Below are 56124 nucleotides of genomic sequence, written 5' to 3' on the forward strand. Positions count from 1 at the left end.
CCCGAGATCGGTAATGCGGTTGGCGCCGGAGGCGATGGCGTCGGCGCGGATGCTGCCATTGGCAGAAAAGGCCTTGAGATCATCGACGGTCAACGCGATGGCCGGTTTGGTGATCGAGAGATCGTCGCGGCGGATGCCGTTGCCGCTCGCATCGACCTTCAGGCCGATCTTGCCATTGGCGCTGGAGAGATCGATCGAGCCTTTGAGATCGCCGTCAGCCTTCTGTCCGGCCAGGGCGGCAAGCAGGCTGAGGTCAGGCAGATTGAAGGTCAACGCGCCTGAGGGTTCGAAACTTGGCGAAAGATCCAGATTGCCCTGCAGCTTGTTGGCGCCAACTTCGACGGCGAGCTTCGGAACGCTGGTGCGGCCGTTCTGCGAGGTCGCATCGGCTGTAATGCTGATCGGTTTGCCGTCGATGGCGCCGTTTGCCCGTACACTCGCCTGCGGCGCATTCGGATCGGCGGTTCCGGTGAGCGCTATATCGAGCGTGTCCAGCAGGCGGCCTGCCAACTTGACGTTGACGGCCTTTACCGTCGCGTCAATGCCGAGCGCGGCCAGCGGACCCTTGGCCTTGAGGCCGATGTCCGCCTGTCCTTCGGCATTCGGAACGAGCTTGGAGAGATCGAGCAGTTTGCCGGTGATCTCCGATGTCAGAGTCTGGCCATCGAGCGCGGCACTGCCGTTGATTTCGCCGACATTGGATTTCAGGGCCAGGTTGGAGAGATTCATCTTCGTCGGCACCGTGCCGGCGACCTGGCCTTCGAGTGAAATCGTCCCCTCGAACTTATCGGACACTCCGTCCGGCAGTACGGCGGGCAGGGCAAAGATCTTGAAGTTGCCGGTGAGCGACTTCGACGACAGTGTATATTTGCCATTGACGGTGCCGCCGATGCTGGCGCTTTCCAGCGTCGTATTGTTGAAGCCGATCGTGTCGGGAGAAAGCTGCAGGGGCGCCGTCAGCGCGACCGGCGCGCGGATCAAGCGGTTGAGATCGGGGCTGATGAACGCGGTCTGGCCGACCACGAGGCGAAGCTGCAGCGGGCCGGAGCCGCTGGTCAGGTTGAAAGCGTCACTCTTGGCGCTGAGGTTCACCTGGCCGATATGGCCTTGTGGCGTGCTGGCGCTGTCGAGCGAAGCCTTGGCGTCGATCTTCACCGCCTGCGCCTGGCCCGTCAACGCGACATCGATACGCGAGATCATCGCCCGTGCCTCACCGCCTTCCATCGGCCAGCGGAAATCCACAGGCCCTGATGTGCCGAGCAGGTTGGCGTTGAGGCTGTTGTTGCCGGCGGGATCGAGCGTGCCGGAGGCGGCGATGACGACACTGCCGGTGGCGAGATTGCCGGTCTGGATGTCGATCTTGCCCTTGCCGTCGAAGGTGGTGGCAAGGTCGATCGTCGTCTGGCCGGTGAAGAGGGGTCGGAAGGTCGGCGGCAACAGCGAATCGACGTCGCCGCCGCCTTTGACGTCGATATGATGCAGCCCGTCGGCAGAGATGGCGTGACGGCCATCGATCGATACCGTCGGTTTGCCGTCGAGCGCGGCCTGCAGTTTGCCGGCCCAGTTCGACAAGGGGCCTTCGCCGGAGAGGTTGATATTGATCGCCGGGCCACCCGGCAGATGCAGCATTCCGGCGAGCATGCCATCGCGCGGTTCGGCGATTTCGGCCTTCAGGTTCAGGCGGTTTTCGGCCGGAGCAAAGGCAATATTGGTGGAGAGCTTGGCATCGGGGACATCCTGGCGATTGGCATCCAGGATGAGGTCGACACTGCTGCTGTTCGCCTTGACGCTGCCACTGGCGGCAAGCGCGAAATCCTGGCCGGCAACGGCCTGCCCGATGCGAAGATTCGGCAAGGCGATGGCGCCGATATCGACAGCGATGGGCAGAGAAAAGCCCTTGCTTTCAGTCGTCGCCTGCGGCTCCGCCGACGCTTTTGCCGTGGAAACCGGCAAGCGCTGAAAATCGACGGCGTCGGCGGCAACGCGCTCAGCATGGAACGTGCCGGTCAGCAGCGAGATCGGCGACCAATCGACGGCGAGATTCTGGACCTTCGCGAACGTGCCCTTGGTATCGGCAACCGCAATCGAACCGACACGGAGGTTACCGGTCAAGAGGCCAGACGGCGCGGCAATCGTAATGGTCTGGTCAGGCGTCGAGACGAGCTTTGCTACCTGATCGACGGCATAGCTGCTCGCGGCCGGCACAAAGCCGACGACGAGCACGGCGGCGATCGCGAGCACGAGGACTGCCACGACCGCATAGGCGATGAGGCGCACCAATCTCCCGACAATTCGAATCAACATGCTCATGAGAGCGACAGTAACCTCAATTTTTCTAACCGCGTGCTGAACCGTCTGCGACTGTACGGCTTGTCAGAAGGCCTGACCGATGCCGGCATAGATGCCGTATGCCGTACCGTTCTCATATTTCCTGAGAGGGACGGCGACGTCGAGCCTGATGGGACCGAAGGGTGTAGCGTAGCGCACACCGACGCCCGCGCCAATGCGAACATCGGAAAAGTCAGGAAAAGTGCTGCCGGTGACGCTGCCCATGTCGACGAAGGGCACGATGCCGATCTTGTCGGTGATCTTGACGCGGGCTTCAATGGAGGCAGTGGCATAGGAGCGGCCGCCGAGCGCATCGCCATTGGAGTTATAGGGTGTGATTTCCTGGTAGGCGTAGCCGCGCACCGAGCCGCCACCGCCGGCATAGAAGCGCCGGGTCGCCGGAATATCCGAGATACCGTTGGAACCGATCAGCGAGCCGAGGGAAAGCTTTCCGGCGAAGACGACATTATCGTTGGCGCCGACGCCCTGATAGCCGGAAATCGAGCCCTCGAAGGAGCTGAACACCGTTCCGCCCATTGTTTCATAGCTCGGCTTGGCGCTGATCGAGGCGCGGTAGCCCTCGGTCGGATCCAGCTTGTTGTCGCGCGTGTCCCTGACATATTCCAGCGGGATCGCCAGCGTCAGAAATTTCTGATCGCCATAGGCGTCGGTGGTGTCTTGCTCATAGCTCACTTCGCCGCCGCCGGAGACGGTATCCTGATCTGACAGCTCGTAGGCAAGGTCGGCGCTCGCAGTGACGGTATTGGCATCGTAGGCGTCCGGATGCAGGCTTTGCATCTTCAGGCCGGCGGTGAAGGTTGCCGAGGGATAGAAGGTCGCGGGCCGGACATAGGTAATGCCGGCGCTATAGTCGAGTTGGCCGACATCCGTCGTTTCGCCGATACGGGAAACCGATCCTTCGATGCGCAGCGAATCCGCCCGGCCGGTCAGGTTGCGATGGCCCCAATAGCCCTGGACGCCGAAACCGTCGATGGTGGAATATTGCGCGCCGACGCCGAAATAGCGCTGTTTGCCCTCGGACACTTCGATGGTCATGGGAATGCTGCCGTCCGGGGCGAGTTTGTCGGCCTCGCGGATGGTGACACTGGAAAAGACGCCGAGCTTGCGCAGGCGGTCGGATGCTTTCTTCAGTTCGTCCGGCGAATAGGGCTTGCCCTCATTGATGCGGGCATAGCGCTTGATGAAATCCGGATCGACCGATTTCTGGCCGCTGACGCCGACATTGCCGATGGGCGCCATGGGACCACTTTCGACGCTCAGCGAGACATCGACCCTTTGGGTGTCGTGATCGGCGACAACATCGCGCTTGATCAGGTTGGCGAGCGGATGGCCCTGGTTCTTGAAGTCGGCAACGATCTTGTCGCCGGCCTTCAGGATCGTCAGTGAGCCGGCATCGCCGCCGGGCACAAGCCCATAGCTGGCGGGATCGAGGCTGCGGGCGTCGCCGAGCAGGCTGATCTTGCCGAGCGTGAAGATCGGGCCGGGATCGACGCTGATGGTGACGGCGACCGGTTTCGAACGGCCGAAGGTGGGATTGGGCGGCAGCGCATCGAGATTGGTGCCATTGATGGTGATGGTGACCACGCCGCCATAGCGCGCTTTTTCATAGAGAGTGGCGATCAACCGGTCGCGATCATCGCGCGCCTTGATGACGACGCCGAGATCGCCGGAGACTGGTTTCTTCTTGTCCGAAACCAGCATGGAGCTCTCGGTCAGAGCCTCCTTGAGATCCTTGTCGAGATTATCAGTCTTGAAATCGACGGTGTAATGGACGGGATCGGAAACCTCATCCGTCGTATCGTCCTCGCCCCAAAGCGTCATGCCGAACAGCTTGAAGGCAAAGGCGTTTCCGGCATAGAGCGGGCCGAGCACAATCGCTGCCGCAACCGCCATTACGGTGCCTGCTCGCCGATACGCAATACCCTTCCTCGGACCAGTTCTTTTATGCATACGCCGCTTTACGGTTATATAAGAACTTTCTCAGTTTGGCGTTTCCCCCAGGTTAACGCGCGGGCACCATAGAGGCAAAAGCGTCCCGCGTGTACCTTTTTAGACTCAAAAACATGCAAAAGACCGACGCGGAAATGAAAAATCCCGGATTTTCGTCCGGGACTTAGGGCTGTTTCAATGCTCTTTAGGGAGCAAATGGCGGTCGTCGCTCCCATGGTCATTGCTTCGATCCAGCGTTGAAATTGGCGTCATTTCCCTTGGTACGACGTCCGCTTTGCACCTCTTACAGATGAAAAGGCGGTGAGCCGGAATCAAAAAGTCCCGGACCTCAGGCCCGGGACTTCGGTATCTCAATTCGTATTGGATCAGTAACCGCCGCCATCATAGTAGCTGCGACGATAGCCGCCGCGCGGGCAATCGTCGATGTAGCGACGGCCATAGCGGTCACGGTAGTAGCACTGGCCGGGCTGTTCGGCGACGCTGCCGATTACCGCACCCGAAACACCGCCAATCGCGGCGCCGACGGCTGCACCGCGGACATTGCCGGTAACGGCGCCGCCGATGATGGCGCCGGACGCAGCGCCGATGCCGGCGCCTTGTTCAGTCGGGGTGCAGCTTGCGATAGACAAGCCGACCAGTGCGAGCATAAGAGCTTTCTTCATTTAATTCTCTCCAACGTTAGTTAAGCCGGTACCCCCGGCCAACGCCGTCCCCAATTTTTCCAGCTCCACCGCGATGGGCTGTCCTTGCAGTCCTGCAGCTACGAAGAAATATCGTGCAAAATATGTTTGTCTACTGGGCACTTGCGGTTTTTTTGGTGCTAAACTTGCTGTTTCTGCATTCAGTAAACAAAAGGAAGCGGGCGGGAGAAAAATCCGCAGTCTTTCTAAAGTAGAGGTTGATCGCACTACAAAAAAGTCAAATGATGGCTGTTGCCTCTGGAGGAGAGGCGAGGAGGAAAATATGTCAAAAGTGACGTTGACGGTGAACGGCCGGACGGTCAGTGGCGAATGCGAGGATCGCACGCTGCTCGTCCATTTCATCAGGGAAAAGCTTGGCCTGACGGGAACCCATGTCGGCTGCGATACGACCCAATGCGGCGCCTGCGTGATTCATATGGATGGCAAATCGGTCAAGAGCTGTTCGGTCCTGGCCGTGCAGGCGTCGGGCTCGGATATTACAACCATTGAGGGTCTAGTCGCCAATGGCGAATTGCATCCTGTTCAGGCTGCCTTCAAGGAGCATCACGGCCTGCAATGCGGCTTCTGCACGCCCGGCATGGTGATGACGGCCGTCGACATGATTAACCGCCATGGCGGCATGCTGGACGAAGAAACGGTACGTGCCGAGCTCGAAGGCAATATCTGTCGCTGCACCGGCTACCACAATATCGTCAAGGCAGTCCTTTCTGCCAATGCTGCGATGCACGCCGCCAAGCAGGCGGCCGAATAAGATTTCACCGAGATTGTCTGGCGAACGCCAACGACCGTTATCTTGGCGGATTGCCGACCCCGGAACCCCAATGGGAGGATATCATGGGCGTTGAAGGCATTGGTGCGCGCGTCGCGCGCAAGGAAGACAAGAGATTTCTGACGGGCAAGGGGCGCTATACCGACGATATGATGGCGCCGGGCATGAAATATGCCTATTTCGTCCGCAGCCCGCATGCGCATGCGAAGTTCACCGGCATCGACGCCTCGGCCGCTTTGGCCATGCCGGGCGTGATCGGCGTACTGGACGGTAAGCAATTGCTGGCCGATGGCATCGGCAATCTCATCTGCGGCTGGATGATCCACTCCAAGGACGGCACGCCGATGAAGATGGGCGCCTGGCGGCCGCTGGCGGTCGATACCGTGCGCTATGTCGGCGATGCCGTGGCGATCGTCGTGGCCGATTCGCTGGGCGAGGCCCGCGATGCGGCCGAAGCCGTCGTGGTGGACTATGAAGAGCTTCCCGCCGTTATCGAGGCGGTCGAAGCGCTGAAGCCTGGCGCGCCGCAGCTTCATCCGGAAGCGGCCGGCAATTTGATCTTCGACTGGGAACTCGGCGACGCCGCCGCAACCGACAAGGCGATCGTCGAAGCGGCCCATGTCACGGAGCTCGAAATCCACAACAACCGCCTGTCGCCGAATGCCATGGAGCCGCGCGCGACCCTCGGCATCTATGATGCCGGCGACGATCACTATACGTGCTACACCACCAGCCAGAACCCGCATGTGGCGCGGCTGGTCATGAGCGCTTTCTACAATGTCGCGCCGGAAAACAAGCTGCGCGTCATCGCGCCGGATGTCGGCGGTGGCTTTGGCTCGAAGATCTATATCTATCCCGAGGAGATCGTCTGTCTCTGGGCGTCGAAGAAGACCGGTGTGCCGGTCAAATGGACGGCCGACCGCACCGAGGCATTCCTGACCGATGCTCACGGCCGCGACCATGTCTCCAAGGTGAAGATGGCCTTCGATGCCCAAAACCGCATCACGGCGTTGAAAGTCGATACCATCGCCAATCTTGGCGCCTATATGTCGCTCTTCTCCTCGTGCGTGCCGACTTACCTCTATGCGACGCTGCTATCGGGCCAATATGCGATCCCGGCGATCCACGCCAATGTTCGCACCGTCTATACCAATACGGTGCCGGTCGATGCTTATCGCGGTGCAGGGCGTCCGGAGGCGACCTATCTTCTGGAGCGCACCGTCGAAACGGCGGCGCGCGAACTCGGCGTTTCACCGGCGGAACTCAGGCGAACCAATTTCGTCCGCTCCTTCCCCCATCAGACGCCGGTCATCATGAATTATGACGCCGGCAACTACGAGGCATCGCTGGATGCCGCCATGGAGCAGGCTGATTGGAACGGTTTTCCCGCTCGCAGGACCGCGGCGGAGGCGCGCGGCATGAAGCGCGGCATCGGCATGAGCTGCTATATCGAGGCCTGCGGGCTCGCGCCTTCTCAGGCGGTCGGTTCGCTCGGCGCCGGTGTCGGCTTGTGGGAATCGGCGGAAGTGCGGGTGAATGCCGTCGGCACCGTCGAGGTGCTTACCGGTTCGCACAGCCATGGCCAGGGTCATGAGACGACATTCGCACAGCTCGTCGCCGAACGGTTCGGCGTGCCGATCGACAGCGTGTCGATCGTTCACGGCGACACCGACAAAGTGCAGATGGGCATGGGCACCTATGGCTCACGCTCCGGTGCGGTCGGCATGTCCGCCGTGGTGAAGGCGCTCGACAAGGTGGAAGCCAAGGCGAAGAAGATCGCCGCGCATCTGATGGAGGCCGACGAGAGCGATATCGTCATTGAGAACGGCGAGGTCAAAGTCGCCGGCACCGACAAGTCGCTGCCCTGGTTCCAGGTGGCGCTGGCGGCCTACACTGCGCATAATCTCCCCGCCGGCATGGAGCCGGGCCTGAAGGAAACCGCCTTCTACGATCCGGCCAACTTCACCTTCCCGGCCGGCTGCTACATCTGCGAAGTCGAGGTCGATCCGGAAACCGGCAAGACCGACATTATCCAGTTCGTCGCTGCTGACGATTTCGGCAATATCATCAATCCGATGATTGTCGAAGGTCAGGTGCATGGCGGTATCGCGCAGGGTGTCGGTCAGGCACTACTCGAGGCCGTGCATTACGATGCCAACGGCCAGTTGCTGACGGCGAGCTTCATGGACTACGCCATGCCGCGCGCCGACGATCTGCCGTCCTTCAATCTGTCGCATCAAAACACGCCCTGCCCGAACAATCCGCTAGGGGTCAAGGGCTGCGGCGAGGCGGGCGCCATCGGCTCTCCGCCGGCGCTGATCAACGCCATCACCGATGCGATCGGCAATAATGCCCTGGCCATGCCCGCCACGCCGCTGAAGGTGTGGGAAGCGGCACGGGTCGTGGCCTGAGACAAGGGGAGGAGAAAACCATGTATGCAACCAACTATCACCGCGCCTCCTCGGTCGACGAAGCCGTCAAGCTTCTGTCCGGTATGCCGGAGGGCAAATATGTCTCCGGCGGCATGACGCTGATCGCCACCATGAAGCAGCGTCTGGCTTCGCCGAGCGATCTCGTCGATCTCAGGCATATCCCGGCGCTGAAGGGCATCCGCGTCGATGGTCGCAGGGTCACGATCGGCGCTGCGACGACACATGCGGAGGTCGCCTCCTCGGCGGCGATTCGCGCCGTCTGCCCGGCGCTCTGTGATCTTGCCGGCATGATCGGCGATCCGCATGTCCGCCATATGGGCACGATCGGCGGCTCGGTCGCCAATAACGACCCGGCGGCAGACTATCCTTCGGCCATGCTGGGCCTGGGGGCTACCATCGTGACCGACCGGCGTCAGATCGCAGCCGATGATTTCTTCACCGGTCTGTTCGAAACGGCACTGGAAGAGGGTGAGCTGATTACCACCATCACCTTCGAGGCGCCGGAAAAGGCCGGCTATGCCAAGTTCCCCAATCCGGCTTCGCGCTACGCCATGACCGGCGTTTTCGTTGCCAAGGGAGCGGACGGCGTGCGGGTCGCAGTCACCGGCGCTGGTTCTGATGGCGTGTTCCGTCACGGCGGGATGGAGCAAGCGCTCGCGGCGAACTGGTCACCGGATGCGGTCGCCAACGCGGCCGTTGATTCGTCGACGCTGCTGTCTGATCTGCATGCCACGGCCGAATATCGTGCCAATTTGATCAAGGTCATGGCCAAGCGCGCGACCGCGGCAGCATAAAATTCGCGCGGAAAATGCCGGAAGGGCGGCTCGGCCGCCCTTCCGGTTTCAGCTATTCCGGAGATGGGGCAAGATTGTCAATTCTCGGTGATTGACAATTGTTGTCTGGAATTGTTCAAAATTAAGGGCCATTTGCCGCAGCGAGTGCTAAAGCGATGCGGAGGGGTTGACGTGCAGATCGGCAATCATGAAAACGGTCGCATGGTACTGGAGCAGATGATGGATTTCGAAGCATTTTTCAAAGGCGAATTGGGCGCGTTGCATCAGGAAGGCCGCTACCGCGTGTTCGCCGATCTGGAGCGTCAGCGCGGCAGCTTTCCGCGTGCGACCTGGTATACGCCGGAAGGCTCCAAGGACGTCACGGTCTGGTGCTCGAACGACTATCTCGGCATGGGCCAGCACCCCAAGGTGATCGAAGCGATGAAAGAGGCGATCGATCACTGTGGCGCGGGTGCGGGAGGCACCCGGAATATTTCTGGCACCAACCACCACCATGTTCTTTTGGAGCAGGAACTTGCCGATCTGCACGGCAAGGAATCCGCGCTGATCTTCACCTCCGGCTATATCTCCAACTGGGCGACGCTCGGCACGCTCGGCGCCAAGATCCCCGGGCTGATCATCTTCTCGGATGCGCTGAACCACGCCTCGATGATCGAGGGCATCCGTTATGCCAAGTGCGACAAGGTCATCTGGAAGCACAACGACCTTAATGATCTCGAAGCCAAGCTGAAGGCCGCCGATCCGAAGGCGCCGAAGCTGATCGCCTTCGAGAGCGTCTATTCGATGGATGGCGATATCGCGCCGATCAAGGAGATCTGCGATCTCGCCGACCAATATGGGGCGATGACCTATCTCGACGAAGTGCATGCCGTCGGCATGTATGGCCCGCGCGGCGGCGGCATTGCCGAGCGCGAAGGGCTGATGGACCGGCTGACGGTGATCGAGGGCACGCTCGGCAAGGCCTTCGGCGTCATGGGCGGCTATATTGCTGCGTCGACCGCACTTTGCGATTTCATCCGCTCCTTTGCCTCCGGCTTCATCTTCACGACATCGCTGCCGCCGGCCTTGGCGGCGGGTGCCGTCGCCTCGATCCGGCATCTGAAGGTCAGCCAGTTCGAACGTGCCCGCCATCAGGACCGGGTGCGCCGGCTGCGTACCCAGCTCGACGCTGCCGGCATTCCGCATATGCCGAACCCGAGCCATGTCGTGCCGGTTTTGGTCGGCGATGCTGCCAAGTGCAAATGGATCTCGGACCTGCTGCTCGATATGGGCGTCTACGTCCAGCCGATCAATTATCCGACCGTGCCGAAGAAGACCGAACGCCTGCGCATCACACCGACACCGCTGCATTCGGATGCCGATATCGAGCATCTCGTCGGCGCGCTGCATGCGCTCTGGTCGCGCTGTGCGCTCGCTCGCGCGGTGGCGTAAGTAAAAGCTTACATTTTTGTTCTTTGGTCAGGGCGCGGAAATGTTGTTTCCGCGCCCTGACTTTTTGAATTCTGGGTGATGATCAGGATGCTTGCCAGGCCTGTAGCTGAGCGAGCGAAGCCGTCGCCCCGCCGCAAACCACGATGAGGACTCGCTCATAGCCTGCCAATCGATCGGCATGGCTATAGGCGACCGCCAATGCTGCGCCACACGCCGGCTCCACGAGCACGCGATGATCGTCGAGGACGCGCATACACGCGTTAACGGCAGCGCGATCGTCCACGACGACGCTCTCGACGGGTAGGGTCTGAGCGATCTCAAAGGCGCGCTGGCTGACTTTTCGGGCGCCAAGCGAGGTTGCGATGCTGGTGATGGCAGGCAGTTCGGTGAGTTTGCCGGCCTTCACGGAGGCTGCGAGGGACGCCGCGCCTTCGGTTTCGGCCGCTATGATCGGGACGCCTTTAAGGCCATTGCGGTCAAGCCCTTCCGCAACGCCAGCCAGAAGCCCGCCGCCGCCGACCGAAAGAACGACCGCGTCGAACGCGACGCCAGCGTTGACGACCTCGTCGATGATCGTCGCATGCCCAGTCCACAGAAGCGGATCGTCAAACGGGTGAATGAATGCGGTTTCCGCATCGACTGCCTCAAGCGCGCGCTCGTTGGCCTCCTGCCAGGACGCGCCATGGACGAAGACCTCGGCGCCCTCCTGGCGGATCAGCGATTTTGCCCGTTCGGTCGTCGTCTGCGGAACGAAGACCGACACCGGGATCGAGAGGCGGCGTCCGGCATAGGCCACCGCAATGCCGGCATTGCCTCCGGAAGAGGATACGAAGCGGCGCTTTCCGTTTCTGGCGTGATGCTCACAGGCCGCCCCTATGCCGCGGATCTTGAAGGAGCCAGGGGGCTGGAGCGCATCCATCTTCAACCAGACGGATCGGCCCGACGCCAGGCTTAGGGAAGGGGATTCGAGCAGCGGAGTTTCGAGATGCAGTGCCATGGAATGCCTTCTCCGGAACGCGACGTTGGTGATCTCCATCAAATATGTTGAAAGAGCCTCGCCAACAAACGAATTCGCAGCTCCGGGCAGTCATCCGTTTCCGGCTTACGCGGCTTCTCGCGAGCGGGTTAGGCTGCCTTTTCCCTTTGCGCGACAAGCGCGCTGGCGCGGCTGCGGGCTTCATCGTCGGCGGCAAAGACCGCATCCATCGTTTCGGCGCTGCCGACCCCGATCATCTGGTCCATGACCGCTTCGGCGATGTCGGCCATTTCGAGGAAGCCGATGCGCTCGTCCACGAAGGCCTGGAAGGCAATCTCCTCGGCAGCATTCATGACGGCGCCCTGCAGCCCGCCGCGTTCCAGCGCGGTGCGGGCAAGACGCAGTGCGGGGAAACGAACCTCGTCCGGCGCTTCGAAATCCAGCCGGGCCAGTTTTGCAAAATCCAGCCGGTCGACATCAAGCTTCGGTCGGGACGGATAGCTCAGCGCATAGCCGATGGCCGTGCGCATGTCCGGACAGCCGAGCTGCGCCAGCACGGAGCCGTCCGTATAGCCGACCATCGAATGGACGATGGATTGCGGGTGGACGATAACTTCGATCTGATCCGGGCCGACATTGAACAAATGCTTGGCCTCGATCATCTCCAGCGCCTTGTTGAACATCGAAGCGCTGCCGATGGAGATCTTCAGGCCCATCGACCAGTTCGGATGCGCGCGCGCGGTCGCTGCCGTGACATTGGCCATCTGCTCGCGCGACCATGTGCGGAAGGGGCCGCCCGAGGCTGTGAGGATGATCCGCTCGACCGCATGCTGTTGGTCGTCCTCGAGCGCCTGGAAAATCGCGCTGTGTTCGCTGTCCACCGGTATCAGCCGTCCGCCGCCTTCGCTGACGGCACGCACGAAGAGTTCGCCGGCGGAAACCAGGCATTCCTTGTTGGCGAGCGCGATGTCGGCGCCCCGGCGCGCGGCCTCCAGCGTCGGCGCAAGCCCCGCCGTGCCGACGATCGCCGCCATCACCCAATCGGAAGGGATGGAGGCAGCCTCGAGGAGAGCGTTCCTGCCGGCGGCTACGGCAATGTCGGTTCCGGCGAGCGCCGCCTTGAGGTCCTGATAGCGCTCCTCATTGGCCGTGACGGCGAGAGCGGCGCCGCAGGCTTTCGCCTGGCTCGCCAGGAGATCGATATTGTCATGCCCGGAGATTGCGGCGATATCGAACGCTTCGCGTCCGCCCAATTGGGCGATGACGTCGAGCGTGTTTTGTCCGATCGAGCCGGTCGAACCCAATATCGTCAGGCGGCGCGGCGCCTTGCTCCCGGTGGTCATTCCAGTATCCGCATCTTGCTGTGATTGCCCATGGCTCTACAGGGGATCGCGGGAGGCGGCAAGTCCGCAGCTCTGTCGGCGCATTCTTCCCCGGTCCCTTCGCGCTGGAATCTCTGGCATTAACGGCAATTTTCGGGCTACTAATGAACCAATACGCAGATACCGCGTTTTCCATCCTGCAGAGGCGCAGGAGAAGGGCAATGGTTTTCAAAGCGGCTACGTTTCACGGCCTAAAGCCCGAAATAGAAAGCGAAAATGCCAAACGCTCGGCGCTGGAATCCACAGTCGCCAACGCCCTTGCTGTCGCCGGCGGCCTCGACGCCTCCGACGTCACCGTGACCGCCGTCGGCCAGGAAATCCGATTGGACGGAACGGCGGCAACTCCGCAGGAGGTTGAACGGGCGACTGCAGTGGCGGAGGCCGTGCCGGGGGTCAGGCTGGTGCGGAATCGGATTTTGGTGGGGTGAGTTTACAAAGGTAGCGTAGATTTAAGGCCCTTCGCATTTTAACTCAGCGTAGAGCGCAAAATCGCGCCGGTCTGTCGAATCGTGCGGCCTATGCAGGACGTCGCCACAAAGCGCAGTGTCTCAAATGCGGGGATGAAGCGATGGATATCGCGAGGCATGGGCCTTCCTCGTTTCTTGTTTGCCGCCGCCTATTTGTTCTTATTATGTTCCTGTGCGCGATCGAGTCAATATCGATGCGCCCTGAGTTTTGGCGCCGCACGGTTTTACAGCCCTATTGGTATCAAAGGGCTTTTTCGTTCACGAACGGGCGAGTTTTACATCTAAGTGCAGGCGCCATAGAGAATAAGTCGAGCTTCCCAAGCTGGCGCTCGAAAGGAGCCCTTGCAACTTGAGCAATAATCTATGCGTATGCTGCACGATATGAACCTGACTCGCGCCTAGCTTTTCGAGGTCTTTATCTTAAGAAGTCAGGTATTTTGAAACTCGATTATCTATTGTCACCTGGCAAATTTGCGCGTGAAAGAAAGTGCCTCTCCGATGTGGTTTCAGATTCTCGGTGCTGTGATCGTTGTTGTAGCGATAGGGATTTATATTGTTTTTCTATTCAGAGGGAAAAAGGTAGGAAAAGCGGAAGCATCTCTATTAGGTATGATGATCCTCGTCGGATTTGGGATGATGTTGTTGGACAGGATAACTGAGTTCAAGGTGTTAGGTATCGGAACGATTAAAGCAGCAACCGCTCAGGCATCAGTCGATGCTGGCACAATCCAAGCTTTGAAAACTCGAGTCGAAAATCAATCTGCGACAGTAGATGCCGTGGCAGCACAGGCCAAAAATGCGGCCGGCCTTTCGAATAAGGCCGCCTCCCAAATAAACGCCGCCGATCAGAAGCTCGCTGATCTCAATGCCACTCTTTCAGCGGCGAAGGTCACCTTGGAACGTCTTCAAAAGGATGCGGACTTCGGGAATGTGATTCAGCAAGCGCAGAACGATGATCGCGGCGCCTTTGACAAGCTTTCTTTAATCGCTAACGACCAGAGCAGCCCTATGCGAAACGGGCTGACGCCGCTCAGAACGTTATCACGGATGCTCACAGCCAAGGGATTTACGAAACTAACCTCCAACTCCCTTGGCCAACTGACGTCGAGCCTGACATCCTATCCATCGGTACTTTGAAATCAATTTTTTTTGGCTCAACGGCGGTTCCTCTCAAACCTGCACTGATCGAATTTATCAATAACCGTAGTGATATACCAAAACTTGAGAAGCTGGATTTCTTTATCGAGGTCATGAAAACCGATGCAAGCTTGAAGGCAGTCGAGTACGCGGGTCGGTACTTCACGATGGACACAAATCTGAAAATAAAACCGTTGGCAATCGACTACTTGCTAAACTGGTGGTCAGAACACCGCAAGGACTACGAAAATCCTGCGCCGGAACCGAAGTAGCCATTTGGCAAAACCGCGCTGACAGGCATATTTTTTGAGAATCGCGTCAAGCTGTTCGCGGATGCCGCAGCCACCGTTCCATGTGCAGTCGCTCAAGGCCGTCAGTGCACCAATTTCATGTGCCAATCATGCGCCACCGAATTCCCGCTAACGTCCGAAAACGCCTGTAAATGCTGGTAATTCTGGTAAATTGATGGCGCACGAAAGCCGCATCGAAACTCATGCTAGTTATTGAGGATATTGGTGATCCCGACGCGATTCGAACGCGTGACCCTCAGATTAGGAATCTGATGCTCTATCCTGCTGAGCTACGGGACCACTGAGATTGATCCATACAAAAGCAAGGGCCCGAAGCCAAGCCCTTTTCCCGTCTCGGAGACAATCTGCTTTTGCCGGGCCGTGCGCCATGGTCAGGCGCACGGAAAGATGGTGGAGGCTCAGGCGTTCAGGCGTTGTTCGGCGAGGCGCACCCAATAGGAGATGCCGTGGGCGATGGCTTCGTCGTTGAAGTCGTAGGCCGGGTTGTGCAGGCCGGCGGTGTCGCCGTTGCCGACGAAGATGAAGGCGCCGGGGCGGGCGTTCAGCATGTAGGAGAAATCCTCGCCGCCCATCATGGGATCGATGTTCGGGATGACATTGGCAGTCCCCGCGATGTCGCTTGCGGCGGCAATCGCGTGCTCGGTCTCGTCGGCGTGGTTGACGGTGACCGGATAGTTGCGGTGGAACTGGATATCCGCCTCGGCATCATGGCTGGCGGCGATGCCGCTGACGATCTGCCGGAAGCGGCGCTCGGCGAGGTCGCGGATTTCCGGATCGAGCGTGCGTACGGTGCCGACGAAGCTCGCGTCGTTCGGGATGACATTGTAGGCGTTGCCGCCATTGAACTTGGTGACGGAGACGACCACCGATTTCAGCGGATTGGCACTGCGCGAGGCGATGAGCTGCAGGTTGGTGACGATCTGCGCGCCGATGGCGATCGGGTCGATGGTCGTGTGCGGCATGGCGGCGTGGCCGCCGCGCCCCTTGATGGTGACGGTGAACTCGTCGGTCGCCGCCATGATCGCGCCCTTGCGGATGGCGAACTGGCCGACCGGCAGGCCCGGCAGATTGTGCATGCCGTAGACTTCCTCGATGCGGAAGCGCTCCATCATGCCGTCCTTGACCATGGCATCGCCGCCGGCGCCACCCTCTTCGGCCGGCTGGAAGATGACGGCGATGTTGCCATTGAAATTGCGGGTTTCGGCAAGATATTTCGCAGCACCCAGCAGCATGGCGGTGTGGCCGTCATGGCCGCAGGCATGCATCTTGCCGGGTGTCTCGGAAGCCCAGGGCTTGCCGGTGATTTCGGTGAGCGGCAGGGCATCCATATCGGCGCGCAGGCCGACGGTACGGCCTTCGCCCTTGCCGCGGATCAGGCCGACGACGCCAGTGCGGCCGATGCCGGTGACGACCTCGTCAACGCCAAATGCCCTGAGCTTTTCTGCCACGAAGGCAGCGGTGTTTTCCACCGCATACATCAGCTCAGGCCTCGTATGGATATAGCGGCGCCATTCCGTCACTTCGTCCTGGAGTTCGGCGGCTCTGTTCAAAATCGGCATGCTGATTTTTCCTGCTGCTCAATATCGGATTCGGGTCTAGCAATTTGATCCGACACAACCCTCAACATCACATCGCACTTTTTTATGCCGTGCGCGTGATCACAAGGCTGTGATCGGTTGGCAATAAACTCGTCAATCGCCTTTGCCTTCTCTTAGCCATATAGGTTAAATAGGGGGAGCTTTCGAGAAAATTCCGGACTTCTGAAGGATTGACCGTGCTGACGAAGCAGAATCGTTTGTATGCCGCCTTGCGGCTGGTTCCCATGGCCGCCGCCGCATCCATGCTTTTCCTGTCGACCGCGCATGTGGCCGAAGCCAATCCGCATATCCTCGTCGATGTCAGCAGCGGCCGGGTGCTCGATCATGAAGACGCCTTCCGCAAGTGGTATCCGGCTTCGCTGACCAAGCTGATGACGGTCTATGTCGCCTTCCGTGCCCTTCAGTCCGGCCAGGTCACGCTCGATACGCCCGTTGTCATGTCCAAGCTTTCCTCTTCGCAGCCGCCCGCGAAGATGTATTTCAAGCCGGGCCAGAAGCTGACGCTCGACAATGCGCTGAAGATGATGTTGGTCAAATCCGCCAACGACCTCGCGATGGCGATCGCGGAGACGGTCGGCGGTTCCGAGCAGGGTTTCGTCGCGCGCATGAACGCGGAAGCCGCCCGCCTCGGAATGCGTGACACGCATTACATCAATCCCAATGGCCTGCCCGGCAAGGGCCAGTACACGACAGCACGCGATCTTGCGGTCGTCAGCGTGGCGCTCCGCCGCGAGTTCCCGCAATATGCCGGCTATTTCTCGCTGGAAGGGTTCACCAACGGCGTCAAGCAGGTGCCGAACATCAACATGCTCATCGGTCGCTTCGATGGCGCCGACGGCATGAAGACTGGTTTCATCTGTGCTTCCGGCTTCAACCAGATCGCCTCGGCCACACGCAACGGCCGTACGCTGGTCTCAGTCGTTCTCGGAACGGACAGCCTTGCCGCACGCGCCGATGATTCCGCTAATTTCCTCGAAAAGGGTTTCGAGAACCAGTTCTCCGGCCGGGATACGCTGGCAAGCCTGCAGCCCTATGGACAGGGCCAGGACGAGGTTGCCGACATCACCGCCGACATCTGCAGCGCCAAGGGCGCGCAACACCGCAGCGAGACCCGCGATCCCACCGGCCGCACCAAGGTGCAGTCGCCCTATATCCATGAAATGGATCACGAGCCGAATTTCGTCTATGCCGGCCTGATCGGCGGTCAGGACGTTGCCACCGCAAGCAAGGGCGACAAGGACGATGTGGCGGCGAAGGGCGACAAGGCCGTGAAGGGCGACAAAATTGCCGTTACGGGCGGTGTCACCGGTATTCCCATCCCCATGCCGCGTCCCACTTACTGATCGGACCTGAACCATGAGCGTTCCGCAGGAGAGGGTGCCGGTTTCGATCCTGACCGGTTTTCTCGGAGCCGGCAAATCGACATTGCTCAATCGCATCCTCAAGGACGCGGAGATGCGGGATGCGGCTGTCATCATCAATGAGTTCGGCGATATCGGCATCGACCACCTGCTGGTCGAAAGCTCCGGCGATGCCATCATCGAGCTCTCCGATGGCTGCCTCTGCTGCACGGTGCGCGGCGAGCTGGTGGATACGCTCGCAAATCTGATGGACGCTATGCAGACCGGCCGCATCCGGCCGCTGAAGCGCGTCGTCATCGAAACGACCGGCCTTGCCGATCCGGCGCCGGTGATGCAGTCGATCATGGGCAATCCGATCATCGCCACCAATTTCGACCTGGATGGTGTGATCACCGTCGTCGATGCGGTCAACGGCTTGCAGACGCTCGACAATCATGAAGAGGCGCGCAAGCAGGTCGCGGTTGCCGACCGGCTGATCATCTCCAAGACTGGCCTGGAAGGCGCTGCCTCCCTCGGCATGATGGAGGGACGGCTGCGGGCGCTCAATCCGCGGGCGCAGATCATGAATGCCGACAGCGAAGCGGCCGGCCGCGCCGCCATTCTCGTCAACGGGCTCTACGATCCGGCCTCCAAGATCGCCGATGTCGGCCGCTGGCTGCGCGACGAACTTGAGGCTGATGATGATGACCATGATCACGAACATGGGCATGACGAGCCCGGGCACGATCACGATCATCATCACGGCGGCCACGGCCATCATCGCCATGGCCACCATCATCATGGCCATCGGCATCAGCACGCCCATGATGTGACCCGTCACGGCGAGTCGATCCGCTCCTTCTCGATTGTCGAGAGCCAACCGATCGATCCGATTGCGCTGGAAATGTTCATCGACCTCCTGCGTTCCGCGCATGGCGAGAAGCTGCTGCGGATGAAGGCGATCGTTGCCATGTCCGACAGGCCGGAGCGTCCGGTCGTGCTGCATGGCGTGCAGAATATCTTCCATCCGCCGGTGCGCCTGCCCGCCTGGCCCAATCCCGACGACCGGCGCACGCGCATGGTGATCATCACCAAGGATCTGCCCGAAGACTTCGTGAAGGGCCTGTTCGACGCGTTCCTGAGCAAGCCGCGTGTCGACACGCCGGATAGGGCGGCGCTGCAGGACAACCCGCTGGCGGTGCCGGGGATGCGGTTTTAGTTTCACTCCGATGAGATCAAGCAACCCGCCTCGCCCTTCGAGGGCCCTGCGGCCACTTCAGGGTGAGGCTGATCTTTGTGCATTGTCGCCCATAGTCAGAGTGCAGTGTCAGGTATGCCCAAGGAATGCCGGGCTCGCTCCATCCTCATGGTGAGGCGGGAGCCTGAGCTTGTCGAAGGGCGACCCTCGAACCACGAGGATGGCCCCTGACCGCGGCCGATCAACCCTTGCGAATGATGAAGCGATGGCCGCTGTCGGTCTTCTCGCTGGCGAGAAGTGCGTGGCCCTTTTCATTGCAGAGATGCGGGATGTCGATGATGGCGAGGGGATCGGTCGTTTCGACCGTCAAAGTCGTGCCGCTCGGCATTCCGCGCAGGCGCTTTTCCGTTTTGATCGCCGGATAGGGGCATTTCAGCCCGCGCAGGTCGTAAACCTCGTCGGTCAGGCTATTCACTCTTGGCCCAGAACTTCCAGAAGGGCGGCTTCTTGGCTTCGGTCTGCGCGGTCTCGACAGCCGGAGGCGGTGCATAGGCGAGCGGATTGACGCCCGGGTTCATCGGGTTCGCCATCGGGATCGGCACATTCGCCGGAATGTTGGCTGCCACGGCGATGTCGGCGGGTTGAGCCACCGGCTGTCCGGTGAGACCCGGGGCGGCCGTCGCCATACGGATGCTTGCCGTCGTCGGATTGGCGACCGTGGCGCCGCGGGCAAGCTGCTGGCCCGACTGGTTCGCCATCATCGATTCCAGATCAGCCACCTTCATCATCTTGCCGGCGGCAAGCGCGGTGCCGGTCGGGGCATAGGCGATATCGTGGCCCTTGCGCTGCTTGGCGACAACAGCCTTGCGTTCGGCTTCGGTCGGGTCGTACCAGGCCATGCCGTCAAATTTCTTCAGAGCGGCGGTGTAATCGGCGTCATACTGCTTGTTGTAGGACAGAAGCGCAGTCTGCAGGGCCGGCGGGGTGGTCATGACAGGGCATTTGCCGCCGGCGTTGAACGGGCCACTGGCCTGCTGGTTGAAGACGTATTTCTTCTCGCAGACCTCGACTTCCGGCGGACGCTTGGTCACTTCGAAATTGTCGTAGCCGACCTTCAGCATCTTCCAGAATTCGATATTGGGGCTGAGGCGGTGTTTGACCATGTTTTCCGCTGTCATGCGGAAGGGATAGGCTTCGAGTTGGATCGCCTTCTGGCCGCCCTTGAAGGCGTCGCGCGCGAAGGCATAGATCTCCAGCACCTGCTGGTCGGTCATCGAATAGCAGCCCGACGACGAGCAGGCGCCATGGATCATCAGATTGGCGCCGTTGCGGCCGTTGGCCGCGTCATAGCGGTTCGGAAAACCGGTGTTGATGGCAAGGTAATATTTGGAGTTCGGATTGAGGTTGGCCGGCGTCAGCATGTAGAAGCCTTCCGGCGCTTGCCGGTCGCCTTCCTTCACCTTCGGGCCGAGACGGCCGGACCAGGCGCAGATCTTATAATCGGCGATGACCTCGAAGCGATTGCTCTGGTTCGCCTTGAGGATCTCCATCGCACCTTCTTCCTTGAAGATGCGGATCATGATCGGCGAATTGCGGTCCATGCCCTTTTTCGACATGTCGGCGAGGATGTGGCTCGGAAGCGGCTGCTCGACCTTGTTTTTCACCGTCGACAGATCGACCGACGCGGATTCGAGCGTGTCGTTACAGCCGGCAAGAGCCAGCGCCATCAGGGAAACATAGGCAAGGTGACGGATGCGCATTCTGACTTAGCCCATAGACATGAAGAGCGGCCGGCACGATCTGTTCGCCGCCGCCAAATCGAAACATGAAACGGAATCATAGACGGCTTATACTTGAGAATTCCTTACCAGCCTATGACGTGCTCGCGGCGCACCCGCAAGCTTTTCTTTGTCATAAAGGGTTCGATAACAAGAATGTGGCCAAGATTTGGCCTCATTCCCGTCTTGGGGCATCAGGAATCTCGAACCTGAGTTAGAGATTGCGACCCATGTTGAGGAATTTCTGACGGCGGTCGCTGCGCAATTGTTCGCCCGAACGGCTGGAAAGTTCGCTAAGCGCGTTGGAAATCATGTCGCCGGTCGCGGCAATCACCGTCTGCGGATCGCGATGCGCGCCGCCAAGCGGTTCGGGAATGATGCCGTCGATGATGCCAAGCCCCTTCAGATCCTCGGCGGTGATTTTCATGTTGGTGGCGGCTTCCTTGGCGCGGGTGGAATCGCGCCAGAGGATCGAGGCGGCACCTTCGGGTGAAATCACGCTGTAGATCGAATGTTCGAGCATATAGACGCGATTGCCGGTGGCAATCGCGATCGCGCCGCCGGAGCCGCCTTCGCCGATGACGACCGAGATGATCGGCACCTTGACGCCCAGGCACATTTCCGTGGAGCGGGCAATCGCTTCAGCCTGACCGCGCTCCTCGGCGCCGACGCCGGGGTAGGCGCCTGCCGTATCAACCAGGGTGACGACGGGCAGTTGAAAACGGTCGGCCATTTCCAGGATGCGGATCGCCTTGCGGTAACCCTCGGGACGGGCGCTGCCGAAATTGTGCTTCAGGCGCGTCTTGGTGTCATTGCCTTTTTCCTGGCCGATGACAGCGACAGGCTGGCCGCGGAAACGGGCGAAGCCCGCCTGGATGGCGGCATCCTCGGAAAATTTGCGGTCGCCGGCCAGCGGCGTGAATTCCGTAAACAGCGCTCCGGCATAGTCGACGAAATGCGGGCGCTGCGGATGGCGGGCAACCTGCGTCTTCTGCCAGGCATTGAGCTTCGAATAGATGTCGGCCATGGCTTCGCGGACGCGAATTTCGAGCCGTCCGACTTCATCAGACGTATCGATACTCTCGTCTTCGCTTGCCAGTTTCTTCAGCTCGTGAATCTTGCCTTCGAGATCCGAGATGGGTTTTTCGAAGTCGAGATAATTGTGCATGAGGTGCGTTTCCGATCCTTTTGCCCGTGACGAGAGACGGCACGTATAGCCTGTGTGCCGGTCCTAATCCTGTTTTTTAGCCTGTTTGGCAAGGGGGTGATGCGTTTGCACCAGTTGGTGAAGCCGTTCTTCCAGCACATGTGTGTAGATTTGTGTGGTCGAAATGTCGGAATGGCCAAGAAGTTCCTGCACCACGCGCAGGTCCGCGCCATTGGCAAGCAGGTGGCTGGCGAAGGCGTGGCGCATCACATGCGGCGAGATCAACGAGGGTGTCAGGCCGGCGCGAATGGCGAGATCCTTCAGGTCGCGCGCAAAGACCTGCCGCGGCAGATAGCCCTGCTTGGAGGCTGCGGGAAAGAGCCATGGGCTTTCCGGAACTGGCTGTTTGGTGTTTGCAGCCTCCAGCGCCTGTCGGCGGCCATAGGTCTTCAGCGCAGCGATGGCCGACTGTGACAGGGGCACCAGCCGCTCCTTGTTGCCTTTGCCGCGGATCATCAGGAAACGGCCTTCCTGGTCCAGCACTTTCGCCGGCAGGGACACGAGTTCGCTGACGCGCATGCCGGTGGCATAGAGCAGCTCCAGCAAAACCAGCATGCGCAGATGCTGCAATTGATCGGGACCTTCGACGGCCGCTTCCTGTTCGGCCTGGGCGAGAAGGCGCGTCACATCGTCGACGCCCATGGTCTTCGGCAGGGCGCGGCCCTTCTTCGGCGCGTCGAGAATGCCGGTGGGATCATCCGTGCGCAGACCCTCGGCATAGAGAAATTTATAGAACTGGCGCATGGCCGACAGCCGGCGTGCCTGCGACGAGGGCTTGAAGCCCTGGTGTGAAAGGCCGGAGAGATAGGCGCCGAGATCGTTCGATGCGGCTTCCGTCATGCGGACCTTGCGCTCCGACAAAAAGGAGTGGAGATCGTCGAGGTCGCGCTCATAGGACTGCAGCGTGTTGACCGCCGCGCCGCGCTCGGCGCTCATCATTTCGAGGAAGGCTTCCATATGGACGCGGCTCAGATCCTTCACGGCGATCCCCGCGCTCACGGCTTGACCGAGCCGGTTGCCGGCGGGTTGACGCGTTCGGAGGGTATGCGGATCGTCACATCGCGCGGCTGCGGATCGACGAAGAGCACTAAAGCCCACATTGCTCCATAGACCGATCCGGCGATGACCGCGCAGATGACAAGGAAGCGAAACAGGGTCGGCATTCAGAAACTCTCCTCGTCCCAATCATTGGTCCGGCGATATAGTGTAATCATATCCGACAAGCGTTAGCCGAAGGATATTGCAGACATGTTTATGTTGCGGCGTCTTGACGCTACAGGCGCATTTGACGATACCGTTTCCAAACAAATTGTGAATGGGCCGATGAACGAAGAAGTGCTGACCCTTGCAGAAAGCCTCAGAGACAAAGCGCGCGCCGTATTGGGCACGCGCAACCTTGTCCTCGTGGGGTTAATGGGGGCCGGAAAATCCTCGATCGGCCGGCTGGTCGCGCATCAGCTCGGCATTCCCTTCGTCGATACGGATATCGAGATCGAACGCGTTTCGCGTATGACGATTTCCGAGCTGTTCGAGGCTTATGGCGAAGACGAGTTCCGGGCGCTGGAAACGCGGGTGATCAAGCGGCTGCTCAAGGGCGGCCCTCGCGTCGTTTCCACCGGCGGCGGCGCCTTCATCAACGACCGGACGCGCCGGCATGTCAAACGCAGCGGCCTGTCCGTCTGGCTGAAGGCCGATCTCGACGTGCTTTGGGAGCGGGTCAACAAGCGCGATACGCGACCGCTGCTCAAAACCGAAAATCCGAAGCAGACCCTCGAAAAGCTGATGAATGCGCGCTATCCGATCTATGCGGAAGCCGATCTCACGGTTTTGTCCCGCGATGTGGGCAAGGATGTCATGGTCAAGGAAGTCCTTGTGGCCATCGTCGAGGGGAAAGAAGGAAGCAAGACACCATGAATGCGATCACATCGGCCGAGCGTCTCGTCCGCGTGCCCCTCGGCGAGCGCGCCTATGACATTCTGATCGGCCCTGGCCTGATTGCGCGCGCCGGCAAGGAAATCGCAGCAAGGTTGAAGGGCCGCAGAGCCGCTGTCATCACAGACGAAAATGTCGCGCCGCTCTATCTCGATGCGCTGATTGCGAGCCTTCAGGAGGCTGGTATCCAGTCCTCCAAGCTCGTCCTGCCGGCCGGCGAGAAGACAAAGAGCTTCGAGCATTTGATGGCCGTCTGCGATGCCGTGCTCACGGCGCGTGTCGAGCGCAACGATGCCGTCATCGCGCTTGGCGGCGGCGTGATCGGCGATCTCGCCGGCTTTGCTGCCGGCATCGTGCGCCGCGGCGTCCGTTTCGTACAGGTGCCGACCTCGCTGCTGTCGCAGGTGGATTCGTCCGTCGGCGGCAAGACCGGCATCAATACCCATCACGGCAAGAACCTAGTCGGCGTCTTCCACCAGCCCGATCTCGTACTCGCCGATACCGACGTGCTGAATACGCTCAGCGAACGCGAATTCCGCGCCGGCTATGCCGAGGTCGCCAAATACGGCCTGATCGACAAGCCGGATTTCTTTGCCTGGCTGGAGGCCAACTGGAAAGAGGTGTTCTCCGGCGGCGCTCAACGCATCGAGGCGATTGCCGCGAGCTGCCAGGCGAAATCCGACGTTGTCGTTGCCGACGAGCGCGAAAACGGTCCCCGGGCGCTGCTCAATCTCGGCCACACCTTCGGCCATGCGTTGGAGGCGGCCACCGCCTACGACAGCCGGCGGCTGGTGCATGGCGAGGGCGTTTCGATCGGCATGGTGCTGGCGCACGAATTTTCCTCGCGCCTCAATCTGGCAAGCCCTGACGATGCCAAGCGCGTCGAGACGCATCTGAAGGCGGTCGGCCTGCCGACGCGGATGGGCGACATTCCGGGCGATCTGCCGCCGGCCGAGGTGTTGATGGACGCGATCGCTCAGGACAAGAAGGTCAAGAGCGGCAAGCTCACCTTCATCCTGACCCGCGGCATCGGGCAATCTTTCGTCGCCGATGATGTTCCGGCTTCCGAAGTTCTCAGTTTCCTAAGGGAAAAACATCCGCAATGACGGTTCAAGGCACGCTGGCTGCTCTGTGGGAATATTGGCCCGAGATCATCTCGATCATCGCGCTCGTGCTGCTGTCGGCATTTTTCTCCGGTTCGGAAACGGCGCTGACGGCGGCTTCGCGCAGCCGCATCCATACGCTGGAGGCGAATGGCGACGAGCGCGCGGGGATCGTGCGGCAGTTGATCGAGCGCCGTGACCGGCTGATCGGCGCGCTGCTGATCGGCAACAATCTCGCCAACATCCTGTCGTCATCGATCGCAACCAGCCTGTTTCTCGGCCTGTTCGGCAGCTCCGGCGTTGCGCTGGCGACGGCGGCCATGACGGTCATTCTCGTCATCTTCGCGGAAGTCCTGCCGAAAAGCTGGGCGATCTCGACGCCGGACCGTTTTGCTCTCAATGTCGCCGGCACGGTGCGTCTCTTCGTTGCCGTCGTCGGACCGATTTCGAGCTTCGTCAACGCCATCGTTCGTCAGATTCTCGGCCTCTTCGGCATCAATCTCTCCAAGGAAGTGTCGATGCTGTCGGCGTATGACGAGCTGCGCGGCGCCGTCGATCTGCTGCATCGCGAGGGTTCGGTGGTCAAGGCCGACCGCGACCGCCTGGGCGGTGTGCTCGATCTCGGCGAGCTGGAGCTTTCCGACATCATGGTCCATCGCACGGCGATGCGCGCCATCAATGCCGACGATCCGCCGGAAGTCGTCGTCCGCGCCATTCTCGATAGCCCCTATACGCGCATGCCGCTCTGGCGCGGTACGATCGACAACATCATCGGCGTCGTCCACGCCAAGGATCTGCTGAGGGCGCTGGCGGAGCCGAATGTCGAGCCGGAAAATCTCGACATCGTCAAGATCGCGCAAAAACCCTGGTTCGTGCCCGACAGCACTAATCTCGAAGACCAGCTCAACGCCTTCCTGCGCCGCAAGCAGCATTTTGCAGTCGTCGTCGACGAATATGGCGAAGTGCAGGGGATCGTTACCCTTGAAGACATTCTGGAAGAGATCGTCGGCGATATTTCCGACGAGCACGACCTCGATATCCAGGGTGTGCGGCAAGAGGCCGATGGCTCGATCGTCGTCGATGGCGTCGTACCGATTCGCGATCTCAACCGCGCGCTCGACTGGGATCTGCCCGACGAAGAGGCGACGACGATTGCCGGTCTCGTCATCCACGAATCGATGACCATCCCGGAAGAACGTCAGGCCTTCACCTTCTACGGCAAGCGCTTCATCGTCATGAAGCGGGAAAAGAACCGCATCACAAAGCTTCGGATCAGGCCGGCAGAGACGGAAGAGGGGAAGTCGGAGTAGCCGTTACCACCGCACGGCTTCGCCCGGTGCTGCGGGTTCCACGGCAAGGGCATGCAGGCCGGCATCGAGTTCCGGCTTCAAAAGCTCTGTGATCGCCCTGTGGCGGGCAAGGCGTGTCATGCCCGTGAACTTGGCGGAGACGATTCGAACTCTTATATGGGTCTCGCCCGTTCCGGTCATGTCGGGCTGATGACCGGCATGTAAGTGGCTTTCGTTGATGACAGCGAGACGTTCGGGCGCGAAGGCTTCGTTGAGCTTTTTCTCAATGCGGGATTGAAGCGTCGTTTCCATATTCCCGCCGGTACCTTGTTCGCGAAAAAGGTTTCACAAAGCCTGCAACATTCCCATTTGTCAATTCTTGTTGTGGGGTGGCTGAGGCCCCATAATTAGGGCGCCATGAGACTCGATTCAAAATATTTCGATCGCATTCGAACCCGCCGCAAACGCGAGCCGGAGGCCGAACAGGCTCCGCCGACGTGCCAATGGGACGGCTGCGATAAAAAGGGTACGCATCGTGCGCCGGTCGGGCGCAATGCGGAAGGGCAGTTCTTTTTGTTCTGCTTCGAGCACGTCAAAGATTACAACAAGGGCTACAATTATTTTTCCGGCCTCTCGGACGGTGAGATCGCGCGCTACCAGAAGGAAGCCATCACCGGTCATCGTCCGACCTGGACCGTCGGCGTCAACAAATCGGCGCGCAACAGCCCACTGCAATCCGACATCCGTTCCGGTTCCTATTCCCGCGTGCGCGATCCCTTCGGTTTCGTCAAGGACGGGCAGGGGCAGGGACGCGGCCCGCGTTTCCCGCAGGAGCGCAAGCTGAAGACGCTCGAAGCGAAAGCCTTCGACACGATGGGGCTGGCTGCGAACGCCACCAGCGCCGAGATCAAGAGCCGTTACAAGGAATTGGTGAAAAAGCACCATCCGGATGCCAATGGCGGTGACCGCGGGTCGGAGGAACGGTTTCGCGCAGTCATTCAGGCTTATCAATTGTTGAAGCAGAACGGTTTTTGTTAATTCCTGTCCTTGCTCTCCGCCTTCAATCAGGTATGGTCCAAATCGGCTGAGGCCGCAGGCGACTGCGGCAAGGTGCGCTTTTGGCTGGCTGCACCTCGGCCAACTTTCCGGACGCGGCGTTTCTTGTCCGGGACTCTGTTCAAGAATGCTCGCAAGCGATCATGTCGTCGCGCCGAGGTTTCGCTTCAGTCCCGGAGAAGTATCGCCGTTGTTCCGACCTGACGGATGCGGACAACAAGCTGCGGCGTCACGGATCAAAAACGGCTGAGATTGATATGGCTGGGTGAGAGTCACCCGCCCTGGAGACATGATGAGCAAGATTGACCTTGATATTTCCGAGCTTCCCGATACGACCGTTTCGGTCCGTGAAGTCTTTGGCATCGATTCCGATATCCGCGTTCCGGCATACAGCAAGGGCGATGCCTATGTGCCCGACCTTGACACCGACTATCTCTTTGATCGCGAGACGACGCTCGCCATTCTCGCCGGCTTTGCCCATAACCGCCGCGTGATGATTTCCGGCTATCACGGCACCGGCAAGTCCTCGCACATCGAGCAGGTCGCAGCCCGCCTCAACTGGCCCTGCGTGCGTATCAACCTCGACAGCCATGTCAGCCGTATCGATCTTGTCGGCAAGGACGCGATCGTCGTGAAGGACGGGCTGCAGATCACCGAATTCAAGGACGGCATCCTGCCCTGGGCCTATCAGCACAACGTCGCCCTCGTCTTCGACGAATACGACGCCGGCCGCCCGGACGTGATGTTCGTCATTCAGCGCGTGCTGGAATCGTCGGGCCGCCTGACGCTGCTCGACCAGAGCCGCGTTATCCGTCCGCACCCCGCCTTCCGCCTGTTCGCGACGGCCAACACCATCGGTCTCGGCGACACGACTGGCCTCTATCACGGCACGCAGCAGATCAACCAGGCGCAGATGGACCGCTGGTCGATCGTCACGACGCTGAACTACCTGCCGCACAACAACGAAGTCGATATCGTGCTCGCCAAGGTGAAGTCCTTCCGCACCGAAAAGGGCCGCGACACCGTGTCCAAGATGGTGCGTGTCGCCGATCTGACCCGTGCAGCCTTCATGAACGGCGATCTTTCCACCGTCATGAGCCCGCGTACGGTCATCACCTGGGCGGAAAATGCGGAAATCTTCGGCGATGTCGCCTTTGCCTTCCGCGTGACCTTCCTCAACAAGTGCGATGAGCTGGAGCGGCCGTTGGTCGCCGAGCAGTATCAGCGCGCTTTCGGCGTCGAGCTGAAGGAAAGCGCCGCCAACATCGTGCTCGAAGCCTAAGAAGAAGAGCCAGCAAGTCATGGCAGGTCGCGGAGACAATTCCAAAGCGAAGCCGGGTGCCCCGGTGGACATGGAGCCGTTGCGTCGGGCGATTACCGGCTGCGTACGCTCGATCGCCGGCGATGCCGAGGTCGAGGTGGCTTTCGCCAACGAGCGCCCGGGGATGACGGGCGAGCGCATTCGCCTGCCGGAGCTTTCGAAGCGGCTGACGGCGCATGAGCTGGCGGTGACGCGCGGCCTTGGCGATTCCATGGCCTTGCGGCTTGCCTGCCACGATGCGCGCGTGCATGCCACCATGGCGCCGCAGGGCGCCGATGCGCGCTCCATCTTCGATGCCGTCGAACAGGCTCGCGTGGAATCGATCGGCGCGCTGCGCATGAGCGGTATGGCCACCAACCTCAATTCGATGAATTCAGAAAAATACGCCAAGGCGAATTTCTCCGGCATCGAGCGGCAAGAAGATGCGCCGATCGGCGAGGCCATGGCGATGATCGTGCGCGAGAAGCTGACCGGCCAGCAGCCGCCGGCAAGCGCCGGCAAAGTGCTCGACCTCTGGCGTTCCTTCATCGAGGACAAGACCGGCGGCGAACTCGACCATCTGCTTTCTGCCATCAATGACCAGCAGGCTTTTGCCCGCGTCGTGCGCAGCATGCTGACGGCCATGGAAATGGCCGAGGAATACGGCGACGAGGACATGGAGCCGGATTCCGATGAGGAGTCTGCCGAGGAGGACAAGCCGAGCGGCGAGGATCAGGATGATCAGGACGTCGAGAACGACGACGGTTCCGACTCCGCGCCTGCTGAGGACAGCGAAGCTTCCGATGAGCAGATGGACGACGGCGAGATGGATGGCGCCGAAATCTCCGACGACGACATGAGCGAAGAGGGCGAAGAGGATTCGGAGACGCCGGGCGAAACCCGCCGTCCGAACACGCCCTTCGCCGATTTCAACGAAAAGGTCGACTACCACGTCTTCACCGAGGAATTCGATGAGACGACGACGGCGCAGGAGCTCTGCGACACCGTCGAGCTCGAGCGCCTGCGTGCCTTCCTCGATAAGCAGCTCGCGCATCTGCAGGGTGCCGTAGGGCGGCTCGCCAACCGCCTACAGCGCCGGTTGATGGCGCAGCAGAACCGCGCCTGGGATTTCGACCTCGAAGAGGGTTATCTCGACCCGGCACGTCTGACGCGCCTGATCATCGATCCGATGCAGGCACTCTCCTTCAAGATGGAGCGCGACACGCAATTCCGCGATACGGTCGTGACGCTGCTGATCGATAATTCCGGATCGATGCGCGGCCGGCCGATCACCGTCGCAGCCACCTGCGCCGATATTCTGGCGCGCACGCTGGAACGCTGCGGCGTTAAGGTCGAAATCCTCGGCTTCACTACCAAGGCCTGGAAGGGCGGACAGGCGCGCGAGAAATGGCTTGCCGGCGGCAAGCCGCAAACGCCGGGCCGGCTCAACGATCTTCGCCACATCATCTACAAATCGGCAGACGAGCCCTATCGGCGGGCGCGTACCAATCTCGGCCTGATGATGCGCGAAGGCCTGCTCAAGGAAAATATCGACGGCGAGGCGCTGATTTGGGCGCATAACCGCCTGCTCGGCCGCCGCGAGCAGCGCCGCATCCTGATGATGATCTCGGACGGCGCGCCGGTCGACGATTCGACGCTGTCTGTCAATCCGGGCAACTATCTGGAGCGGCACCTGCGCGCCGTGATCGAGCAGATCGAGACGCGTTCGCCGGTGGAGCTGCTGGCAATCGGCATTGGCCACGACGTCACGCGCTATTATCGCCGCGCCGTCACGATCGTCGATGCCGACGAGTTGGCCGGCGCCATGACGGAACAGCTTGCATCGCTGTTCGAGGATCAGGCAAGCCTGCCGCGTATGCGTCGCGCAAGCTGAATAGCCCATAGTCAAACCTGCATCGGCCTTCCGGCCGGTGCGATTTCCGCCCAGTTGCAAGGCCCCGTGAGAGCCCATGAAACGCCTTTGCCGCGCGACCATGCTTGTGATGCTGCTCGCCGGCTGTGGCTCTGTGGATACTTCGGAAGGCGGATCTGCGGACATCCACGCGACGGCGATTTCGGCGTTCAAGCCCGGTTCCGAGCAGACACGGTTCGGTGCGCTTGAATTTCTCGGCGGCCTCGAACTCAGCTCCGGCAATGCGCTTCTCGGCGCCCTCTCCGCCATCCGCTTCCGTCCGGATCAGCGTCATTTCGTTTCGGTCCTGGATACCGGCCATTGGCTGACGGGAACCATCGAGCGTGACGAGGACGGCAAACTGAAAGGCATCGTCGATGCCCGTATCATGCCCATGGTCGACCGTTTCGGTGAGACGGATGCCGGTAAGGGCGCGATGGATGCGGAGGGGCTGGTGCTACGGGGCAACCATGTTCTCGTCAGCTATGAGCAGAATCATCGCGTCGATTCCTATCCCGATCCCGGCTTCGAGACATCGCCGCCGGATGGCAGCATTCCGATCCTGATCCCGAAGAAGCAATTGCACGGCAACCGCAGCCTGGAAACCCTGATGACCGCGCCGCAATCAAGCCCGTTGGCGGGGGCAGCGGTGATCGTCGCGGAGCGCAGTCTGGACGATGAAGGCAACATGCTGGCGGCAATCCTGGATGGGCCGCTGAAGGGCCGTTTTACGGTGCGCCATAGCGACGATTTCGACGCCAGCGACGGTGTTTTTCTGCCCGACGGCGATCTGCTGCTGCTGGAGCGGCGCTTCGATCTGGCGCACGGGATCGGCGTACGCATCCGCCGTATTGCCGGCGGCGACATCAAGCCCGGCGCGGTCGTCGACGGCAATGTCATCTTCGAAGCAGGGTCCAATCTGCAGATCGACAATATGGAAGGGCTGGACGCTTTCCGGGCTGCCGACGGTACGATCCACCTGATCATGGTCTCCGACGACAACCATTCGATTTTGCAGCGAAGCCTGATGCTGGAATTCCGGCTGCGGGACGATACGGCAGTCAGCATGAAATAGCGGCCCGCGCCTTTGACGTGGTTCCTCAGGATGTCACGGCATTCATCGTGAAGACGGTGCGCCGCGCGCTGTCATCCTCCGGCCATGCCCGCTCGACGTCGGAGAGGGGAACGGGCTTTACTGCGACCGTCAAGCCGGCCGGAGTGGTCGCCCGCAACAGCTTGCCGACGGCATGGACGAGCCCGTCGACCGATATGCTGCCGATGCCGCTGCCCATCAGCTCGATTGCGGAAGAACGCAGCACTGCGCTCGGCAGTGTTATATCCGCCCCGCTGCTGGAACCGATCTGCACGAATCGCAGAGGCACGGCATCCCGGCCGAATTTGGCGGCGGCGATCAGCAGGCGTTCGGCGCTTCTTCCCCAGAGGTAGTCGATGACGACGTCTACGCCCTCGGCGAATTGTTGCTTGAAGCTCTCCCCCAGAGCGGCGTCGTTTTCCACCAGGGGGATCGTCACATCGGCGCCAATCGCCGCAAGCGAGCGTAGGGCGTCGATGTTGCGGCCGGTGGCGATCACCTTGCGTGCGCCGAGATGCTTGGCGATCTGCACGGCGAGGCGGCCGGCGGTGCCGGTGGCGCCGTTGATCAATACGGTCTCACCGGCCTTGAGTTTGGCGCGTTCGGTATAGGCGGCCCAGGAGGACATGCCGGGATTGGCAATGGCGGCAGCGGTGATGTCGTCGATATCGTCGGGCAGGGCTATACAATGGGCCGGGGACACCACGGCGTATTCTGCCATGCTGCCGAACGGCGCCTTCGGCACGACGAAATAGACCCGACGCCCGTCGTCAAGCCGGCCCACGCCGTCGATGCCGACGACAAAGGGGAACTGGCCGGACGAGCTGTAGTGTTTGCCCGAGGCCCGGCCCTTGACGACATGGCTGATGGCGGCGGCGGTAACGGTGACGCGAACCTCATCCGCCGATGGCACCGGCTCGGCGAAATCTCCGTAAACGGGCGCGTGCCCGGCTTCCCTGACGATGGCAGCTTTCATGACATTTATCCTTTTGGATCTCGATAATGCGTGTATAATGCACATATATGAGGAGTCAGGAATGTCGTCAACAAAAAATGTGCAAAATACACATATCTCCGATCAATTGCGCCAACTGCATGGGGCTGTTCTCGATATCGTCGCGGTGATAAATCGACCGCAGCGCGATGAGGTGCTGATCAAGGAGGCGGGAATTCCGCTGGACCGGGCGTTGTTTCCGTTGCTTGTCGGCATCGAGCGGTTCGGGCCGATCGGCGTGGTGGAAATGGCCGATCGCGTGGGGCGGGACTACACCACCGTCAGCCGCCAGGTCGCAAAGTTGGAAAGCCTCGGGCTGGTCGAGCGAAAGGGGAGTGCTGCCGACCGTCGCGTCCGTGAGGCCGTCATCACCGAAAAAGGCAAGGCGATGACCGATCTGGTCGACGCGGCGCGCGAAAGGATCGGGCGCGCCATCTTCGAGAGCTGGAATCCGGACGAGGTCGACGAACTGGTGCGGCTTATGCGCAAGTTCGCCGATGCAGTGAATGAGGAGCCGCCGGTCGGTTCCTCGGTTGCGACGAAGCCTTGATCGCCGCGAGTTCGGGCGAACGTAGTCGTGCTGGTGCTTGCGGTCAGGCTCGTGCCTGCTGCTGCGACATCGGTTTCAGCACGTTCATCAGCGCGCCATAGGGCAGCAGCATGACGAGGCCGACGGTCACCTTGACCGAGAAATCGCCGATCGCCCAGGAAATCCAACGTGGTGCCGATGTCGAGAAGGCACCGAGGATCGGCGCCCAGTCGATCGCGAAGGGATCGTTCGGGCCGAAGAAGACGAAGAAGGGGGCGAAGGCAAAGGAGAAGAACATCACCGTGTCCAGCATCGAGCCGATCAGCGAACCGAACAGCGGCGCACGCCACCAGGCCATGCGGCGCAGGTGGTTGAACACCGAGATATCGAGAAGCTGGCCGGCGAGATAGGCCGAGCCCGAGGCAATCGCGATACGCGGCTGTGCGGTGAAGAAGGACAAGGTAACGCCGACGACGAAACCGGCAAACACCACCTTGCGCGCGGCCTTCGGGCCGAACTGGCGGTTGGTCAGGTCGGTGATCAGGAAGGCGACGGGATAGGTGAAGGCGCCCCAGGTCAGGATATCCGCGAGATTGATGCCGGCGATCGTCGCCTGCAGCGGATACTGCACGAGGATGTTGGAGGCAACGACGACCAGCGTCATCAGCAGAACATAGGCAAGCGTATAGCGTGATTTCAGCATTTTTTTATCCTGGGTGATGCCACCAGTTGGAGGGAAACCGGACATGGAAAAAGGCCTGTCCGGAGGTTATCCGTGCAAGCCTTTTAGCCCGTATTATATCGAGAAGTTTGGCTTAAGCGGCTACAGCAGCTTCAGCAGCTTCAGCGGTCTTCTTGACGATCTGGCGACGCAGCAGGCGGGCGCGCATGCTGAGCTCGTTTTCGCTTGCCTTGATAAGGAAAGCGTCTAGGCCGCCGCGATGCTCGACCGAGCGGAGTGCTGCAGCGGAAACGCGCAGACGATAACGCTGGCCAAGAACGTCAGAAATCAGAGTGACCTGGCAGAGGTTCGGCAGGAACCGACGCTTGGTCTTGTTGTTGGCGTGGCTAACATTGTTGCCCACGAGGACGGCCTTGCCGGTCAATTCGCACATGCGGGACATGGAACACCTACTTTTGTTTTTCTTGGCCATCGGATAGTCATCCCGGGCAAAACCCGGCGCGCAATCCAACAGGCCATAATTGGAAAGTTGCGGTTCTATAGTCAGCGCGGCCGGCTACGTCAAGCCAAACCTTGAGCTTTCCCGCAATTCCGTCAAAAAGCTGCTGTTTTCTGATTGTCGCAGCAGGTGCATAAAGCGCCTATATATGCTGCCTGCTCTTTGTTGAAGGCTTTGATCATGGTTCAATTTCGAAGGTGGCTTTTCATTTCCGCCCTGGTGACGTCGCTGCCATTCATGGCATCGGCCGAGGAATTGCGGCATGAAACGCAGTATCGCGTGGCGCTTGCCGGCATTCCGATCGCGAGGGCGGATTTCAAGACCGAGGTCAAGGATAAGCAGTTCACCATCCGGGGGGATATCACCTCGGCCGGTCTTGCCGATCTCGTCACGTCGATCGACGCGAAAACCGATGTGAGCGGTACTGTCGGGGATAACAGGCTGCAGGCGACCCACTACAAGCTCTTCTACAAAAGCGGCAAAAAGGAACGTACCTATGATGTCGCCTATACTAACGGCAATGTGACGTCGAACACGATCACGCCAGAGCCGAAGCGGCCGCAAAGCTGGATTCCGCTCAGCGACGGAGATCTCCACTCGGTGCTCGATCCGATTTCCGGGATGATCTTTCCGATTACCGCCAATCTCAATCTCTGCAATCAGACCTTGCCTGTCTTCGACGGTGAGATGCGCATGGATCTGAAACTGTCGCCGAAGGGATCGCACCCGTTTTCGACGGATGGTTTCAAGGGCAAGACGATTGCCTGCGGCGTTCGCTTCACGCCGAAGAGCGGCTACAAGGGAACGCGCAAGGATTACCTTTATCTCGCCAAGAGCGACGGCATGGAGATCTGGTTTGCCAAGGCCGATGCCATGAATGTATATGCGCCTGTCTACGTCCGTATCCCGACGCAATACGGCACGGTGACGATCACCGCAGTGAAATACGGCAGCTAAGCGGGTTTTGACTGACGCCCGCGGCGATAGACTGGGGGGCGGAGTTGAAGTTTCGGGCAACATTGACGGGATTTGCGGCCATCGTGATGTGGTCGTTCCTGGCGCTGTTGACGGTGGCATCGGGCAAGATGCCGCCGTTTCAATTGCTCGCCGTCTGTTTCGCCATCGGCAGTATCCCCGGCATCCTTGTTCTCGTGCTGAGGCCGGAGCGCCTGCGGCTGCTACGCCAGCCTGCCAAAGTGTGGATCACCGGCGTTGCCGGGCTATTCGGCTATCATTTCCTCTATTTCACCGCGCTGCGCCATGCGCCGGCCGTCGAGGCTGGGTTGATCGCCTATCTCTGGCCGTTGCTGATCGTCGTCGGCTCGGCGCTGCTGCCGGGCGAGCGGCTGCGCTGGTACCATATCGTCGGCGCGGTGATGGGTCTCGCCGGCACGGTGCTGATCGTTGGCCGCAATGGGTTTCACTTCGAGGGCGCTTATGCCATCGGCTATGGCGCGGCATTCCTTTGCGCCTTCACCTGGTCCGGCTATTCGCTGATCACGCGCCGGTTCGAAGCGGTCTCGACCGATGTCGTCACCATCTTCTGCCTGGCGACATCGGCCCTTTCCTTCGTTTGCCACCTTGGCCTGGAGGATACGATCTGGCCGGACGCGGCGTCGCAATGGGTTGCGGTGCTTGGGCTGGGCCTCTTTCCGGTGGGGGCCGCCTTCTATGCCTGGGATTATGGCGTCAAGAACGGCGATATCCAGATTCTCGGCGCGGCCAGCTATGCCGCGCCGCTGCTCTCGACGCTGATCCTGACATTGTTCGGCTTTGCCGAGCCAAGCTGGGGCATCGCGCTCGCCTGCCTTCTGGTCACCGGCGGGGCAGTGCTGGCAGCGCACAGGATGATCCTGCGCCGCAACGGCGATGGAGCGGCGCAGGCGGAAGCGGCGCAATAGCTCCGCTCGGGTCCCTGCAGCCTATTCTTTGAAGACCTTCTCCAGGAAAGCGATCAGCGATGGCCGCCAGACATCCATCTCATGCTGGAGGTCCGGATATTCGTCATAATCGTGCTTGATTTTCTTCTCTTCGAGCGTCGCCTTCAGGCCGGCAACATCCTTGCCGACGACCAGATCCTTGCTTCCGACCGTCACCGTGAAGTTGCGTAGAGCCTTGTTGATCTTGTCCGGATCGTTCAAGACGGCGTCGACCCCTTTGTTCGGCACGGTGGTCGTGCTGACGCCGCTGAAGGTCGCGACCCAGCCGAAGGTGTCGAGATGCGACAGGCCGGAAACGAGCGCCTGGTATCCGCCCTGCGACAGGCCGGCGACCGCGCGCCCGTCAGCATCGCTGCGCACCTGATAATGGCTTTTCATATAGGGGATGAGATCTTCGATGAGTTCTCGATCCGCCGCTTCGGCATTTGCGGGATAGAAGTTCTTACGGCGTTCCGCGGCGGGGAAATTCTCCGCAATCGCATCCGGCACATCGGTTTCCGTGTCCGGAATGACGACGATCATCGGCTCGATCTTCTTTTCCGCCAGCAGATTATCGAGGATCTGCGGTGCTCGACCCTGCGCAACCCAGGATGCCACCGTGTCGCCGAAGCCGTGATAGAGATAGAGCACGGGGAGGGGCTTCGACGGGTTGCTGTAGCCGGGTGGCGTGTAGACATACATCTGGCGCTCCGAATTGAGCGCTTTCGAATGCAGCGTCACCAGCCTGAGGTCGCCGTGCGGGACGTTGCGGGTATCAAGGATGCTGCCGGGTACCAGAATGAGGCTGGTATTCACTTGCCGCTGCGGCTTCGGCGAATTCGTGCCGGGATCGATGCTGCGAAAGCCGTCGATGTTGAAGTAGTATTCATAGAGGTTGGGCTTCAGCGGCTCGGTTTTGGCAGCCCATATGCCGTCGTCGCCACGTTGCAGCGCGATCGGATCGTGCGATCCGAGAACGACGGTCACGGCTTTTGCCGAAGGGGCATAAAGGCGGAAGGTAATCGATCCGTCCTTTTCGACCGAGGTGACGAATTCCTTCAGCGGGCGTTCCGCCGGCGGCGCGGCGGGAGCGTCAAGAGCAGCGGCGGGAAGGCTCATGATGCAGCCCGCCAAGACACATATGGGAAACAACAAACGCACGAAAAAACCTCCTCCACATCAGTCAATTTTCTCTCTCCCCGTGTAAAGCTGACGCAGTGTGACGCTTTTTCAAGGCGGCCGCGCGCAAAGCAGCCACCTTGAGTCGTGCTCGATATCAATGAATGGAAAAGTTCAGGCCGACAAAGGCTTCCAGTCTGGAGCCGCCATTTCGAAGCTGGAAAATTCGAAGCCCGGTGCGACCGTGCAGCCGACGAGGGTGAAATCGCCGAGGCTTTCGGCGGACTGCCACCAGTCGGCGGGAATGATTGCCTGCGGACGCTCGCCTTTTACGAGGTCGATGCCGAGGACGATTGTCTCGCTCGCCTTGCCGTCGGCGGAGCGATGCAGCGCCAGCGGCGCACCGGCATAGTAATGCCAGACCTCCGCGGCATCGCGCACCCGATGCCAATGCGAGCGTTGGCCCGCCTGCAGGAGATAGTAGATCGCGGTCGAATGACCACGGCTGCCGCCGTGCTCGTCGCGGAATGTCTGCACATACCAGCCGCCTTCCGGATGCGGCTGCATGGAAAGTGCCTCGATGATCTCTTCCGGCCGCATCAGAAATTGTCCTTGCGTTTGCGGATTTCGGCAAAGACTTCCTCGTTGCTGCGGCTTTCCATCAGCAGATGCCTGCGGATCGACGGATCGGCGGCGCGCAGGAAGGGATTGGTCTCCTTCTCCAGCGCAAGCGTCGTCGGAACGGTGAATTTGCCTTCGGCTCTCAGGGCCTCGATATCGGCAGCGCGTGCCTTCAGCCTCTCATTGTCGGGATCGATGGTCACGGCGAAGCGGGCGTTGGACAGCGTATATTCATGGCCGAAATAGATTGCCGTTTCGTCCGGCAATACGGCGAGCTTCTGCAGGGATGCCCACATATCCGCCGCCGGCCGTTCGAACAGCCGGCCGCAGCCGAGCGCAAAGAGCGTGTCGGCGGCAAAAAGCAGCTTGTCATCCTCGAAATGGTAACAGACATGGCCGGCGGTATGGCCGGGTGTCTCGATGACATTGACGGTGTGATCGCCGAATTCGAAGGTGTCACCGTCGCTGACGGCGCGGTCGAGGCCGGGAATGGCGACGGCTTCGTTGATGGGGCCGATGATCTCGCAGCCGAATTGCTCCTTCAGCGCCAGATTACCCTCGACGTGATCGGTGTGATGATGAGTGGTGAGGATGTGGGTGATCGTCCAGCCACGACGCTTGGCAGCCGCCAGAATAGGCCCGGCTTCGGGCGCGTCGATCGACGCCGTGTAACCGCTTTCTGGATCATGGACGAGCACGCCGAAATTGTCGGATCGGCAGATAAATACCTCTAATTCCAAGGGTTTCATGGTCGAAATAGTCCTCATCGATGCGCTTGCATCGGAATGTAGGCGGTTCGGCCTTGAAGTCCAACGGGCGGCTGATAACATTTGTGGCGATGCACGCCGATATCGTCGATCTCCGCCAATTCTATCATTCCGAGCTTGGGCGCTTGGCCGAGCAGTCTATCGCCATGGCGCTTTCCTCGATCTGGTCTCGGCTGCCGGACGAGCGTCTTGTCGGTCTCGGCTATGCCGTTCCCTATCTCGATCGCTTCCGCGCCGACACCGAGCGCACATTCGCCTTCATGCCGGCGGGGCAAGGTGCTGTGAACTGGCCGGTGGATTCGGTTTCCTCGACAGCGCTGATCTTCGATGAGGAATTGCCGCTGCCGGACAGTTCCATCGATCGGGTGCTGATGGTGCATTCGCTGGAATTCGCCGAGAGCCCGCGCGAGACTCTGAAGGAGCTTTGGCGGGTGCTGGCGCCGGGCGGTCGGCTGGTCATCGTCGTGCCGAACCGCACGGGCGTGTGGGCGCGCATGGAGCATACGCCCTTCGGCTCCGGCCGACCCTATTCGCGCGGGCAGCTCACCTCGCTGCTGCGCGAGACCAACTTCACGCCGGGAGCAACCGCCGAGGCGCTGTTCTTTCCTCCTTCGAAACTGCGCACCGTCCTGCGTCTCAGACGCGCTTTCGAGCGGATCGGGCGCACTCTCTGGCCGGCTTTCTCCGGCGTCATCATCGTCGAGGCGCAGAAGCGGCTCTATCAGGGCCTGCCGGTCGCCGTCCGCGCCTCACGCCGCGTCTTCGTGCCGGTGCTGGCGCCGCGCGGCATCCCGACGACGCGCGACGGTGCGTTATCTGGCGCTCTGATCTTTTGAATCTAGAGCATCTTATCCGCTTGCAGGTGATTCCACCTGAAGGCGGGATGCTCTAGCCGATCGGCAAACACTCGACAAATTCGTCAATCCGCATTAATGCCACGGGGTGTCTAAAGCCGGAATTTTCCGGCCCTTCCCAAGGTCGATCCCATGAGCATGGAAATGAACAAGCCCGTCCCGCGCCCCGGCATTCTCGATATCGCCGCCTATGTGCCGGGCAAGGAGCATGCGCCCGGCGTGGCGCGGGTGTTCAAGCTTTCCTCGAACGAGACGCCGTTCGGTGCAAGCCCCAAGGCTATCGAAGCCTTCCGCGCTGCTGGTGAACACCTGGAACGCTATCCGGACGGGCAGGCTACTGAGCTGCGTCAGGCGATCGCCGATATTCACGGCCTGAACACCGCCAATATCCTCTGCGGCAATGGTTCCGATGAGCTGCTCGGTCTGCTCTGCCATGTCTATCTCGGCGCTGGCGATGAGGGCATCATCACCGAGCACGGCTTCCTGATCTACAAGATCCAGATCCTGGCTGCCGGCGCGACGCCGGTCACGGTTAAGGAGAAGGATCGCACCGTCGATGTTGACGCGATCCTCGCCGCCGTTACCGAGCGGACCAAGATCGTCTTCATCGCCAATCCGGCCAATCCGACTGGCACCTATGTTCCGGTCAACGAAATCCGCCGCCTGCAGGCGGGTTTGCCGAAGCATGTCATCCTCGTGCTCGATGCCGCCTATGCTGAATATGTCCGCCGCAACGATTACGAGGCCGGCCTCGAGCTCGTTTCCTCGAATCCCAATGTCGTCATGACCCGCACCTTTTCGAAGATCTACGGGCTTGCGGCGCTGCGCGTCGGCTGGATGTATGGACCGGTAGATGTGGTGGATGCGCTGAACCGTGTGCGCGGCCCGTTCAACATGAACGCGGCAGCCATCGCCGCAGGTGCCGCTGCCATCCGCGACCAGGCTTTCACCCAGAAGGCGGTAGCGCACAACACGCTATGGATTGAGAAGGTGACGAAGGCCTTCGAATCGATCGGACTCGAAGTGACGCCGTCGGTTGCCAACTTCGTACTGGTCCACTTCCCCGATATCGAAGGCAAGCGTGCCGCCGATGCCGACGAGTTCCTGACTAGCCGCGGCTATATCCTGCGCGCGGTACGCGCCTATGGCTTCCCGAATGCGCTGCGCATGAGCATCGGCACGGAAGAAGCCAATCTGGGCGTCATCGCCGCTCTGACCGAATTCATGGGACACAAGGCATGAGCAGCGTGCAGTTCGACCGTATCGCGCTGATCGGCATCGGCCTGATCGGCTCGTCGATCGCCCATGATATCAAGCGGCTCGGCCTCGCCAAGGAAGTCGTGGTTTCAACCCGCAGCGCCGAGACGCTGAAGCGCGCCGAGGAACTCAAGCTCGGCGACCGCTATACGCCGTCGTCAGCCGAAGCCGTTAGGGATGCCGATCTCGTCATCGTCTCCGTGCCGGTCGGCGCATCGGGAAGTGTTGCCGCGGAAATCTCGGCGCATCTGAAGCCCGGCGCCATCGTCACCGACGTCGGTTCGACCAAGGCGTCCGTGATCGCGCAGATGCAACCGCATATGCCGGGCAATGTGCATTTCATTCCCGGCCATCCCATTGCGGGCACGGAGAAGTCCGGGCCTGACGCCGGATTTGCCGGGCTGTTTGAAGGCCGCTGGTGCATCTTCACGCCGGTCCCCGGCACGGACGAGGCTGCCATCAAAAGGCTTCGCCGTTTCTGGGAATCGCTCGGCTCGCGCGTCGATGAAATGGATGCCGCCCATCACGACAAGGTGCTGGCGATCGTTTCGCATCTGCCGCATCTCATCGCCTATAACATTGTCGGCACGGCTGACGATCTGGAGACGGTGACGGAATCGGAAGTGATCAAATATTCCGCCTCCGGCTTCCGCGACTTCACTCGCCTCGCCGCTTCCGATCCGACCATGTGGCGCGATGTCTGCCTGCACAATCGCGATGCCATTCTGGAAATGCTGGCGCGTTTCTCGGAAGATCTCGCTTATCTGCAGCGGGCAATCCGCTGGGGCGAGGGTGATAAGATCTTCGATCTCTTCACCCGCACCCGCGCCATCCGCCGCTCGATCGTGGAGGCCGGCCAGGACGTCGATGCCCCGGATTTCGGCCGCCACGCGCTGGATGTGAAGAAGTAGTCGATTTCCTGCTTAAATCGGCGGAATCTTCCCGAGCGGGATAAAGCCGCTCAGGGACAGGCGTCCGCGATCGGCCGTAAGATCGACGGAGACTTTGTCACTGCCGGCTGCGAGCGATTTCAGGAGCTTGGTGGCTGTGTCGATCATGTTCTTGGCCGCCGGAATCGTCGCCTTCAGGCTGTCGCCCCATGGCCCGATCTGATTGATCTCCAGTTTGAACCGGCCGGAGAGAAAGCCCTGATCGTCGAAATTGAAGGGGCCGGAAAGCGTCATGACGCGGCCGTCGCCGATATCGATCACCACCTGACGGAGAACGCCGGCGGCGCCATAAAGGCCGTGTCCGTCACTGCCGTCGAGCAGGCCGGCCTTGCCGGTCAGGGTGATATCGGCGCTCGTCGATGCCGTCGGTAGCGTCTGCGGAAAGTCCTTGATGACTGCCGTGGCGTTTTCGATGCCGATCGCCAGTTCCAGGTCGTCGCCGTTCTGGCGTGCGTGCATTTCGGTGTGAGCGGCGGTCACGTCGGCGCTCTGGCCGGTGAAGGAGGAGACGATGCCGGCCTTCAGCCCATCGATGACGGTCTCGCTCTGCGCGACACCGCGGCCCTTGGCGACGAGGTTCGATTGCAGATCAGTCCATTCGGCCGACACCGTCAAACCCTGCGCGGTGCGGATTTCCGCTGGCGATTTCAGGCTCCAGCCGACATGGTTCGGCTGATAGACCGGCGCCGAGGCATTCAGATTGTCGAAGGAGGCGGAAACGCCCTTTACATGATCGTCGACAGTCACCTTGGTGCAGGACAGGCCGATGGAGAAGGGAAAGCCGCTGAAGGCCATGTCGCTGCATTCGCCCGAGATGCCGGCGGCGTTCTGCTCGCCGAGCGCCTTCAGCACGGTCGTTTTCACCATCGTGGTCGCATAGAACCAGCCGCCGGTATAAAGCCCGGCCAGGATCACGATCAGCCCCAGCCCGATGAGCCACATGCGTTTGCCTCTGCCGGATGCTACGCCCTGGCTTGACGCTGCCATGTTGTTCTCCAATGGTTGAACCTATGTGTTCACAGTGATTTGGCGTTGGATATGGACGAATTTTGGGTATTTGGCTACGGATCACTCATGTGGAATCCGGGCTTTAGCTATGTTGAAAAAGCAGAGGCCTTGATTTTCGGCTACCGCCGCTCCCTTTGCGTCCATTCCTGGGTTCATCGCGGTACGGAGGCCAGCCCCGGCCTGGTGCTTGGCCTCGATCGCGGCGGCTCCTGCCGCGGCATGGCATTCAGCATAGCCACCGCCGAGTGGGACGAGGTCCTGAACTATCTGCGCGAGCGCGAGCTGGTCACCAACGTCTATCTGGAAAAGACGTTGCCCATTCGCCTTGCGGATGGCCGGAGGGTAACCGCCGTCGCCTATATTGTCGACCGGGACCATCAGCAATATGCCGGCACGCTCGATGCCATAGAAGCCGCCCATATCGTCGATTCCGCCGTCGGACAGTCCGGGCCGAACGATGCCTATGTCTTCAATACGCTGACACATCTGCGCGAGATGGGCATTCGCGACCAATGGCTGGAACAGGTGGCGGGCGAGATCGAACGGATGCGGGAAGCGTCCTGATCGCCCACTGCGCGGAAGGCATCCGGCTTAAACCGCGGCCGCCACTTTCGCCTTGGCGATCTCCGCCAGGCGTTTTGCCGCTGTGGGCGGGACCGGCAGATGCGGGTTGTTGGCGATGGTTTCGACCAGCAATTCGTCGCTTGCCTTTTCCGTCTCCTCAAGCAGTCGCGCGAAGAAAGCGTCCGGGTCCAGGCCCGGCGGAATCGGCGGCAGGATGCGTACCTTGAAATGGCCGGGATATTTGCGGAAGGTGCGGCGCGGCCAGAACAGGCCGGGATGCATGGCTACGGCGACGACGGGGATATCGAGATCGCGATACATGCGGGCGATGCCGTATTTGTAGACCGGCTCGGCGCCCGGCGGGCGGCGGGTGCCTTCGGGATAGATGATCAACTGACGGCCGGTGGACAGTTCTTCCCGCGTGCGCTTCAGCACGTCGAACATCACCTTGCCGCGTGCGCTGCGGTCAACCGGGATCATGCGCTGTTTCTTCGCATACCAGCCGAACAGCGGAATCCACATCAGCTCCCGCTTCAGAATGTAGACGGGATCGTCGAGATAGGGCAGCAACGCGAAAGTATCCCAGAAGGATTGATGCTTTGGGGCGAAGATGTAGCTGCCGGCGGGAATATTCTCCAGGCCCTCGATTTCGAAGGTGGTGCCGACGATCTTCTCCATCAGCCAGACGCTGGATTTTGCCCAGGCCTTGGGGATCGCATAGCCGGCCTTGCGCGGCATCAGGAAATAGATCGGTGAAAGCACGATCATGCGAATGATCAGGTTGGCATAGAAGGTCGTATTGAACAGGATCGAACGCAGAGTGATCATCAAGGCTTTCCCAACACGCCGGCTTTCGCCAGCATCTGAAGCCTTGCCTACACGATTACGCTGTCAATAAAAAGTCGGTCGCGTTTCGCCGACGATCTTAGCTCGGATCGTCGTCCGTCTCCCGCGAGCGCAGGCCGAGCGGGCGTCCGAGCCCCGTGAGATTGCGGGCGCCGGCGAGAAGTACCTTAACGTATTCGGAGAGCATGGTGCGCAGCGCATTGGGATCTGTGAACCAGTTCGTGGTCTTGAGATCGGAATTGACCACCGGATAGGGAATGAAATCCGTGGCCGGATCGACATATTTCAGCTCGGCCAGGCTGCGCGGCATGTGATAATTGTTGGTCACCACCAATATGCTCTTGTAGCCGCGGGCGTGAATCCATTTCGCGGCCTCGCGGGCATTGCCGATGGTGTCGAGGGCGTCATAGCCGACATCGACGCAGCAATTGAAGAGGCTGACGGGGCTTTGGGTCAGCCTGCGGATTTGCGACGGCGTGGTGGTCGGATGGACGCCGGAGATCAATAGCCGATTGCCGGCGCCGGTGCGCAGCAATTCCACCGCCTGCCCTATGCGCTGATAACCGCCGGTCAGCACGACAATGGCATCCGCCTTCGGTTCCAGTGGTGGCTTTAGCGTGGTGATCGAATCGGCGAAATGCAGGAAGCCGCCGAAGACAATAGCGACAAGGATGATGAAGCCGAAGCCGCCCCAGCGCAAGAACCGGCGGAAGAGGCTGCGCCGCACAGGCCTGTCGCTGCGGGATTGCTCCCGCAACGTCTGCGAGCTCACTGCCTTGCGAGTCGTCAGGTCCATGCTCATGATTCGTCATTATGCGCTAATTGCGGCAAGTAGCAGGCTATTAGATCGTAAAAAATCGTCGCCGTAGCGTCAATTCTGCACAGTTTCGGTCCTCCCCGGGTCGGAGCGGATCAAATCGATCTCGTAAATGGTGCGCATGACGGTAAAGCGCGCCGTGATCGTGGTGAGCAGGGCGATGATGATCATCGTGGCGAGAATGCCGAGATAGCCAAGCGCGCCAACCGAAAATGTGCCGAACAGAGCGGTTGCCTGATCGGTTTGCGGCGTGGCGATCGTGCGGCTTTGCAGAAAGCCGGCGCTGGCGAAGAAAAAGGCGGCAAGCGCGCTGCCGGCTGCCGAACCCTTCAGGCTGATCTTCAGGAAATGCTTCTGGAATTCGGTGGCGACGAAGGTGCTCTCGGCGCCGACGAAGTGCAGCACCTCGACGATGTGGCGATTGCTCGAGAGCGCGCCGCGCGTGGCAAAAACCACGGTCAGCACCATGGCGGTGAAAACCAGGAGCAGCACGCCGGTGCCGATGAGAACGGTGGTATGCGCCATCGAGACGAGCCGATCGACCCAGGTGCGGTGATCATCCAGCGTCGCCTGCGGAATTTGGTCCTTGAGAAGGTTGCGCATCGCCTCGAAATCGGGGGGATGCGTTTCGTCGATGGTGATGATCACCAGGCGGGGGACGGGCAGCTCTTTGAGGTCGAGCCCAGCGCCGAGCCAGGGTTCGAGCAGTCGCGCCGTCGCCGCCTCGTCGACGATCTGGCCACTTTTGGTGCCGACGAAACCGAGTGCGATATCGCGGGCGCTGGCGAGCGCTTTGTCCATGTCGAGATTGTCGTCCGGCTTGATCTGGATGGTGATCTCACGGGAAATCTGGCTTTCCCAGCTTGCCGCCGTCGAACGCACCATGCTGACGGCGCCGAGCGTCAGACAGGCAAGGAACGCCATGATGGCGATGACGACGATCAGCGCATTGCCCTGGATGTTGGAGGACGGCACGATCGGTCCGGTTGGGCGGACGCGCATTTCCGGCCGTCTCCTCTCCGGCGGAGATGCGACGGGTCTTTCCTTGTTGTTGGCAGCCTCGGCATTCGAGGCTCTTCTGCGTGGGGTGGGCTCAGTCATAGATATCGAGATGCCCTCCCGATAGAATCATGCGCCGGGCCTCGATCTGATCCATGAGGGTGAGGTCGTGCGTGGCGATGACGACCGCCGTGCCGAGGCGGTTGAGTTCGAGGAACAGGTTGAGCAGCCGCCGCGCCATGGGCGGATCGACATTGCCGGTCGGCTCGTCGGCAAGCAGGATTTCCGGGCGATCGATCAGGGCGCGGGCAATGGCGGCGCGCTGCTTCTCGCCGCCTGACAGCACCGGCGGCAATACATTGATGCGTTCGCCGAGGCCGACCCATTTCAACAGCTCCAATACGTCGGTACGATAGGAGCTTTCCTCCTTGCCGCGCACGCGCAGGGGGAGGGCGACGTTTTCGTAGGTCGTCAGATGTTCCAGCAGCCGGAAATCCTGGAAGACGATGCCGACGCGGCGGCGCAGGAGCGGCAGTTCGTTGCGCGGGATCGAGGAAATCTCACGATCGAACATGCGGATCAGTCCGCGGGTCGGCTGCAGCGACATGAAGAGAAGCCGAAGCAACGTCGTCTTGCCGGCGCCAGAAGGTCCCGTCAGGAACTGGAACGATTTTTTCGGAATGTCGAAGGTCAGGTCGCGGAGGATTTCCGGGCCCATACCATAGCGCAAACCGACGTTCTCAAAATGAATCAACGGGCAGTCCACTCTTCCGCAGTGTTCAATCAGGCGACTTGTTAACCAAGGCCGTTAACAGCCGGTAAATTTTGCTGGAAAGGCGCCCGATTCATGGCGATCTTTGCGAAGCATTAACCATTAAAATTTACGACTGGGCAGGATTCGTTTCAATGCCCAGAATTCAGATGGGCGTGGAAACCATGTGGATCACCGGAAAGGGAGGTCGCCATGGGCACTTTTCGCCACCGCCAGCAACAGGCGGGATTGATCTATGACCTGCTGCCGCCCGAACGCGCACTGGGTTCGGGACTATCGCGCCGCTTCGGGCCGAAGGAAGATGTCGTCGACGCCGAGTTCGTGACGGTCATCCCCAGCCGCATCAGGACCGCGTCGACCAGCAACACCCGCGACAGGGCTTCCCGTCCCGGGCAATCGTCGCGGCCGGCTGCTAAGGGCACTCTCCGTCATGCATTCACGAGCCTGCGCCTTGCCGAGGGTTGGCTGCAGCAGGCGTCGCGCCGCAGTTTCGTGGCGCTCATCGTTGCTCTGGCCATCCTGGTCTTCGGACTTGCCGGTGGTTTCTCAGGGCTATCAGGCACGCCGGCACAGGCGACGTCGGAGCCGCTGCAGTTCTCGCATGTGACGCTGACGCCGCATGACGAGAACGGCATGCGGGTGGTCACCGTCAACGGCATCATCGAGAATGAGACCGGCGCCACGTTCTCGGTGCCGTCCGTCCGCGCCGATATCTTTTCCGGCGGTCAGTTGCTGACAAGCGTCGTGGTGAACCCGCCGGTCAATCGCATCGGACCGCACGAAAGCCGCGGATTTTCTACGCGATTACAGCATCCCGGTGGAAAAATGCCGGATGTTCGCCTTTCCTTTATGCCCTAGGGGGTGTGTCGGCCCCCTGGATTGTGCTAGGGCCTAGAGCTTGATCGGCGGAGAAGCGCCGCAACAGCCATGGAGCATGCCAATCAATGCCTGTCGTACGCGGGAAGAATATCGAGCCGCTTTTCACCGCCGAACAGATCGCCGAGCGCAACCACGCCATGGCGCAGGAAATCGCCAGCGGCCCGACGAAGGATCTCCTCGTCATCGCCATTCTCAAGGGCTCGTTCATTTTTGCCGCCGATCTGCTGCGTGCGCTGCATGAGACGGGGTTGGCGCCGGAAGTCGAGTTCATCACGCTCTCGAGCTACGGCGCGGGCACGGTCTCCCAGGGCGTGCGCATCGTCAAGGACATCGACAGCGATGTCAGGGATCGCGATGTGCTGCTGATCGACGACATCTTGGAATCCGGCCGCACGCTGCGATTCGCCAAGGAATTGCTCTACGAGCGCGGCGCCCGCCACGTCACGCTCGCGGTGCTACTCGACAAGAGCGTCAAGCGCCAGGAAGAGCTGGAGGCCGACTATGTCGGTTTCGAATGCCCCGACTATTTCGTCGTCGGCTACGGCATGGACGTCGCCTATGCTTTCCGCGAACTGCCCTTTGTTGGCGTGGTAACCGGGGACGCCTGAGATTTCGGAGCCAGAAATGGCTACCGGTTTTGGGACAATCCGATGCTCTCGCAATCTGTCCCAATACGCTCCAGCGATGACGACTCATTAACCACGGAGCCGCATCGCACCACCGTCGTTTACCTATCGCAAACGGAATTCTGGTGATTTCGGTCGCGGAACATGACGGACCACGGAGCATAGACCATGGCAAAAATTCTGATCACGGAAGACGAAGATTCTCTTCGCACCTTTGTCGCCCGAGCCCTGCGCTTGGACGGCCACGAGACCGAAGAGGCGGCCGATGGCGCCGAAGGTTTGGAAAAACTGAAGCAGGGCGCTTACGACCTGCTGCTCTCCGATATCCGCATGCCGGTGATGGACGGCATCGAATTGGCGCATCAGGCTGCCTCGACTTGCCCTGGCATGAAGATCCTCTTGATGACCGGCTATGCGGAACAGCGCGAACGCGCCGACGATCTCATGGAAAAGATCGTCGATGTCGTTTCCAAGCCCTTCGCTTTGCCGGATATCCGCAAGGCGGTTGCCCGCGCGCTTGCTGCCTAAGCGGCAAGATCATCGGAATAGGCTTCGCCGATAGCGGCGAAGCGGGGGTGACCCCTTATTGGCCCAAATTGAGTAGGCGTTCGAGATAACGCCGTTCTTCCGACAATGACGGATTGTTGCTCAGCCGCTCGCGGATCGCATCCAGGATTTCGCGGGCGCGCTGTGGATCGATGCGATCGGGCACCTTATTCTCATTGGCGTCGTCGCCGAAGGGGTCGCCATTGCGCAGACGGCCAAGCGGATCGCGGCCGTTCTGATTACCCTGGCCGGCCTGACCTTGCTGCTGCCCCTGGCCCTGACCCTGCTGCTGTTGCATCTGCGCCATAAGCTGATTCATCATGTCGCGTGTACCCTTGCGCAGTGCGTCGAGGGCGCGGCCCTGGCCCTGTACGGCGGCTTCGCCGTTGCCCTGGGCGAGGTCTCCGGAGGCGCCCTTCATTTCCTGTTGGGCCTTGCCGTAATTCTGGTTCGGCTTCATGCCCATGGAGCCCAGGTCCTTTTGCAGTTCGCCGAGCTGCTTGCCGAGTTCATCCTGCTGCTTGCGCAATTGCTTCAGGGCATCGCGCAGTTGATCGGCGGTCATGTTGTCCGTCTGATTGCCGTCCTGCTGCTTTTGGCCCTGTTGTTGGCCTTGCTGATTTTGGCCCTGCTGGTTCTGGCCTTGCTGCCGATCCCGTTGGCCCTGATCCTGCTGCCCTTGGTCCTGCTGCGTCGGATCATTCAGATCCGGCATAGGCTGGTTCAGCGCATCGTCGCCATCCTCGTTGGGATCGCCGCGCTGCATGCGGTCGCGCATGGCCTGGTCGAGCTTGAAGGTCTGCTCCATCAGCTTCTGCTGGTCGCGCAGGATGCGGCCGAGCTTGTCCATCTGCTGGCGCATCTTGTCGTTGGCTTCGCCCTGCTGCTGGTTCTGGCCGCGCTGCGGCCTGCCTGCCTGCAGGTTGTTCATCATCTGCTGCAGTTCGGAAAGCATCTGCTGCGCCGCTTCACGATTGCCGGAGCGGGCGAGATTTTCAATCTGGTCCATCATCCGCTGCAGATCCTGCTGGCGCAGAATGTTGGCCGACTTCTGGTTCGGCTGCGCCGGCATGTTCTTCATGCGCTCGGCGAGCTCCTTCATATAGTCGTTCATCGCCTTGCGCAGTTCGTCCGTCAGCTTCTTGATCTCGGCGTCGGAGGCATTGCGCTGCAGAGCCTCGGATAGCTTCTGCTGCGCGTCGCGAAGGGCCTTCTCCGCATCGGTCAGTTGCGCGTCTTCCATGCCGAGCGCGATCTGCCACAGGTAGTCGGCGGTATCCTTCAGCGCGATATCGCCGTGAGCGAGCTTCATGCGTGTCAGCGCCGATTTGAGCAGCAGGTAATTGCCGAGATCGGGGATCGTCTCGTTCGGGCGGATCGTCAGCGATTGATTGAGTTCAATCGCCTCGGGCATCTTGCGGGTATCCAGCGCAAAAATCTGGCGTTCCTCGGCAACGGCGGCGGCGAGTGGCTCGCTGAAATTGCGCGAGGGGAGGGTCATTTCATAGGGCGCGCTGCGGCCGGTCTGACCAGCGCCGTCACGCGCGACGAGGGTGATACGCACCTGCTTGCCGGCAAGCGGGTCCTGCGTCAGGTCGTGGTTTGCCAGCCCCTTGCCGTTGCGGCGGTCGCGGCGCGAAATCTCCAGCCTGTATTCCGGCAGGCCATAGAGGGGCGTCGCCTGGGGATCGGTCTCGACAGGCACGATTTCGGCATGGGCCTCTTCGACGCCGTAGTCATCCTTGACTTTGAAGCCGATTTCGAGCGCGCCGTTGGCGGTTGCGTGCGGAATGCCGTCGAAGGCGATTTCTGGCGGCTTGTCGGCGACGACTTTGAAAGACCAGGATTTCCCGTTGACGGTGAGCTTGCCGCCCTTTTCGAGCTTCAGCACATGGGTGCGGGCGACCATGGCGTCGGTGCCGGCCGGGGCGGCGGCGTTATTCGACACCGGTTGTACGGTCGGAGGCGTGGCGGCATTGCCGTTTGCCGGCTGCTTGCTCGCATCCGCGGCCTGCTCGGGAATCTCGGCGTCATTGTCGCTGCCGGCGGCCTGAAACAGTACCTTCTCGTCCGTTGTAGCGCCGGTGACGCGCACGGTCAGTTCGGAGAATTGCGGTACGTTGACGCTGTCACCGGTATTGGCGGCACTGCCCGTCAGGTAGACGGGCGCCCCACCGGTATAATAGGGCGGCGTCACCCAGGCATCGACGCGCAGATCCGGATTGACGGACGTCACGGCCGGAGCGGTGAAGGCATCGGTCAGCGAGCCGCCGCCGTTGGACATGGAAAAGCTGAATGCCGTCACCAGCAGCAGCGCAGGAATGGTGCGAAGTGCGAAGCGGTCGTAGCGGGCGATGTCAGGACGTGGCAGGCCGGCGTCCAGAGCGGCGATCCGCGCCGCCATGCGCACCTGATGCTCCCGCCACAGCGCCCGGGCAAAGGGCGTGTCGAAGGCTGGCTCGTCCTCCTGCACGGTGACCGGCTGATGGGCGAGGCCGTTACGCTCCTCCAGCATCCGGTCGGCTTCGGCGACCGTCGGCCAGCGCAGGCGGCGGAAGGGGAAAATGGAGACGGCGAAGGCGATGGCGAAAACGGCAAGCAGGCCGAGGCGCAGAACATCCGGGGCGATGCGGAAAATACCGAACCAGGCTGCAGACAGGAAAAGAGCCAGGATCGAAAGCGGCACCAGCAGCAGGGGCAAGATTTGTTCGGATGTCAGGACCAGCCGCGCAAAGAGACGCTTGACCGCAACCAGCCGCGCCAGCGCCGGACGGGTGGCGAGCGCGCCCTTCTTGAGGTTGCTGGGGCTGGTCATCGGTCCGGTTTTCTCCCCGATCTGACGTTGATGGCTATCTCTCTGTTGGAGACGCTGGGGCGTCGCATCGGCCCGCAATCATGGCGCCCGGCGAGACGCCTTTCACAGGAAGATAACATTCTTTGTGGCGAAGACGAGGGCAAGCGGTGGTGAAGGCCGCTTTTTCATCGGATTTCGCCGAAACGTGATCAAGCTCTTTGGTCGGGCATAGCGCGTGAATTTCATCGAAAATCGGCTCGGATTTCCGAACTCACACGTCGAACCAGGGCGGGATCGAATCGAGGCCAATCAGCTCGTCATAGGTCTTGCGCGGCCGAATGACATGGAATTTGCTGCCCTTGACCAACACTTCGGGCACCAGAAGCCGGCTGTTATAGGTGCCGGCCTGCACCGCGCCATAAGCGCCGCCGGAGCTGACGGCCAGCAGATCGCCGGGCTTCGGCATCGCCATTTCACGGTCGAGCGCCAAATAGTCGCCGGTCTCGCAGACCGGGCCGACGACGTCGGCCTTGATGCGCGGGGCATTGGCGGCGGTGATCTCGACGGCACGAATTTCGTGATAGGCCTCGTAAAGCGTCGGGCGGATCAGGTCGTTCATGGCGCCGTCAACAATGACGAAAGTCTTGTGGCCGCCATCCTTCACGTAGATCACCTCGGTCACCAGGATGCCGGCATTGCCGACGATCAGGCGGCCGGGCTCGGTGACGATCTTGCAGCTCAGGCCGCTCAACTGATTCTTGACGATGTGGGCATAGGCTTCCGGCGCCGGCGGCGGATCGTTGTCGTCGCGGTAGGGAATGCCGAGGCCGCCGCCGATATCGACATGGTGGATATCGTGGCCGTCGCCGCGCAGCGTCTCGACGAGATCGCGCAGCAGCTTGAAGGCGTCCTCGAAGGGTTGCAGCTCGGTGATCTGGCTGCCGATATGCATGTCGATGCCGGTGACCTTGATGCCCGGCAAATTGGCGGCGCGGCCGTAGACGGCGCGGGCACGCTCCCACGAGATGCCGAACTTGTTTTCCTTCTTGCCGGTCGAAATCTTCGCATGCGTGCGGGCATCGACGTCGGGATTGATGCGGAAGGAAACGGGAGCGACCTTACCGGCGCGGACGGCGCGCTGGTTCAGCACTTCCAGTTCCGGCTCGGATTCGACGTTGAAGCAGTAAATGCCGGCTTCAAGCGCCACATCCATCTCCTCAGCAGTCTTGCCGACGCCGGAGAACATGATGCGGCTTGCCGGGATGCCGGCGGCCAGAGCACGATGCAGTTCGCCGACGGACACGACGTCGACGCCGGCGCCGAGCCGGCCGAGGGTCTTCAGCACCGCCTGGTTGGAATTGGCCTTCATCGCATAGCAGACCATGGCGTCGACATCGCCGAAGGCTTCGGAGAAGACGCGGTAGTGACGCTCGAGGGTTGCCGTCGAATAGACGTAGAATGGCGTGCCGACCGCCTTGGCGATTTCCGGAACGGGAACGTCCTCGGCGTAGAGAATGCCGTCGCGATATTGAAAATGGTTCACGGTCGAGGCCTGTTTAGAGAAGCGGATCGAGGAGGAACTTCTTGTCCTCGGTGCCCGGCTGTTTCGTCGGCTTGGAGACGTCACCGCCCTTGGTTGCCGCTGCACTTGGCGGATCAAGATCGCCCTTGCGGCCACATCCGACGACGGCAAGGCCGATGACCGAAAGCACGACGGCCAGGCGGATGATATGCGGCATGTTGATCTGCATCGAAATCCTCTTGGGCGGCAAACGCGGAAGCAGTCCTTCATAGCGAAGTTTCCGGGCCTTGTGCACCCTGATTGTTGATTGTGATTTTCGGCGATTTTCTCAGTTGCGAGCACGCCAGAAGGCGATCTGCTTGCGTACCTCCGACGGCGCCGTGCCACCGTAGCTCTTGCGGCTGGCGACCGAGGCCTCGACGGTCAGAACGTCGAAGATGTTGGCCGTAATCGCCGGGTGGATCGCCTGCAGTTCTTCGAGCGATAGTTGGGCAAGATCGCAGGACTTGCTCTCGGCGAGTGCAACGGCGCGACCGGTGACGTGATGGGCGTCACGGAAAGGCAAGCCCGCTTCGCGCACCAGCCAGTCGGCAAGATCGGTGGCGGTCGAATAGCCGGAGCCGGCTGCCGCCTTCATGCGGGCGGTGTTGATTGTCATGTCGCGCACCATGCCGGTCATGGCGGCAATCGCCAGTTCCAGGCTTTCGGCGGCGTCGAACACCTGTTCCTTGTCTTCCTGCATGTCCTTGGAATAGGCGAGCGGCAGGCCCTTCATGATGGTCAGGAGCGCTACCAGCGAGCCGTTGATACGGCCGGTCTTGGCGCGCACGAGCTCGGCGGCATCCGGGTTCTTCTTCTGCGGCATGATGGAGGAGCCGGTGGAGAAGGCGTCGGAGAGGCGCACGAAGCCGAACTGCGGCGTCGACCAGATGACGATTTCCTCGGCGAGCCGCGATAGGTGCATGCCGGCGATGGCGGCGATCGACAGGAATTCGATGGCGAAATCGCGGTCGGAAACGGTGTCGATCGAATTGCGCGTCGGCTCACGGAAGCCGAGCGCCTTTGCGGTCATGTGGCGATCGATCGGGAAGCCGGTGCCGGCAAGGGCTGCCGCGCCGATCGGGGATTCGTCCATGTGCTCGATGGCGTGGCGCACGCGCGAGCGGTCGCGGCCGAACATTTCGACATAGGCCATGCAATGATGGCCGAAGGTGACGGGCTGTGCCGTCTGTAGATGGGTGAAGCCGGGCATGACACTCTCGGCATGTTCTTCGGCGCGGTCGAGGAAGGCGGCGATGAGATCAGTCAGCGCCTGTTCGCATTTCTGCAGCTCTTCCTTGACCCAGAGGCGGAAATCGAGCGCCACTTGGTCGTTCCGCGAACGGGCGGTGTGCAGCCTTCCGGCGGCCGGGCCGATCAGCGTCGCGAGCCGTGCTTCGACATTCATGTGGATGTCTTCGAGGCGGCGGGAAAATTCGAAATTGCCGCTCTCGATCTCTGACAGGATCGTGTTCAGGCCGTGAACGATCTTGTCTTTATCCTCGGTGGAAATGATGCCTTGATGAGCGAGCATGCCGGCATGGGCGATGGAGCCGCGGATATCCTGTGCAAACAGCTTCTTGTCGAAACCGATCGATGCATTTATCTCCTCCATGATCGCCGCGGGGCCGGAGGCGAAACGTCCGCCCCACATCTGGTTGGAGGATTTGGTGTCCGTGCCGTCAGCCATGAGATGCCTACCTGGAGAATGTAATGACAGCAAAGAAGCCGTTCGGTCTGCCGTCTATGAAACTCGTTCTGCTTGCCGCCGTCGCTGGGGTTATTGCGGGCGCGGCAGCGGTATACGTGAAGGAGGCGGGGTATGGCAATGGCGTTGGTGAAACGGCCTCATCCGGGCAATGCGATACGGCAAAGGATCGCGCCGCAGCTTTGACGCCCTTTACCAAGGGTCAGGTCGCTGCCATGGCTGCGCCGCAGACGCCGATCTCGCTGCAGAATGTTGCCTTCAAGGGGCCGGACGGCCAGCCGCTGTCGGTCGGCAGTTTCTCCGGCAAGACCTTGCTTCTCAATGTCTGGGCGACATGGTGCGTGCCGTGCCGCGAAGAAATGCCGGCGCTGAACGCGTTGCAGAAAAGCTTGGGCAATGACAAGTTCGAGGTCGTCGCCGTCAATATCGATACGGGCGACGACGAAAAGCCGAAGACGTTCCGCACGGATTACGGCATCGACAAGCTCGGCTATTATCGTGACAGCACCATGGGCGTCTTCAATGCGCTGAAGAAGCAGGGCCTTGCTTTCGGCCTGCCGGTGACGCTGCTGATCGACGGCAAGGGCTGCCTCGTCTCGGCCATGAACGGGCCGGCGGCATGGGACAGCGAGGACGCAAAGAGCCTGGTGAAGGCTGCGATAGCGCTGTGAGGCCGTTTGCGCGCATCGTGAGACACGAGATTTGGATCTGATCGAATACGGGGTCATCCTCGGGTAAGGCCCGGATGAGAGACTAGGGCAATCGCCCAACCCGTTCTCTGTTTGAAAATCGATCCAGATGAATCAGTCTCCGGCCCATACTCTGCCCGATGCATCAGCGCTTCCCTCCATCCTGATCCAGGCTGCGACCTTGATGGGTGCTGGCAGCTACGAGGATGCTATCAATCTGTTTCTATCGGCTGGCGAGCTTGTCAGCCGTGAACCGATCGCGTCCAATACGCTGGGTTTCTTGCTGCTGAACGTCGACAGGCCGCAGGATGCCATCGTTTGGTTCGAAACAGCGCTCCGCCTCAAACCCGATTACATACATGCGATGTCAGGTCTTGGCATGGCATGTCAAAACACCGGCGATCTTGCGCGGGCGCTGCAGTGCTATGAGAGAGTGGTTGCCGCGCAGCCGGATGACGCGGCATCCTGGTACAACCATGGTGTCGTGCTTGAGGAGGTGGGGCGCTCGGTCGAAGCGCTTTCGAGTCTCGAGCGGGCAATCGCTCTCAAGAGCGATTACAGCCTGGCTTTTTCCAAGCGCAGCCAGGTCGTAGAGTCGCTGCGCAATGTGCCGGAAGCC

At 60.8% G+C, this 56124-nt stretch carries 54 protein-coding genes and 1 tRNA gene (2 of these 55 only partly in view); 27 read left to right on the forward strand and 28 right to left on the reverse strand.

Annotated elements, in window-relative coordinates; all coding sequences use genetic code 11:
* The 3 genes from GGD50_RS13190 to GGD50_RS13200 all read right to left on the reverse strand — a co-directional run.
* Positions 1-2310: the 5' portion of a translocation/assembly module TamB domain-containing protein gene (locus tag GGD50_RS13190; RefSeq protein WP_107109548.1), read on the reverse strand. 1878 nt of this gene lie to the left of the window's left edge; only the first 2310 of its 4188 coding nucleotides appear in the window; the start codon lies at positions 2308-2310; its stop codon lies beyond the left edge, outside the window.
* Positions 2311-2373: 63 nt separating this feature from the next.
* On the reverse strand, positions 2374-4299 hold the full coding sequence (locus GGD50_RS13195) for an autotransporter assembly complex protein TamA (protein ID WP_181316106.1): 1926 nt from the start codon (positions 4297-4299) through the stop codon (positions 2374-2376).
* 365 nt (positions 4300-4664) lie between these two features.
* The gene (locus tag GGD50_RS13200; RefSeq protein ID WP_104824564.1) at positions 4665-4961 is read right to left on the reverse strand and encodes a YMGG-like glycine zipper-containing protein; all 297 of its coding nucleotides are present in this window, start codon (positions 4959-4961) and stop codon (positions 4665-4667) included.
* A 301-nt stretch (positions 4962-5262) separates the two neighbouring features.
* Between GGD50_RS13200 and GGD50_RS13205 the strand changes: the two genes are divergently transcribed.
* The 4 genes from GGD50_RS13205 to hemA all read left to right on the forward strand — a co-directional run bounded on the left by GGD50_RS13205 (position 5263) and on the right by hemA (position 10426).
* The gene (locus GGD50_RS13205; protein WP_107109546.1) at positions 5263-5751 is read left to right on the forward strand and encodes a (2Fe-2S)-binding protein; all 489 of its coding nucleotides are present in this window, start codon (positions 5263-5265) and stop codon (positions 5749-5751) included.
* 83 nt (positions 5752-5834) lie between these two features.
* Complete coding sequence (locus GGD50_RS13210; protein WP_107109545.1) at positions 5835-8180, forward strand: xanthine dehydrogenase family protein molybdopterin-binding subunit; 2346 nt, start codon at positions 5835-5837, stop codon at positions 8178-8180.
* Between the two features lie 20 nt (positions 8181-8200).
* The gene (locus tag GGD50_RS13215) at positions 8201-8995 is read left to right on the forward strand and encodes an FAD binding domain-containing protein (protein ID WP_107109544.1); all 795 of its coding nucleotides are present in this window, start codon (positions 8201-8203) and stop codon (positions 8993-8995) included.
* Between the two features lie 219 nt (positions 8996-9214).
* Entirely contained in the window at positions 9215-10426 is a 1212-nt protein-coding gene (hemA, locus tag GGD50_RS13220; RefSeq protein ID WP_107109926.1) for a 5-aminolevulinate synthase, read from the forward strand.
* 82 nt (positions 10427-10508) lie between these two features.
* On the opposite strand, the gene GGD50_RS13225 is transcribed toward hemA, so the two are convergent.
* Together GGD50_RS13225 and dxr are read right to left on the reverse strand one after the other, a co-directional pair.
* On the reverse strand, positions 10509-11423 hold the full coding sequence (locus GGD50_RS13225; RefSeq protein WP_107109543.1) for a pyridoxal-phosphate dependent enzyme: 915 nt from the start codon (positions 11421-11423) through the stop codon (positions 10509-10511).
* A 128-nt stretch (positions 11424-11551) separates the two neighbouring features.
* On the reverse strand, positions 11552-12745 hold the full coding sequence (dxr, locus tag GGD50_RS13230; RefSeq protein ID WP_107109542.1) for a 1-deoxy-D-xylulose-5-phosphate reductoisomerase: 1194 nt from the start codon (positions 12743-12745) through the stop codon (positions 11552-11554).
* Between the two features lie 200 nt (positions 12746-12945).
* Between dxr and GGD50_RS13235 the strand changes: the two genes are divergently transcribed.
* Entirely contained in the window at positions 12946-13212 is a 267-nt protein-coding gene (locus tag GGD50_RS13235; protein ID WP_107109541.1) for a BON domain-containing protein, read from the forward strand.
* A 537-nt stretch (positions 13213-13749) separates the two neighbouring features.
* Positions 13750-14388: a hypothetical protein gene (locus GGD50_RS13240; protein ID WP_107109540.1), complete on the forward strand. Its 639-nt coding sequence runs from the start codon at positions 13750-13752 to the stop codon at positions 14386-14388.
* 513 nt (positions 14389-14901) lie between these two features.
* Here GGD50_RS13240 and GGD50_RS13245 read toward each other — a convergent pair.
* Positions 14902-14978, reverse strand: a tRNA-Arg gene (locus tag GGD50_RS13245).
* Between the two features lie 119 nt (positions 14979-15097).
* The gene (locus GGD50_RS13250) at positions 15098-16258 is read right to left on the reverse strand and encodes a M20 aminoacylase family protein (RefSeq protein WP_107109538.1); all 1161 of its coding nucleotides are present in this window, start codon (positions 16256-16258) and stop codon (positions 15098-15100) included.
* Positions 16259-16473: 215 nt separating this feature from the next.
* On the opposite strand from GGD50_RS13250, the gene GGD50_RS13255 reads away from it, so the two are divergent.
* Positions 16474-17640, forward strand: a complete 1167-nt coding sequence (locus tag GGD50_RS13255) for a D-alanyl-D-alanine carboxypeptidase family protein (protein WP_107109537.1) — start codon at positions 16474-16476, stop codon at positions 17638-17640.
* A gap of 13 nt (positions 17641-17653) precedes the next feature.
* Entirely contained in the window at positions 17654-18856 is a 1203-nt protein-coding gene (locus GGD50_RS13260) for a CobW family GTP-binding protein (RefSeq protein WP_107109536.1), read from the forward strand.
* Positions 18857-19076: 220 nt separating this feature from the next.
* On the opposite strand, the gene GGD50_RS13265 is transcribed toward GGD50_RS13260, so the two are convergent.
* The 5 genes from GGD50_RS13265 to GGD50_RS13285 all read right to left on the reverse strand — a co-directional run bounded on the left by GGD50_RS13265 (position 19077) and on the right by GGD50_RS13285 (position 22983).
* Positions 19077-19310: a sulfurtransferase TusA family protein gene (locus tag GGD50_RS13265; RefSeq protein WP_107109535.1), complete on the reverse strand. Its 234-nt coding sequence runs from the start codon at positions 19308-19310 to the stop codon at positions 19077-19079.
* Entirely contained in the window at positions 19303-20595 is a 1293-nt protein-coding gene (locus tag GGD50_RS13270; protein ID WP_107109534.1) for a L,D-transpeptidase family protein, read from the reverse strand. The genes GGD50_RS13265 and GGD50_RS13270 overlap by 8 nt, the downstream gene beginning before the upstream one ends.
* A 232-nt stretch (positions 20596-20827) precedes the next feature.
* On the reverse strand, positions 20828-21781 hold the full coding sequence (locus GGD50_RS13275; RefSeq protein WP_107109533.1) for an acetyl-CoA carboxylase carboxyltransferase subunit alpha: 954 nt from the start codon (positions 21779-21781) through the stop codon (positions 20828-20830).
* Positions 21782-21844: 63 nt separating this feature from the next.
* A complete protein-coding gene (xerD, locus tag GGD50_RS13280; protein WP_107109925.1) occupies positions 21845-22801 on the reverse strand; it encodes a site-specific tyrosine recombinase XerD in 957 nt (318 codons plus the stop codon).
* Between the two features lie 14 nt (positions 22802-22815).
* Complete coding sequence (locus GGD50_RS13285) at positions 22816-22983, reverse strand: hypothetical protein (RefSeq protein WP_028754795.1); 168 nt, start codon at positions 22981-22983, stop codon at positions 22816-22818.
* A gap of 160 nt (positions 22984-23143) precedes the next feature.
* On the opposite strand from GGD50_RS13285, the gene GGD50_RS13290 reads away from it, so the two are divergent.
* The 3 genes from GGD50_RS13290 to GGD50_RS13300 are packed head-to-tail and all read left to right on the forward strand — an operon-like array spanning position 23144 to position 26165.
* Complete coding sequence (locus GGD50_RS13290; protein ID WP_107109924.1) at positions 23144-23734, forward strand: shikimate kinase; 591 nt, start codon at positions 23144-23146, stop codon at positions 23732-23734.
* Positions 23731-24858 carry a 3-dehydroquinate synthase gene (aroB, locus tag GGD50_RS13295; protein WP_107109532.1) on the forward strand — a complete coding sequence of 376 codons (1128 nt, stop codon included), beginning with the start codon at positions 23731-23733 and terminating at the stop codon, positions 24856-24858. Before GGD50_RS13290 ends, aroB begins: the two co-directional genes overlap by 4 nt.
* Complete coding sequence (locus GGD50_RS13300) at positions 24855-26165, forward strand: HlyC/CorC family transporter (protein WP_107109531.1); 1311 nt, start codon at positions 24855-24857, stop codon at positions 26163-26165. The genes aroB and GGD50_RS13300 overlap by 4 nt, the downstream gene beginning before the upstream one ends.
* A gap of 3 nt (positions 26166-26168) precedes the next feature.
* Here the strand turns inward: GGD50_RS13300 and GGD50_RS13305 are convergent, their stop codons facing one another.
* A complete protein-coding gene (locus GGD50_RS13305) occupies positions 26169-26456 on the reverse strand; it encodes a BolA family protein (RefSeq protein ID WP_107109530.1) in 288 nt (95 codons plus the stop codon).
* A 105-nt stretch (positions 26457-26561) separates the two neighbouring features.
* Here GGD50_RS13305 and GGD50_RS13310 point away from each other — a divergent pair, with 105 nt between their 5' ends.
* From GGD50_RS13310 to GGD50_RS13325, 4 genes are all read left to right on the forward strand, one after another.
* Positions 26562-27182, forward strand: coding sequence for a J domain-containing protein (locus GGD50_RS13310; RefSeq protein WP_107109529.1), 621 nt, complete (start codon positions 26562-26564; stop codon positions 27180-27182).
* Between the two features lie 310 nt (positions 27183-27492).
* Positions 27493-28482, forward strand: a complete 990-nt coding sequence (cobS, locus tag GGD50_RS13315) for a cobaltochelatase subunit CobS (RefSeq protein WP_107109528.1) — start codon at positions 27493-27495, stop codon at positions 28480-28482.
* Positions 28483-28501: 19 nt separating this feature from the next.
* A complete protein-coding gene (gene cobT / locus GGD50_RS13320; protein WP_107109527.1) occupies positions 28502-30394 on the forward strand; it encodes a cobaltochelatase subunit CobT in 1893 nt (630 codons plus the stop codon).
* Positions 30395-30470: 76 nt separating this feature from the next.
* The gene (locus tag GGD50_RS13325; RefSeq protein ID WP_107109526.1) at positions 30471-31487 is read left to right on the forward strand and encodes an esterase-like activity of phytase family protein; all 1017 of its coding nucleotides are present in this window, start codon (positions 30471-30473) and stop codon (positions 31485-31487) included.
* Positions 31488-31512: 25 nt separating this feature from the next.
* Here GGD50_RS13325 and GGD50_RS13330 read toward each other — a convergent pair whose 3' ends face one another.
* Complete coding sequence (locus tag GGD50_RS13330) at positions 31513-32481, reverse strand: quinone oxidoreductase family protein (protein WP_107109525.1); 969 nt, start codon at positions 32479-32481, stop codon at positions 31513-31515.
* Positions 32482-32542: 61 nt separating this feature from the next.
* Here GGD50_RS13330 and GGD50_RS13335 point away from each other — a divergent pair, with 61 nt between their 5' ends.
* The gene (locus GGD50_RS13335) at positions 32543-33049 is read left to right on the forward strand and encodes a MarR family winged helix-turn-helix transcriptional regulator (RefSeq protein ID WP_107109524.1); all 507 of its coding nucleotides are present in this window, start codon (positions 32543-32545) and stop codon (positions 33047-33049) included.
* 43 nt (positions 33050-33092) lie between these two features.
* On the opposite strand, the gene GGD50_RS13340 is transcribed toward GGD50_RS13335, so the two are convergent.
* Positions 33093-33731, reverse strand: coding sequence for a queuosine precursor transporter (locus tag GGD50_RS13340; RefSeq protein WP_107109523.1), 639 nt, complete (start codon positions 33729-33731; stop codon positions 33093-33095).
* Between the two features lie 112 nt (positions 33732-33843).
* Complete coding sequence (rpmB, locus tag GGD50_RS13345; protein ID WP_107109522.1) at positions 33844-34152, reverse strand: 50S ribosomal protein L28; 309 nt, start codon at positions 34150-34152, stop codon at positions 33844-33846.
* 237 nt (positions 34153-34389) lie between these two features.
* Here rpmB and GGD50_RS13350 point away from each other — a divergent pair, with 237 nt between their 5' ends.
* Positions 34390-35166, forward strand: coding sequence for a DUF3108 domain-containing protein (locus GGD50_RS13350; protein ID WP_107109521.1), 777 nt, complete (start codon positions 34390-34392; stop codon positions 35164-35166).
* A gap of 44 nt (positions 35167-35210) precedes the next feature.
* Positions 35211-36110 carry an aromatic amino acid exporter YddG gene (gene yddG / locus GGD50_RS13355; protein ID WP_107109520.1) on the forward strand — a complete coding sequence of 300 codons (900 nt, stop codon included), beginning with the start codon at positions 35211-35213 and terminating at the stop codon, positions 36108-36110.
* 21 nt (positions 36111-36131) lie between these two features.
* On the opposite strand, the gene GGD50_RS13360 is transcribed toward yddG, so the two are convergent.
* From GGD50_RS13360 to gloB, 3 genes are all read right to left on the reverse strand, one after another.
* Positions 36132-37247 carry an esterase gene (locus GGD50_RS13360; protein WP_181316105.1) on the reverse strand — a complete coding sequence of 372 codons (1116 nt, stop codon included), beginning with the start codon at positions 37245-37247 and terminating at the stop codon, positions 36132-36134.
* A 174-nt stretch (positions 37248-37421) separates the two neighbouring features.
* Positions 37422-37847 carry a cupin domain-containing protein gene (locus GGD50_RS13365; RefSeq protein WP_107109518.1) on the reverse strand — a complete coding sequence of 142 codons (426 nt, stop codon included), beginning with the start codon at positions 37845-37847 and terminating at the stop codon, positions 37422-37424.
* Positions 37847-38617 (reverse strand): hydroxyacylglutathione hydrolase, encoded by a 771-nt coding sequence (gene gloB, locus GGD50_RS13370; protein ID WP_107109517.1) that lies wholly within the window; start codon positions 38615-38617, stop codon positions 37847-37849. The genes GGD50_RS13365 and gloB overlap by 1 nt, the downstream gene beginning before the upstream one ends.
* Positions 38618-38670: 53 nt before the next feature.
* On the opposite strand from gloB, the gene GGD50_RS13375 reads away from it, so the two are divergent.
* From GGD50_RS13375 to GGD50_RS13385, 3 genes are all read left to right on the forward strand, one after another.
* Entirely contained in the window at positions 38671-39471 is an 801-nt protein-coding gene (locus GGD50_RS13375; protein WP_107109923.1) for a class I SAM-dependent methyltransferase, read from the forward strand.
* A gap of 150 nt (positions 39472-39621) precedes the next feature.
* A complete protein-coding gene (gene hisC, locus GGD50_RS13380; RefSeq protein WP_107109516.1) occupies positions 39622-40731 on the forward strand; it encodes a histidinol-phosphate transaminase in 1110 nt (369 codons plus the stop codon).
* Positions 40728-41657 (forward strand): prephenate/arogenate dehydrogenase family protein, encoded by a 930-nt coding sequence (locus GGD50_RS13385; protein ID WP_107109515.1) that lies wholly within the window; start codon positions 40728-40730, stop codon positions 41655-41657. The genes hisC and GGD50_RS13385 overlap by 4 nt, the downstream gene beginning before the upstream one ends.
* Positions 41658-41669: 12 nt before the next feature.
* Here GGD50_RS13385 and GGD50_RS13390 read toward each other — a convergent pair whose 3' ends face one another.
* A complete protein-coding gene (locus tag GGD50_RS13390) occupies positions 41670-42683 on the reverse strand; it encodes a DUF2125 domain-containing protein (RefSeq protein WP_107109514.1) in 1014 nt (337 codons plus the stop codon).
* 51 nt (positions 42684-42734) lie between these two features.
* Between GGD50_RS13390 and GGD50_RS13395 the strand changes: the two genes are divergently transcribed.
* Positions 42735-43268, forward strand: a complete 534-nt coding sequence (locus GGD50_RS13395; RefSeq protein ID WP_107109513.1) for a gamma-glutamylcyclotransferase — start codon at positions 42735-42737, stop codon at positions 43266-43268.
* 27 nt (positions 43269-43295) lie between these two features.
* Here GGD50_RS13395 and GGD50_RS13400 read toward each other — a convergent pair whose 3' ends face one another.
* From GGD50_RS13400 to ftsE, 4 genes are all read right to left on the reverse strand, one after another.
* Positions 43296-44096, reverse strand: a complete 801-nt coding sequence (locus GGD50_RS13400; RefSeq protein ID WP_107109512.1) for a lysophospholipid acyltransferase family protein — start codon at positions 44094-44096, stop codon at positions 43296-43298.
* 97 nt (positions 44097-44193) lie between these two features.
* Positions 44194-44916 (reverse strand): YdcF family protein, encoded by a 723-nt coding sequence (locus tag GGD50_RS13405; RefSeq protein WP_107109511.1) that lies wholly within the window; start codon positions 44914-44916, stop codon positions 44194-44196.
* A 69-nt stretch (positions 44917-44985) separates the two neighbouring features.
* Positions 44986-46032, reverse strand: coding sequence for a cell division protein FtsX (locus GGD50_RS13410; protein WP_414124472.1), 1047 nt, complete (start codon positions 46030-46032; stop codon positions 44986-44988).
* On the reverse strand, positions 46025-46684 hold the full coding sequence (ftsE, locus tag GGD50_RS13415) for a cell division ATP-binding protein FtsE (RefSeq protein ID WP_028754819.1): 660 nt from the start codon (positions 46682-46684) through the stop codon (positions 46025-46027). The genes GGD50_RS13410 and ftsE overlap by 8 nt, the downstream gene beginning before the upstream one ends.
* 210 nt (positions 46685-46894) lie before the next feature.
* Between ftsE and GGD50_RS13420 the strand changes: the two genes are divergently transcribed.
* The 3 genes from GGD50_RS13420 to GGD50_RS13430 all read left to right on the forward strand — a co-directional run bounded on the left by GGD50_RS13420 (position 46895) and on the right by GGD50_RS13430 (position 48735).
* On the forward strand, positions 46895-47560 hold the full coding sequence (locus GGD50_RS13420; RefSeq protein WP_107109509.1) for an FxLYD domain-containing protein: 666 nt from the start codon (positions 46895-46897) through the stop codon (positions 47558-47560).
* Between the two features lie 86 nt (positions 47561-47646).
* Positions 47647-48189: a hypoxanthine phosphoribosyltransferase gene (hpt, locus tag GGD50_RS13425; protein WP_107109508.1), complete on the forward strand. Its 543-nt coding sequence runs from the start codon at positions 47647-47649 to the stop codon at positions 48187-48189.
* Positions 48190-48375: 186 nt separating this feature from the next.
* On the forward strand, positions 48376-48735 hold the full coding sequence (locus tag GGD50_RS13430; protein ID WP_028754822.1) for a response regulator: 360 nt from the start codon (positions 48376-48378) through the stop codon (positions 48733-48735).
* A 55-nt stretch (positions 48736-48790) separates the two neighbouring features.
* On the opposite strand, the gene GGD50_RS13435 is transcribed toward GGD50_RS13430, so the two are convergent.
* The 4 genes from GGD50_RS13435 to argH form a co-directional block, all read right to left on the reverse strand.
* Positions 48791-51568, reverse strand: a complete 2778-nt coding sequence (locus tag GGD50_RS13435; protein WP_107109507.1) for a TIGR02302 family protein — start codon at positions 51566-51568, stop codon at positions 48791-48793.
* 250 nt (positions 51569-51818) lie between these two features.
* Complete coding sequence (gene lysA / locus GGD50_RS13440; RefSeq protein ID WP_107109506.1) at positions 51819-53090, reverse strand: diaminopimelate decarboxylase; 1272 nt, start codon at positions 53088-53090, stop codon at positions 51819-51821.
* 13 nt (positions 53091-53103) lie between these two features.
* The gene (gene lptM / locus GGD50_RS13445; protein WP_107109922.1) at positions 53104-53298 is read right to left on the reverse strand and encodes an LPS translocon maturation chaperone LptM; all 195 of its coding nucleotides are present in this window, start codon (positions 53296-53298) and stop codon (positions 53104-53106) included.
* A 99-nt stretch (positions 53299-53397) separates the two neighbouring features.
* Positions 53398-54798 (reverse strand): argininosuccinate lyase, encoded by a 1401-nt coding sequence (gene argH, locus GGD50_RS13450; RefSeq protein ID WP_107109505.1) that lies wholly within the window; start codon positions 54796-54798, stop codon positions 53398-53400.
* Positions 54799-54821: 23 nt separating this feature from the next.
* Here argH and tlpA point away from each other — a divergent pair, with 23 nt between their 5' ends.
* Positions 54822-55487, forward strand: a complete 666-nt coding sequence (gene tlpA / locus GGD50_RS13455; protein ID WP_107109504.1) for a thiol:disulfide interchange protein TlpA — start codon at positions 54822-54824, stop codon at positions 55485-55487.
* Between the two features lie 127 nt (positions 55488-55614).
* Positions 55615-56124 carry the 5' portion of a tetratricopeptide repeat protein gene (locus tag GGD50_RS13460; protein WP_107109503.1) on the forward strand. The gene runs 1326 nt beyond the window's last position, so 510 of the gene's 1836 nt are visible here — the first part of the coding sequence; its start codon is at positions 55615-55617; the stop codon falls past the right edge of the window.

Origin of the sequence: Martinezella paranaensis (assembly GCF_014200235.1) — a bacterium.
Lineage (GTDB): Bacteria > Pseudomonadota > Alphaproteobacteria > Rhizobiales > Rhizobiaceae > Rhizobium > Rhizobium paranaense.

Excerpts from the sequence above, each read along its gene's own strand:
- GGD50_RS13195 (WP_181316106.1), bottom strand. The coding sequence starts at position 4,299 with ATGCATAAAAGAACTGGTCCGAGGAAGGGTATTGCGTATCGGCGAGCA.
- GGD50_RS13200 (WP_104824564.1), bottom strand. The coding sequence starts at position 4,961 with ATGAAGAAAGCTCTTATGCTCGCACTGGTCGGCTTGTCTATCGCAAGC.
- GGD50_RS13205 (WP_107109546.1), top strand. The coding sequence starts at position 5,263 with ATGTCAAAAGTGACGTTGACGGTGAACGGCCGGACGGTCAGTGGCGAA.
- GGD50_RS13210 (WP_107109545.1), top strand. The coding sequence starts at position 5,835 with ATGGGCGTTGAAGGCATTGGTGCGCGCGTCGCGCGCAAGGAAGACAAG.
- GGD50_RS13215 (WP_107109544.1), top strand. The coding sequence starts at position 8,201 with ATGTATGCAACCAACTATCACCGCGCCTCCTCGGTCGACGAAGCCGTC.
- hemA (WP_107109926.1), top strand. The coding sequence starts at position 9,215 with ATGGATTTCGAAGCATTTTTCAAAGGCGAATTGGGCGCGTTGCATCAG.
- GGD50_RS13225 (WP_107109543.1), bottom strand. The coding sequence starts at position 11,423 with ATGGCACTGCATCTCGAAACTCCGCTGCTCGAATCCCCTTCCCTAAGC.
- dxr (WP_107109542.1), bottom strand. The coding sequence starts at position 12,745 with ATGACCACCGGGAGCAAGGCGCCGCGCCGCCTGACGATATTGGGTTCG.
- GGD50_RS13235 (WP_107109541.1), top strand. The coding sequence starts at position 12,946 with ATGGTTTTCAAAGCGGCTACGTTTCACGGCCTAAAGCCCGAAATAGAA.
- GGD50_RS13240 (WP_107109540.1), top strand. The coding sequence starts at position 13,750 with ATGTGGTTTCAGATTCTCGGTGCTGTGATCGTTGTTGTAGCGATAGGG.
- GGD50_RS13250 (WP_107109538.1), bottom strand. The coding sequence starts at position 16,258 with ATGCCGATTTTGAACAGAGCCGCCGAACTCCAGGACGAAGTGACGGAA.
- GGD50_RS13260 (WP_107109536.1), top strand. The coding sequence starts at position 17,654 with ATGAGCGTTCCGCAGGAGAGGGTGCCGGTTTCGATCCTGACCGGTTTT.
- GGD50_RS13270 (WP_107109534.1), bottom strand. The coding sequence starts at position 20,595 with ATGCGCATCCGTCACCTTGCCTATGTTTCCCTGATGGCGCTGGCTCTT.
- GGD50_RS13275 (WP_107109533.1), bottom strand. The coding sequence starts at position 21,781 with ATGCACAATTATCTCGACTTCGAAAAACCCATCTCGGATCTCGAAGGC.
- GGD50_RS13285 (WP_028754795.1), bottom strand. The coding sequence starts at position 22,983 with ATGCCGACCCTGTTTCGCTTCCTTGTCATCTGCGCGGTCATCGCCGGA.
- GGD50_RS13290 (WP_107109924.1), top strand. The coding sequence starts at position 23,144 with ATGAACGAAGAAGTGCTGACCCTTGCAGAAAGCCTCAGAGACAAAGCG.
- aroB (WP_107109532.1), top strand. The coding sequence starts at position 23,731 with ATGAATGCGATCACATCGGCCGAGCGTCTCGTCCGCGTGCCCCTCGGC.
- GGD50_RS13300 (WP_107109531.1), top strand. The coding sequence starts at position 24,855 with ATGACGGTTCAAGGCACGCTGGCTGCTCTGTGGGAATATTGGCCCGAG.
- GGD50_RS13305 (WP_107109530.1), bottom strand. The coding sequence starts at position 26,456 with ATGGAAACGACGCTTCAATCCCGCATTGAGAAAAAGCTCAACGAAGCC.
- GGD50_RS13310 (WP_107109529.1), top strand. The coding sequence starts at position 26,562 with ATGAGACTCGATTCAAAATATTTCGATCGCATTCGAACCCGCCGCAAA.
- cobS (WP_107109528.1), top strand. The coding sequence starts at position 27,493 with ATGAGCAAGATTGACCTTGATATTTCCGAGCTTCCCGATACGACCGTT.
- cobT (WP_107109527.1), top strand. The coding sequence starts at position 28,502 with ATGGCAGGTCGCGGAGACAATTCCAAAGCGAAGCCGGGTGCCCCGGTG.
- GGD50_RS13325 (WP_107109526.1), top strand. The coding sequence starts at position 30,471 with ATGAAACGCCTTTGCCGCGCGACCATGCTTGTGATGCTGCTCGCCGGC.
- GGD50_RS13330 (WP_107109525.1), bottom strand. The coding sequence starts at position 32,481 with ATGAAAGCTGCCATCGTCAGGGAAGCCGGGCACGCGCCCGTTTACGGA.
- GGD50_RS13335 (WP_107109524.1), top strand. The coding sequence starts at position 32,543 with ATGTCGTCAACAAAAAATGTGCAAAATACACATATCTCCGATCAATTG.
- GGD50_RS13340 (WP_107109523.1), bottom strand. The coding sequence starts at position 33,731 with ATGCTGAAATCACGCTATACGCTTGCCTATGTTCTGCTGATGACGCTG.
- rpmB (WP_107109522.1), bottom strand. The coding sequence starts at position 34,152 with ATGTCCCGCATGTGCGAATTGACCGGCAAGGCCGTCCTCGTGGGCAAC.
- GGD50_RS13350 (WP_107109521.1), top strand. The coding sequence starts at position 34,390 with ATGGTTCAATTTCGAAGGTGGCTTTTCATTTCCGCCCTGGTGACGTCG.
- GGD50_RS13360 (WP_181316105.1), bottom strand. The coding sequence starts at position 37,247 with ATGAGCCTTCCCGCCGCTGCTCTTGACGCTCCCGCCGCGCCGCCGGCG.
- GGD50_RS13365 (WP_107109518.1), bottom strand. The coding sequence starts at position 37,847 with ATGCGGCCGGAAGAGATCATCGAGGCACTTTCCATGCAGCCGCATCCG.
- gloB (WP_107109517.1), bottom strand. The coding sequence starts at position 38,617 with ATGAAACCCTTGGAATTAGAGGTATTTATCTGCCGATCCGACAATTTC.
- hisC (WP_107109516.1), top strand. The coding sequence starts at position 39,622 with ATGAGCATGGAAATGAACAAGCCCGTCCCGCGCCCCGGCATTCTCGAT.
- GGD50_RS13385 (WP_107109515.1), top strand. The coding sequence starts at position 40,728 with ATGAGCAGCGTGCAGTTCGACCGTATCGCGCTGATCGGCATCGGCCTG.
- GGD50_RS13390 (WP_107109514.1), bottom strand. The coding sequence starts at position 42,683 with ATGGCAGCGTCAAGCCAGGGCGTAGCATCCGGCAGAGGCAAACGCATG.
- GGD50_RS13395 (WP_107109513.1), top strand. The coding sequence starts at position 42,735 with ATGGACGAATTTTGGGTATTTGGCTACGGATCACTCATGTGGAATCCG.
- GGD50_RS13400 (WP_107109512.1), bottom strand. The coding sequence starts at position 44,096 with ATGATCACTCTGCGTTCGATCCTGTTCAATACGACCTTCTATGCCAAC.
- GGD50_RS13405 (WP_107109511.1), bottom strand. The coding sequence starts at position 44,916 with ATGAGCATGGACCTGACGACTCGCAAGGCAGTGAGCTCGCAGACGTTG.
- GGD50_RS13410 (WP_414124472.1), bottom strand. The coding sequence starts at position 46,032 with ATGACTGAGCCCACCCCACGCAGAAGAGCCTCGAATGCCGAGGCTGCC.
- GGD50_RS13420 (WP_107109509.1), top strand. The coding sequence starts at position 46,895 with ATGGGCACTTTTCGCCACCGCCAGCAACAGGCGGGATTGATCTATGAC.
- hpt (WP_107109508.1), top strand. The coding sequence starts at position 47,647 with ATGCCTGTCGTACGCGGGAAGAATATCGAGCCGCTTTTCACCGCCGAA.
- GGD50_RS13430 (WP_028754822.1), top strand. The coding sequence starts at position 48,376 with ATGGCAAAAATTCTGATCACGGAAGACGAAGATTCTCTTCGCACCTTT.
- GGD50_RS13435 (WP_107109507.1), bottom strand. The coding sequence starts at position 51,568 with ATGACCAGCCCCAGCAACCTCAAGAAGGGCGCGCTCGCCACCCGTCCG.
- lptM (WP_107109922.1), bottom strand. The coding sequence starts at position 53,298 with ATGCAGATCAACATGCCGCATATCATCCGCCTGGCCGTCGTGCTTTCG.
- argH (WP_107109505.1), bottom strand. The coding sequence starts at position 54,798 with ATGGCTGACGGCACGGACACCAAATCCTCCAACCAGATGTGGGGCGGA.
- tlpA (WP_107109504.1), top strand. The coding sequence starts at position 54,822 with ATGACAGCAAAGAAGCCGTTCGGTCTGCCGTCTATGAAACTCGTTCTG.